Raw genomic sequence first — 56,583 nt, forward strand, 5'->3', positions numbered from 1 at the left:
GGACGTGGCAGCAGCAGGACCTCACATCAGCGTTGCGCAGGCCCTGAAGATTCGCGGGGTCCCCTTTGTCCTCGCTGCCTTCTTCACGTACTGCGCCATTGAGGCCACCACGATTCTCTGGGCTTCCACCTTCCTGGTCCAAGACCGAGCGGTAGCGGCGACAACGGCCGCCAGTTTCGCCTCCCTGTTCCTGATTGGTATTACCGCTGGCCGCTTCCTCAGTGGCTTTATCGCTGACCGGGTGGGGGACCGCGGCATGATCCGCCTCGGTACCCTCCTCGTTGGTGTTGGTGTCGTCCTCATCATGATTCCGCTGGAGAACGATGGTTTGGCTCTGGCCGGCCTGGTGACTGCCGGGTTTGGTTGCGCGCCGATCTATCCCTCAATCATCCACTCCACTCCCACCAACTTTGGTCGCCACACCTCGCACGCCATCATCGGTATTCAGATGGCAGCGGCCTACCTAGGTAGCACCCTGATGCCCCCACTCTTTGGGTTCATTGCCCAGGGGGTGGGCATGTGGCTGTTCCCCTTCTATCTGGCACTCTTGGCCGTGGTGATGTTCGTGATGTCAGAACTGCTCAACCGCTCGGTTGGTCGAGTTAAAGAGGCGACCCCCGTCTAGGACTTAGGTCTCAGAAGACCCTTCCAAACCTCCTGTTTCAGACGTATGGTGAAGTATGGAGTTCGCCGAACTAACGACGCTCCGGACCGGGGGATCGGCCCCTCCGCTCCTGGAAGCAATGTCAGAGGCCGAGCTTGTCGAGGCCATAACTTCGGCTGATGCCCGGGGGGAGGGTGTCCTCGTCATCGGGCGGGGCTCCCACCTGGTTGTGAGTGAATCAGGATGGGACGGCCTCCTCATTCGTGACGCTCGTCAGGACATCAGCGAGGTCGACTCGTTTGTTGCCTGCGGAGGCTCAACCATGCGGGCGACCGCGGGAACAGACTGGGACACCTTCGTGCAGTCCACCCTGGATAACGATCTGGCGGGACTCGAGATGCTCTCGGGGATTCCAGGGACCGTCGGGGCAGCCCCGGTCCAAAATCTAGGCGCCTACGGCCAGGAAGTCGCTCAGACCATCGCGCAGGTCCGCGCGCTTGATCGGGAGTCAGGCCTCATTCGCACCCTGAGCCGTTTTGATATGCACTTCGGGTACCGCACCTCAATCATCAGCCGCTCCATGGACTCGACAGCGCCGGGTGAGGGACACAGTTGGGGTCCGACGGGACGCTGGGTCGTCCTTGAGGTCACTTTCCAGCTGCGCAGCGCCAGCCTCTCGGAGCCGATTCGCTACCAGAGTTTGGCCGACCGCCTCGGAGTGGAACTTGGCACCAGGGTTCCTGCCCGTGAAGTTCGCGAGCAAATCCTAAAGATTCGACGCGAGACTGGCATGCTGTGGGACCCGGAGGACAGCGCTACCTGGTCGGTCGGGTCATACTTCCGAAACCCGATCGTGAGCGATGACTTTGCTAGCAAACTACCGGGGGACCTGCCGCGCTTCCCAGTGCGCAACCAGGCGATGTTCGTCAGCGGCTCAGTGAACAAGCAAGCCCCGCAGGTTCAAGGAAAAACCAAGCTGTCGGCAGCATGGATGATCGAGGCCGCTGGCTTTCACCCGGGCTTTAAGGTTCGTGACAGCTCTGGAGCAGCCCTGTCCGATAGGTACGTCCTTGCCATCACCAATCAGGGCGAAGCCACGGCGGCTGAAGTACACGAACTCGCGTCGGCAGTCCGCGACAAAGTACGAACCAGGTTTGGCGTCACCCTGGACTTCACTCCCGTCACCGTGGCGTGATGTCATCAGAGGAAACGACGCCCCCGGAGGTAACCCGCTGGGAAGCCCTCGGGGGCGCCTGGCGCATCGCACAGGTAGCACCCGGGCACGTCGAGGTCGACCTTCTGCAGTGCGATGGCGGCCAAATAGCAGACCGCATCACCCTAACCGGGCCGGAAAACACCGCCTGGGCTCTAGCGGCCCCAGTCAATAAGCCCGGGTCTTAGTTGTCGATGTTCTCAGCACCCGTTATGGGCGGCAGCGATGACCAGGGGAACGAGATCCACTCTTCTGTGTGTTCCCAGACGAAGTCACAGTCGATGACGGACCGTTCCTTCTGGTAGAGGACGGCCACCTTGATCTGATCCGTGTACTCGGCGCAGATATCGTAGACAAACTGGAGGGTCCGCCCCGAGTCAGCCACGTCATCAACGATGAGGACGCGCTTATCGCGCAGTCCGTGGTGTGCGGGAACGGGATCAACTAACCGAGGATCAGGAAGGGTGGTGCCCACACCCGTGTAAAACTCAACGTTCAGCACCAGTAACGACTTGAGGTCGAGCGCGTAGGCGATGGCACCCGCAGGAATCAGACCTCCTCGAGCCACACAGACAATAATCTCGGGTTCAAACCCCGACTCCCACACCATTGCCGCCATCTCTCGAGAGGCAACTCCGAACTGGTCCCAGTCAAGTACTTCGCGCTTATCTGCCATAGAGATATTCTTCCAGCCCAAAGCGCCACCACGAAAGCTGAGCACGCCATTGTCACGGGTTCCACTCAGATCGGCCATGATGGTCTTGAAAAGGGGAGGGAAAATGCGTGCAGACACGAAGAAGTCCTGGCCGGTGGTTAGACGGACCACCCTGGGGGTCGGAGCCATCTCAACCTTTGTCAACGAGGTTGTTCGCACCCCGAGCGGGCAGACGATGAACCGACAGTTCCTCACCCACCCCGGAGCCGTGGCTGTAGTGGCGTGGGATGAGGTCGAGGATACGATCCTGGTGCTGCGCCAATACCGCCACCCCGTCGGAATGGAACTGGTCGAGGTTCCTGCCGGTCTGCTCGACGTCGAGGGTGAGGACTACCTCGTGGCGGCGCAGCGGGAACTGGCAGAGGAGGCCGAGGTGGCGGCGGGACGCTGGGACGTCCTCGTCGATATCTTCACCACCCCCGGTGCCTGCGAGGAATCGCTGCGTGTCTTCCTGGCCCGCGACCTCTCTCCGGCCCCACGTCCCGCGGGCTTTGCTCCCGAGGACGAAGAGGCCGAAATGTCGGTTCACCTCGTGGCTCGCGAAGACCTGGTGAAGGCCATTCTGGCCGGAGACTGCCAGAGCCCTCCCCTGGTTTCGGGGGTTATGGCCCTGGAGGTGGCGCGTCTGCGGGGTCAGCTCGACTCGCTTCGCCCCAGTGATGCTCCCTGGCGGGCTCGCGAGTAGGGGCGCACCGGGCTAGATCTTTGCCACCTCGTAGCGCACCCGCATGGTGTGCTCTTCCCCGGGCTGCAGTGTGATCGCATTATCGAGGGCGTTCCCGGACTCAACACAGATGAACCTGCGGTACTCTCCCTCTCCGAGATCAGCCATTTCCCGGGCTGCCTCAGGACCCGGGTTCCACACGATGGTGGTTCCGGAGTGCTCTTTCACAATGCGGATCTGCCGGCTGTTGCCGCGGTCCATGATGACCGCAGGTGCGGGTGACTGGTAGACACGATCGACCATACCCGGGAATGTAATCGGTCCCTCCTGGACTGCGTCCACACCACCTGGAGCCTTATCGAGGTAGGGTACCCCTTCCAGTCCGGTCACCTCAGTCCCAGTTAAGTCAGCCACCGCGAAGTAGGTGTGCACCGCCTCCTCATACTGAAACGCGCCCTCCCCTGTGTTCTTGACCGTGAAGGTGAGGTCGAGCAGCGTGTCTGAGAACAGGGCCTCCAGTGTGGCGTGGAAGGGCAGGGGGGAAACATCCCCGGGTGCCTCTTCAATCGGAACGTCATCCTGGTCCAGTTCGTAGCGGACCAGCCAGGCCCCGGCGACTCCGACCTCGTCAGCCACAAGTCGCCAGTTCAGGTTGCGTGCGAAGCCGTGCTTCTTTCCGCCACGTTCGACCCCCAGGAGAGGAGCCCCCTCATAGTGGTCACGAAACGCGCCGAACCAGGGGAAGCAAAGCGGGATACCGCCCCTGATGGTGCTGCCCACCCCACTGTTAGTTGCGGAGGAAACGAAAAGGAGCGGCCCGAAGGTCTCACTGTCCCAACGGCTGACCTGAGCTCCAGCGGAGTGCGCCTCGAAGGTGCCCTGGGCGGTCTTGGCCCCGGCAACTGCATCCTGGTTTGTAGTCATACCTCTATTGTCCGCTGTTTTCGTCCGGTTCGGCAGATGATTTTTGGCTTCTTCGGCATTCCTCGAGTAGCGAAGTGGGTCGACACTGATAGTTTCTATACATGGTTGACTATCGCTACCTGGGAAACTCAGGACTTAAGATCACAGAAATCACCTACGGCAACTGGGTCACGCACGGATTGCAGGTTGACAGCGACAAGGCAGTCGCCACAGTTCACCGCGCGCTCGACCTCGGCATCACCTCATTCGACACCGCTGACACCTACGCCAACACCGAGGCGGAGAAGATTCTCGGAAAAGCCCTGGCGGGAATCCCCCGGGAGAACCTGGAGATCTTCACCAAGGTGTACTGGCCGATTGGCAACAAGGGACCTAACAACGTTGGCCTGTCGCGGAAGCACATCTTCGATGGTATCCACGGCTCACTTAAGCGCCTCGGGGTGGACTATGTCGACCTCTACCAGGCCCACCGCTACGACTATGAAACCCCGCTGGAAGAGACCATGCGCGCCTTTGGTGACATCGTTCGTCAGGGGAAGGCCATGTACATTGGCGTGTCCGAATGGACCGCGGAGCAGATTCGTGCGGGTCACGAACTGGCGACCGAGATGGGGTTCCAGTTGGTTTCAAACCAACCCCAGTACTCGGCGCTGTGGCGGGTTATCGAGGATCGAGTAGTCCCCACCTGTGAGGAACTGGGAATGTCCCAGATCGTCTGGTCTCCGATGGCGCAGGGCGTCCTCTCCGGCAAGTACATTCCCGGACAGGCTGCGCCTGCTGGTTCACGAGCCACTGATGACAAGGGCGGAGCCAACTTCGTCAAGCGTTTCATGGACACAAAGACCCTTCAGGCCGTGCAGGATCTCAAGCCGATTGCAGCCGAAGCCGGACTATCGATGCCGCAGATGGCAATCGCCTGGGTCCTGCAGAACCCCAATGTGGCAGCCGCCCTTGTCGGGGCCTCACGTCCCGATCAGCTTGACGAGACCGTCAAGGCCTCTGGAATCAAGTTGGACGCCGACACGATGGCAGCCATCAACGGTGTTCTTACCGGGGTGAGCGAGATGGATCCGGAGCAGACCTACTCGGTCTCTCCGGCTACTCGCCCGGCGTAGGCCTTTTCGTGGGTGACAACTCAGTGGGTGGAGCTCCGAACCAGCCGGTGACCGGCGTCCTGTTTGGGGCTCCCCTGCTGCTGCCCAGCCTGACCGTCCGCGATAACATTTCACTGCCTTGGCGTCTCGCGGGCATTGAGACCGCAACCGGATTTGTCGAGAGTCTGGTCGTGGAACTATCCCTGCGTGACCGGCTGGACAGACCGGCCTCTGAACTGGTCGAGGACGAGGCATTCAGGGTGTCGATTGCCCGTGCCCTGGCCGGCGAACCGGAGGTTCTTTACCTCTACCCGCAGGGCCCGGACCGAGAAGAGCGTGTGAGGGAACTTCTCCGTACCTGTGGTCGCAGTGAGCAGGTGATTGCTCGGCTCGGCGACACCGAGTTCAGCGCCGAGCCTGAAGCTGAGTTCCTTCCCGCCAGCCTCGACGATATAGCTCCGCCCCGGGGCCTTTCTGCCACCCAGGAGATGCTGGTCAACCAGGCCCGCCACATTCTTGAGCAACTTCCCGGACCAATGGCACTTGGAACCGACCCATTCGCCACTGAGCTAGCAGAGAATGGTCCGAGCAACTAAACAGAGGTAACCCCGGTGCTTTTCGCGGCTGATTTCATGACAGACTTAGGGCGAATGTAAACCGGTTGTTTACCCCGGGCTACGGGCCGCAGCGGTCCCGCCGGAAGAAGTTAATGAGGAGAGCGTGATGACGTCCCCAAGCGAAGACGACCTCAGGATCACCGTGGAAGAGGTGGAGTGGTCGGAACCGGCCGCACCCAAGCGCGGGTTCCGCCGCAAGCCGACACCACCGGCACCCCACCCGTCGATCGCCGTCCTGATCCAGGATGCGATCCAAGAGGGTAAGAACTATTTTGAGGCCCAGATTGCCCTGATGAAACTGAAGGCGACCCGTGCTGCCAAGCAGCTGGGCGCTTCAATCGCCATGTTCATCATCGCCGTCGTCCTCCTGCTGTTCATGGTGGGTTGGGTCTTCCACTCCGCCGAGGTGGCGCTGGCCCTGGTCCTCCCGGAATGGGCTGCTGCGCTGATCGTCCTCGGCATTATTTTCGTCCTCATGCTCGTCTTTGCCGGCGTGGGCATCATCCTTGCCCTCGGAGCCAAGAATGATGCTCCAAACCCGAAGGAAATGGTCGAGGACGACATTGAGACGCTGAAGAGCGACATCGCTTCGGCCAAGGAAGGACTCGACAAGTGAGTAAGGATTTTTCAACCACCGTGAGCAACCTTGAAAACCAGGCGAATGCCAGCAGCGAAAAGCTTTCCGAAACCCTTCAGACCCTGATTAATGAGGCCCAGCCCAAGACGCAGGCGCAGTACCTTCTTGCGGATGCCAAGTATCGCGCCCAGGAGGCGCTTTACGTCACCCAGACCACGATTGATGCTGCTCGTGACGGAGATCCCGAAGCGCGTAAGAAGGTCATCAAGGCAGCGGCCATTGGCGCGGCAGTCCTGGGCGTCTGCATTCTTCGTCGCACCCTGATTCGACGTCGCAGACGCTGACGTTGCCAGGCTCACCACACGACCACGGGGTGGTCGTGTGGAAAAGCATGCTGGCTACGCGGTAGAATGTCCCCGCGACAGAATTCATTGGATCCAGGGGACCGGAATACGGACCCGCAAGAGGTAGAGGGGGTCGACGCCATGGGGCGCGGCCGTCAAAAGGCAAAGCACATGAAAGTGGCGCGCAGCCTCAAGTACTTCAGTCCTGAGACTGATCTTGACGCTCTGCAGCGCGAACTGACCGGAACACACGACACGAAACTAGAGCCGATTCCTGATGAGGACTCGGACTCGGACGACAAGTGGTCGGAAGATTCTTGGGATGCACCCTCGTCATACTCTGACGCCTGGGAAGACTACCGGGATTAGCTCACCCACCCTCGGGCTTATTCTTCGCTTCACTCTTCACTAAGTTGGTCAACGACCAGACTTGAGGTTTCAGCGAGCCCGCTGCGGTAGGCAGCCCGACCCAGCAGGTGGGAGGCCACCGGGGCGGCAATCACCTGGATGGCTAGAACCGCCAGGCTGATCGCAAACCAAGCCCAGGTTCGCAGCACCAGGTTCGAACCACCAAGGATTAGCATCAAGCCCAAAAGCTGCGGCTTCGCCGCGGCGTGGGTTCGTGAGAACAGGTCGGGTAGCCGCACCAGGCCCAGGGCTGCCACCAGGGTGAACAGGGCTCCGGCTAGCACCAGAATGACGCCTGCAACGTCAAGTATCGTGTCAAAAACGGTCACTGTTCGTCCTCCTCATTTCCGAGGCGGTGTCTGCGCTGGCCGACCTGGGACTCAGGTTTGACGACCAGGCGGCGGCCGGCGTTCCTCTGCACCCCGAAGCGGATGAATCTCGAGACCGTCACGGTTGAGAAGAATGCGGTGAGGACGAAGACAATCAGTAGCGCCGCAAGATCGCCGCGTTCCCGAACCACAATCAACACGGCCACCAGCCCGAGGATTCCGGCTGCAAAAACATCAAGGGCCACTGCCCTATCAAGAGCTGTGGGCCCTATGGCCAGGCGGTACAGGGCGAGAAACAGCGCAATGACTAAAACTCCCATACTGATCCACAGGATCGTCGAAAGGGCAGTCATGACCCCACCTCCTCACGGGGGTGCTCCCCGGTAACACCGGTTTCCTCCAGGACGTGATTGGGTGCAAAAGCCAGTAGGACAAGGCGCTCCTGAGTGAGAACCTCCTGGCGCACCCCCTCGATACCCCCGTGGGCGGGAAGGTCCAGAACGTGCAGGTAGAGGGCGTGTTCCTCACGTGAAGCTTGGATGACGATGGTGCCGGGCACCATCGAAGTCATCGCGGCGACGATCGTCATGTAGACCGGGTTGCTACTTCTCACCGGGCACTTGACGATTCCGTCATCGTGGTGACGTCCCGACACCACGATCCAGCTCACCTGCGCCCCAGCCCAGACCAGATCCCAGATGAATCGAGCAAGCAGGTGAAGGAAGGCGAACGGCCTCAGATGCCAAAGACCGGGCATTGAAGGCAGGGGCAGGATTACTTGGACAAGCACTACGACCAACAGCCCCCCGAGAACAGTGAGCCAGTCCAGCGAGCGGAACACCGCCAGCCAGATCAGCAGCAACCAGATCGTCATTGAGATCGAGGCGTGGCGCCTCACTCTAGTTGGCATCATTCCCTCCGATCTCAGGCAGTTCCGGTTGCGCTGGCAGCAGTGGCGGTAGGGGGTTGGGGTCGATCCACGGCGGACGGAACGGCGGGAGCTTTGAAACGCCCTGACCACGTCCGTCCTCGCCAAGAACCGCCCTCACATAGCTGTCGTTATCCATCATGTTCGAGGCCGAACCGTGGGCATAACCGTAGATGGGGCCGGAGAAGATCGCCATGCCAATCTGAACCGCCACCAGTGTGGTTGCCACCGAGTACATGATGATGTTGGAGGAACCCCCACCCTTTTCCATCTCGGTCTTGGCCGCCTGCTGCGCCTTTTCGTCAGCACGTCCTTCGCGCTGGACCTCTTCGAGGCGGCGCATGATGCGCTCCTGGCGGCCGGAGAGCCGCTCGCCCTCCGCCGGCATCACGAAGTCGTCATGGATGACACGCTTGGGCTGCCAGAATGCCTTGTTCCAGAACTTCACGGCAACGTAAAGCGTGAGGAACGAAGTGAGGATACCGGAGGCCAGCAGCGCGTAGGACATCGGGGTGTTGACGAGGACGGAAGCCTCTGCCAAGCCGAGCTTGCCGATGAATCCCGTCAGCGGGGGCATACCGACTAGGTTGAGCGCCGTGATCATGAAGAGAATCGAGAGCCATCGTTTCTCTCGTGCCAGGTCAGAGAGCCTGGTGAGCGAGGTGGTGCCCCTATACCTCTCGATGAGCCCGACGATGAGGAAGAGCGCAGTCTGCACGACGATGTGGTGGGCAGCGTAGTAGATCGCCGCACCCAGCCCGTCCACGGTATCGAGGGAAATTCCCCACATCATGAAACCGATATGAGAGATAAGGGTGAAGGAAAGCAGTCGTTTGGCGTCATCCTGAGCCACGGCCCCCAGGATGCCGATGATCATGGAGAGGATGCCGATGATTGCCAGGAGTGTGCTGAAGCGATCACCCGGGAAGAGGACGAACTGCAGGCGGATGATGGCGTAGACGCCCACCTTGGTGAGCAGGCCGGCGAACACCGCCGTTACCGGAGCGGGAGCGGTCGGATAGGAGTCCGGAAGCCACGACGCCAGGGGGAAGATCGCGGCCTTCACCCCGAAGGCGACCAGGAGCATCGCCTGGAGGATCATGGTGGTTTCAGCGGGAAGTTCCGCGAGTCGAACCGAGAGCTGCGCCATGTTCATGGTGCCCGTCGCACCGTAAATCCAGGCGATTCCGATCAGGAACAGAACCGAGGAGAACAGCGAAACGATGACATAGACGGTGCCCGACCGGACTCGTCCTCGGGTTCCCCCCAACGTGATGAGGACGAATGAGGCCGCCAGAAGAATCTCAAAGCCAACGTAGAGGTTGAAGAGATCCCCCGTGAGAAACGAGTTGGAAACACCGGCCGACAGTATGAGGAACGTCGGGTAGAACACCGCCACCGGCGAGGTCGGGACAGGGTCCGAAACGTTCTCACCTATCGAGTAGATGAGGACGGCGAGGGCCACCACCTGCGAAACCACCAGCATGAGGGTTGAAAGTCGATCTGCCACCAGTGTGATCCCAATGGGCGCCGCCCAGGAACCCACGTCGAGGACGATGGGGTCACTGTTAGCCCCAAAGACCAGGACGAAGCCGATAACGGTGGACACCAGCATGGCGATAAGTGCCACGAGCTGCTGCAGACGAGGGCGCCGTCCAAGAATCAGCGCCAGACCCGCGGAGACCAGTGGGATGAGGACCGGAAGGGGCACCAGCCAGGAGAGGGATGCGGCGGTCACCTTCGCTCCTCCTGGTCGTAGAAGATTTCGGCGTCCTCGGTTCCCTCCGCATAGAGTTCATCGAGGTCCGTCACCCCGTGGCGACGTGCGGTTCGGGCCACCCTGCGGTCCTCAACGTCATCGACGACCTCGTCGTTTCCCGTCAGCAACCAGGAGCGGTAGGCGAGCGCCAGCCCGAAGGCTGTCGTTCCCAGCGAGAGGACGATTGAGGTGAGGATCAGGGCCTGCGGGAGGGGGTCGACGATCGTGTCCGTCCCCTCTCCGAGCAGCGGGGGCATTCCCGCGGACCCACCCATTGCCAGGATGAGGACGTTGACGCCGTTGGTGATTAGCGCCAGACCGATAAAGATGCGGGACAGCGTCCTCTCCAGGGTCAGGTAGACCCCGGAGCCAACCAGAACTCCGACGAAGATGAAGATTGCTAGTGATGACATCTCAGGCACCCACCGATCCGTAGCTTCGTGACGACGGGTCGCCCTGCCTGTCGACCTCGGCACCGAGGGCGGCAACCAGGTCGATGATCAGCCCGAGGACGAGAATGTAGACACCAATGTCAAGGATCATGGCGGTGGTGAAATGCAGTTCTCCGAGGGGCCCCAGAGGTATGTCCACCGGGGTCGACTGGAACGGGACATTCCCGTAGAGCAGGGGGAGTGCCCCGCCGGCAGCCGCGACAAACAGGCCGGTTCCAAGTAGGTAGCCCGCGGGAATCGGCATTGCCTCACCAAGTTCGTAGCGTCCGCCGGCCAGATAGCGCAGCACGAAGGCCAGGCCCGCAACCACGCCTCCGACGAAACCGCCGCCGGGGTTGTTGTGTCCGATGAGTAGCAGCCAGATCGACAGCACAATCATGGTTGGGAAGAGCAGACGTGTGGAAACCTCGAGTACCAGGGAGCGGTCGTGGGGCCGCTGGGCGGTGGCACCGGGAAGGAACCGACCTGGCTTGGCTGAACGCTTGGTGATGCGGTCGATGCGCCCCGTCCTCGACATTACGTAGATCAGCGAGGCCACGCCCGTGGCGGTCACCAGCAGGACCGACAGCTCCCCCATCGTGTCCCAGGCACGGATGTCCACAAGGATTACGTTGACGATGTTGCGTCCGTGGCCGAACTCAAGTGCCTCCCGTGGCATCAGTTCTGAAACCGGCTGGTGGATGCGCGCGGAGAAGGCGTAGTAACCACCGAGTGAGGTGATGATGCCCGCGGAAATACCGACGATGAGCCGGCTGATCTTGCTGGATACCAGTGGCCTGGTTGAGAAGAAGGTCGGCAGCTTGCGCAGCACCAGAATGAAGACCACGATGCTGACGGCCTCGACAGCCAGCTGGGTGAGGGCGAGGTCGGGGGCTCCGTGGATCGCGAACAGGAGCGAGACGGACATGCCGACTGCCCCGAGCGATAGAGCTGCCCGCACCCGCCGCCGTGAACGCACGGTCGCGATTGTAGCGACGACACCAACGACGACGATTGCTGCCTGCAGGGAAGAGTCCCACAGCGGGGGCAGATCCCGGGGCGGATTGGTGCGGAGGATTCCGTAGCCGGTCAGGACAGCCGCGGACATGACGATCGTGCCGACCTCAGCGGGAAGTGAACCCCTCTGGAACAGAGAGGTGACACGACTGGCGATCAGTTCCAGCTCACTGATTGAGGCAGCAAACAGGCGAGCCGCAGAGATCGGGGTTTCCAGTGCCCTCTGCAACTTGGAAACCTGCGGGCGCAGGTAGATCAGGGTGAGGCCGCCAGCAATGATGACAGCCGTGACCAGTGCGGGTGCCAGACCGGACCAGAGCGCAATGTGTGCTTCCCCGGGCATACCCAACGCGGGACCGGTTGGGGCATTGAGTAGGTGATCGAACAGCTGGGCGACGATCCCGAGAAGAGCGCCGCTGGCTAGGACCCCGATGGGCACCATCATCAGCTGCGAGAGGGGGCGAACCTGCAAGTCGACAAGAATCTTCTTGGTTCCAAAAGCGCCCCACCAGAATCGCCAGGCGTAGGCCATGGTCATCATCGAGCCGAGGGCAACGATGACCACAATCAACCATCCGAACCCGGTGCCGGAAGGAAGGTGCGGGGAACTACCGTGGAGCAGGCCGGCAAGCAGCGACTCTTTTCCGACGTAGCCAAGCGTGACTGGAATTCCCGCCATCGACAAGGCTGCGAGGCCCGCAAAGCCGGCCAGGAGGGGCATGCGCTTGCGCAGACCACTCAGTTCCCACAGGTCACGGGTTCCGGTGGAACTCTCAACGGCGCCGACCGTGAGGAACAGCGAGGACTTGAAGAGGGCGTGGGCGATCATTATGACCAGCCCAGCCGTCAGGGTTGCAGCGGTCCCGAAGCCAACCGCTGCAATCATCAGGCCCAGCTGAGACACGGTGCCGTAGGCGAGGATCAGCTTCAAGTCACGCTGTCGCAATGCCCGGTAGGAGGCGTGCAGCATGGTGTAAAGACCGAGGGTGACTGCCACTGCCGACCAGCCGGGAATCAGCGTGAAGCCCGGGGTGAACCTGGCGATGAGGTAGACGCCTGCCTTCACCATGGCCGCGGCGTGCAGGTAAGCGGACACCGGAGTTGGGGCCGCCATTGCGCCCGGAAGCCAGAAGCTGAATGGCACCTGAGCCGACTTGGAGAGACCACCAACCAGAACGAGGAGGGCCGCGACAATGAACAGCGGCTGGTTCGCTTGCAGGGTTCCGTCCTGGAACCTCTCAATCAGGACAGAGCTGCGGAAGGATCCCCCCGGCGCCATACCGAACATGACCAGGCCGGAGAACATGACCAGGCCGCCAAAGCCGGTGATCAGGAAGGCCTGCCGAGCCGCAGCGCGTGCAGGGCGGCGCGTGGAGTGGTGTCCGATCAACAGGTAGGAAAGGACGGCCGTCAGTTCCCAGAAGACGTACATCATCATGGTTTGGTCCGAGACCACCACGCCGTACATTGCTGCAGAGAAAGCCATAAAGAAGGTGGCAAACCTACCCAAAGATCCAGCGCTTCGAGAGAAGTACCGTGAGGAGTAGACCAGAACCAGGGCACCCACCCCGGAAACCAGCAGCATCATGACCCAGGAGAGCACGTCGAGGCGGAAGACGAATTCTAAGCCCAGGGCCGGCACCCACTGGAAGGACTCAAAACGCTGCTCTTGGAACACCGCGGGTGCCTGCAGGATCGCCCACACCACCACCGATGCGGGTGCCAGTGCCAGGACAAGGAACCCGTTCCTGCCCCAAAGCCTGACAGCCAGCGGGGCGCACAGGACGGCTATGAGTTGCACGATGAGCAGCTCAATCACGGTGTGTGTACCTCTCGTTATCTGTGCCGGGCCAGGCGGGACGGCACAAGCTGTGCTGGTGAGAACCCAAGCGAACAGATGGCCAACCCGATTCTAGCCTGCCCGATGGCTGGGCTAAGCCTTCGACAAGGGATAATGGGAGAGATCTTGGACTTTGAGGAGGGCGATTATGGCCTCGGATACCGTCACCTACCTCTGCGTAGGCCTGGCACTTCTAGCAAGCGTGGCCGGGGTATCCGTGTTCATTCACGGCGTAGCGCGGATTATCAGTGTCGCACGTGAAGGCGCCCCCGAAAGCGGGCGTTGGAATCAACCGTGGTTACGCATTTGGACGGCCCTTCGGGTTTCTCTGTCCCATTCCACCTTCAGGAACCGCCCCCTGGTTCGGGTGGCGCACTGGATCGTCATGGTTTCCTTCGTCGTCCTCGTCCTCACCCTGGTCTCCGCTTACGGCCAGCTCTTCAACCCCCTCTACTCCCTGCCTGTACTCGGCTCACTCGCGGCGTGGAACTGGATCGTAGAAATCCTGGCGACCCTCGGTTTCCTCTCGATCGCAGCACTTTTCGTCGTTCGGACCGTCACCATGCTGAGGGCGCACCGCGACGGGCAGCCCCGTTCCTCCCGCTTCTTTGGTTCCACCCGCTGGCAGGCCTGGTTTGTCGAGGCCGTCGTCGCCGTTGTCTCCCTGACGATCCTGCTCAGCCACGGCTTCCGCTTCGCCCTCGAACTAGCGGTTGCACCGACGTCAGCCAACGTGTGGCACTATCCGCTCACCGCCTGGTTCGGCTACCTGGTCTCCGGCTGGTCTGCCACAGCGCTGGCAAATGCCCTCGTCATCGTCCTCACCGTCAAGATCGTCACCTCGATGCTGTGGATGCTGGTCGTCGGCAATGACATCGCCATGAGCATCTCCTGGCACCGCTTCCTCGCCCCCGTCAACATCGCGGCCGGGCGGAACGCGAACGGTGCCAAGTCCCTGGGTGCCCTGGCACTCCCCCTGGTTGCCGGATCCCCCTCAGCCAACCTCGCAGAAGACTTTGAAGCCCTTGATGAAGCCGCCGCAAGCGCCGCCGACGAGGAGGATGATCGGCCCCCCGTCATCGGCCTCGGCACCACCGCCGACCTGACTTGGAAAGACAGACTGGACTTCATGTCCTGCACCGAGTGTGGACGCTGCCAGGACCTGTGCCCGGCATGGAACACTGAAAAGCCGCTCTCCCCCAAGCTGTTGACCCTGGCTTTGCGGGACAGCGCTGTTTCAGCTTCAGGGTTTACCAACCCGACTCAGGCGGGTCCTGATTCAGCTGACGTCCTCGGGGCGCTAACCATGGCCAAAACCTCACCGGGCGGCGTTCCCAGCGGCGACGCGGCCCTCGCCCCCGGCGTCCTCAACCCCGATGTGCTGTGGGACTGCACCATGTGCGGGGCCTGCGTGGATCAGTGCCCCGTCGACATTGAGCACATTGACCACATCGCCAATATGCGTCGCTTCCAGGTGCTGATGGAGTCCGCTTTCCCCCGTGAGTTGGCCCGTCCGTTCCGCGCGATGGAAACCAAATCCAACCCCTATAACCAGTCCCCCCGCAAGCGTCTCGACTGGGCCAAAAACCTCGACTTTGACGTTCCGGTTCTGGGTGAGGATGCCGAGGACGCCACCGGGTTTGACTACCTGTTCTGGGTCGGTTGCGCGGGCGCTTACGACGAGAAGGCCAAGCGGACGACCGCCGCGGTTGCCGAGCTGCTGCACACGGCTGGCACCACCTTTGCCGTCCTTGGATCTGGAGAGGGCTGCACCGGCGACCCAGCCCGACGCGCCGGAAACGAAATCCTCTTCCAGATGCTTGCGTCAGACTCGATTGAAACCCTGAACGAGGTTAAGGCCCGGCGCATCGTGGTCACGTGCGCCCACTGCTTCAACACCATTGGTAATGAGTTCCCCCAGCTGGGCGGTAACTACGAGGTCATTCACCACACCCAGCTACTCAACCGCCTGGTGCGTGAGGGAACACTGACCCCGATCCCCCCGAGTCCCGAAGAGATGCAGACGGTGACCTACCACGATCCCTGTTTCCTCGGCCGTCACAACAGGGTGTTTGAGGCACCCCGGGAACTACTGGGAAGCGAACCCGGCCTCGAACTGGTTGAAATGTCGCAGAACCGAGAGCTGGCCATGTGCTGCGGGGCCGGCGGGGCAAGAGCCTGGATGGAAGAGACCCGCGGGACACGCATCGCTTCCGCACGGGTTGATCAAGCCCTAGCAACCGGTGCAACGACGGTTGCCACCGCCTGTCCCTTCTGCACGCAGATGCTGGACTCAGCCGTCCCCTCCGAGGCTGAGCTGCAGATCAAGGACGTGGCTGTCCTCCTTCTGGAAGGTGTGCATCGAGGGCAAGAAGGAAGCCGTCCTCGTCAATAACAGCTGAGTTAGGCACCGCGGTTGCGAGGGCGGCGGCAGCGGTCTCAGCTATGGCTTCGGCACGCAGTCTCTCCAGGCGGACCCGACGGGAACGAAGCGCGGGACCCGAAACGGGAACCTGCGGGGTGGCCGCAAGCGACCTGCGCTGTTCCATACCGGGCCCAGCTATCCTGCGGGGACCCAGATCTTCGGGGGCCGCCCAGACGATCTCGTAAACCACCAGCGGCGGCTTGGCCCAGCGTTCCCAGCGCAGGGTGCGGGGAACGAAAGTCTCGGGACGTACCCCGATGAGGACCTGGGAGGACTTAGAAACGGGGGCCATCACCGCGTAGGGCATGCCCGGCTCAACCGAGGTTGGTACGGTCCCCCCGGTGACACCCGGAACACCGGGGAAGTTCAGCCCCTCGATGTGGGGAGAGAGGATGTCCCAGGTTTCCTGCGGGGTCAGCCACTGGTCGGTGAGGACTCGCAGGCTTACGGAAGCATCTGAGTTGGCGCGAACGATCACCCCGCTGCCCGCCACACGCACGCTGCCACCGAGGCGTCTGGCGAAGCGCCTCATAACCTCCAGGACCTTCTGCTCGACACCTACGGGCATCCCCCCGGGGAATGCCCGGGCCCAGTCATCAAAACGCTGCACCTCTTCGCTGGGTTTGGCCCCCCGCTGGGGTGGGCAACGCAGCATCCAGGCCTGACGGTTGTCAGCGGGAACTCCCAGGGACTCAGCGGTCTGTTCATCCAGACTCCAGGCGCCCTCAAGCGTGACATTTTCCAGCAGGCGCAGAACGCCCGGTGCTTGCCAGCCGGCCTCATTCCACACGGAGACAGCCAGTGCTTCCAAGTCATCGGGTGACACCGACTCTGGAAGGAGCAGCAGGTGGTAGGCGGAGGCCGTGGTGATGTCGAGGCTGGAGCGGGGTTCGACCCGCTCGAAGTTCAGCGCCAGGGGGGCAAGGGCATCGACCATCAGCTCCCCGGTCTCATCGATACTGAAACTCGCGGTGGAGGTACCGGTTGCATCAAGTAGGTTCAGGTCCGTCTCCACCAGCGGATTGGGACTGTTCTTCAGGTTCGCCATCCGGTCGTGTATCGACCTGCGTTCCGGGACCTGGTTCTCAGCCATCAGAGCACCCTACCTCTGCGCCTCGCCCTCTTCGTCTTTGACCGCATCCGCGGTCGGGGCCACGGTGATGCGGTCAAAACGAAGATGAGAGCGTGAGGCGGTGGGTCCACGTTGCCCCTGGTAGTGCGAGCCGAGTCCAGCGCTTCCGTAGGGTGTTTCTGCGGGGCTGGAGAGGTTGAAGAAACAGAGCTGCCCGATCTTCATGCCGGGGTAGAGCAGGATCGGCATAGTCGCCGTGTTCGACAGTTCCAGGGTGACGTGCCCTGAGAAGCCGGGGTCAATGAAACCAGCGGTGGAGTGAGTCAGCAGGCCGAGGCGCCCGAGTGATGACTTCCCCTCTAGACGCGCTGCAACATCGTCCCCGAGAGTGACCAGTTCGTAGGTGGCTCCGAGGACGAACTCACCCGGATGCAGGACAAAGGGCTCGTCCTCGTCGACCTCAACACGCCTGGTCAACCCGGGTTGAGCAGCAGCGGGGTCGATCACCGAGTACCTGTGGTTATCGAAAAGACGGAAGACGCGGTCGAGCCGCACATCAATGCTGGCCGGCTGAATCATGGCCCGGTCCAGCGGATCCAGGCAGATTCGACCGGCATCAATCGACTGTCGTATATCGCGGTCACTCAGAAGCATGCTGACATCATCCCACGGAGCCGGAAGAACAGGAGGGAGCAGCCAGAAGTCATCGCGACTAACCCTTCGACCCGACGATTAGGTCAGCCAGATCATCAACGTCCTCGACCGTGGTATCAAACGAACACATCAGGCGGACGAGGTCGGGATCGCCCGGCCAGTCGTAGAAGTGGAACACCGCGCGAGCACGCTCCTTCTGTTCGGGGGTCAGCATGGCAAAAACGCCGTTGGACTCAACGGGAACGGGGATTGGAACGGCACCGTTAAGTCGGCTGTGAAGGCGAGCTGCCATCTCATTGGAGTGCTGGGCCAGGCGTTGCCAGAGGTCCGTTCCGAAGAGTTCGGTGAGTTGAGCCGACACGAAGCGCATCTTCGAGCCCAGCTGCATGTTGGTTTTGCGCAGGTAGGGCAGACCCGTCGCACGTTCGGGGTTGAGGACGACGACGGCCTCGGCTCCCATGGCCCCGTTCTTGGTACCTCCCAGGCTGAGGACGTCAACCCCGGCATCCGTGGTGAGTTCACGCAGTGTGGTGCCCATGTGGGCTGCGGCATTGGAGAGTCGCGCTCCGTCCATGTGGAGAGCCATGTCGTGGGAATGCGCGAAGTCAGCTAGCGCGCGGACCTCCGCGGGTGTGTAGCAGGTACCGAGCTCCGTGACCTGCGAAATAGAGATGGCAAGGGGCTGGGAGCGGTGCGGGTCCCCCCACCCCCAGGCTTCACGCTTTGCGAGCTCCGGTGTGAGCTTCCCATCCGGGGTGGGGACCCCCAGGATCTTGAGGGCACCAACTTTTTCAGGTGCTCCGCCCTCGTCATTGTTGATATGTGCGGTCGAGGGCGCGATGACGGCACCCCAGCGCGGCAACACTGATTGCAGCGAGACCACATTGGCGCCGGTTCCGTTAAAGACGGGGAACCCCTCGGCGGCATCACCAAACACCTCGCGGATCATCTGATCCATGACCCCGGTCCATTCGTCCTCCCCGTAGGACGAAGCGTGCCCAACGTTGGCCTTGGCTATCGCCGTAAGGATCTGTGGGTGCACTCCCGAGTAGTTGTCGGAGGCAAAGCTGTTACGGCTGGATGTGCTGGTCTGCGTCATGGGACAACGCTACGTCGGACAGGCAGGTTCAGACAGCCACGCCCGGAAGCTGGCCGTGCGGCGGTGTGGGGAAACCCGTGTCATAGAGCGGAAAAGACCGGCCGTCCGGGCCCTGTGGGAATGGAGCGGATGACGGGAATCGAACCCGCGCTGTCTGCTTGGGAAGCAGAAGTTCTACCATTGAACTACATCCGCATGTCATGAAGACGCATTGAAGTCTAGCAAGAAAATAGACCACCGCGGGACAAGCAATACCAAGGTCAGTCAAACACCCCCAAATGTGGATACCCGGCCCGGTATCGCTTAGAGCGCACTGGAATTGCCCACAGAACTCACTTTTAGCCTCCCGTAAGCTACCCGAAGTCAGTAGGGTGGGTAGTAAGTCAAAGAATCCATGAGGAGAAACATGAGCACGCAAGACCTCACCGTTGAAGACTTTGAGTCGACGGTAACTGACAACTCCATCGTCCTCGTCGACTTCTGGGCCGAATGGTGCGGCCCATGCCGTCAGTTCGCTCCTGTCTACGACAAGGCATCTGAGAAGAACCCGGACATCATCTTCGGCAAGGTGGACACAGAGGCCCAGCAGGAACTGGCTGCCATGGCTCAGATCACTTCCATCCCGACCCTGATGGCCTTCCGTGATGGCATCGCAGTCTTCCGCCAGGCTGGAGCACTTCCCGGCCACGTCCTCGATGATCTCATCCAGCAGATCCGTGACCTAGACATGGAAGATGTCAAGAAGCAGGTTGCAGAGGCTGAGGGCAACTAGTAACGACTTCAACTAAGAACCCGCAGTGTTCCTTTCGGAGCCTGCGGGTTCTTGCCTTAAGTCAGTTCTCTAGAGGCTGCGTCGCCCCTCAAGAGCCCGTCCCAGCGTCACCTCATCGGCGTACTCGAGGTCACCCCCGACCGGGAGGCCCGATGCGAGCCGCGTAACGGACACCCCCATCGGTGTCACGCTGCGGGCGATGTATGACGAAGTCGCCTCACCCTCAACCGTCGGGTTGGTAGCGAGGATGACCTCTTGAATCGTCCCGTCGGCCAGGCGCATAAAAAGCTCGCGCATGCGCAACTGGTCCGCACCAACCCCAGCGAGGGGATCAATAACGCCCCCGAGGACGTGGTACCTGCCGCGGAAGACCCGCGTCTTCTCAATGGCGTTGATGTCCTTGGCTTCTTCAACCACGCAGAGGATGCTCTGGTCCCGCCGGGTATCCGCGCAGATCGAACACACTTCACCCTCGGTCACATTGCCGCAGACGGTGCAGAAGTGGACATTCTTTTTGACCGCTTGAATGGACGCGACCAGTTCCTGGATCTCAGCACTATCGGCCCCCAGAATGTGGAATGCAAGGCGCTGGGCACTCTTGGGGCCGATTCCCGGGAGCGCCCCCAGGTTGTCGATTAGATCCTGGATTGCCCCGTCGAACCCGCTCACTCATGACCTCCAAGATCAAATCCTGACAGTGCATTCTCGTCAGGCTCAATGGGTTCAGGGAACCCGTCATCTCCCAGCACATCACCTTCTGGTTCAATCGTGCTGATGAGTTTTTCTTCAATGACTGTGCCGCCAACGATGTCGAGAAAGACATCAACCAGGGGGCGACCACGGTAGGCACCATCCGGATCAGCTGGGACCGGGGGCGCCTGCATGGCAGCTGGCTCGGCTGGAGGTTCGGGGCGTTGGATCGGCGGTTTTGGCGCTGCCACTGGCTGCACCTCAGGAGCCTTCTGAACCGGAGTTGGTTGCTCTGGTTCAGGCTGTGCTTTTGGGTGGCTCTCCGGTGGCTGCTGAACTGGTCGTTGGGGTGCCGGCTTCTCTACTTCAGGCTCGGCTCGAGGCGCTGGTTCAGCAGCGACTTCGGGTGATGCTGCGGGAACTCCACCCTCCTTTAGTTTCGCCACAACCTTGTCGCGGTCGCCCTCCCACTCAGCTATCACCGTGATGGAGCGCCCGAGGATCTCAGAGAAGACACCGGCCATCTTGTCTTCACCGCCAAAACGCTTGAACTGGGCGACGTTGGAAGGCTGCAGGAAGAAGACGTGTGCGATCGAACCGGCGGCTTCAGAGCCCCGAACGTTCTTCATCAAACTTGGGTAAGCCGACCCCATCTCACCCATTCGTTTCGTGATGGTGGCCCAGTGAGCCCGCATGAAAGCGGAGTCCGCAACGGTATCGCTGGCTGCGGGAGTGGTTGCGGCCAGGGGCTGCTGCGCTACTTGCGAGGGACGGGTCGGGACCGAAGTTGCTGCGGGCGTCGGAGTCGTCCCGGCCCGGGGCACCCTCGGTACTTCAGTACTGCTTGTTGGTGCGGCAGGGGAAGCCTGCGGGGCCGGCCGTGCGGCAGGTGCAGCGGTCTGCGGACCGCGTGGTGCCTGACGAGGCGGTACAGCAGTTGCCGGGGCCGGAGCGGACACAGTCTGAGTGGCACCCTGCGTTGAACCATCAACCACCAGAAGTCGAGCCATCAGCAGTTCAAGCTGCAGGCGAGGCGAGGTGGCGCCAACCATTTCTCGAAGAGCGCCCTCAATAATGTCGGCACGTTGGGAGAGGAGACGTGCCCCCCACTTACCGGCCTGCGTATGCATGACAGCGAGCTGATCAGCGGGAATCTCAATCAGAGTGTCCGCCGCCCGCTCACCAATCAGCGCGCAAACCAGCAGATCACGAAGACGCTGCAGAAGGTCCTCTACAAAACGTCGTGGTTCCTGGCCCTTATCGGTCACCTCTTCAACGATGGCGAAGACCTCTGCTCCATCCAAGTCGCCGAGGGCATCCACGGTTCGTTCCAGGATTGCCGCATCGGTGTAACCGAGCAGGTCGAGCGCGCTCTGCACCGTCACTGTCCCGTTGGAGCCGGCCATGAGCTGGTCCATGACAGACAGGGAGTCCCTGACGGACCCCCCGCCGCTACGAACGATCAGCGGGTAAACACCCTCTTCAACCTCAACGCCCTCCTTCACTGCCAGGTCCTTCAGGTAGGGCACCAGGACAGCGGGCGCCACCAGCCTGAACGGATAGTGGTGGGTACGGGAGCGGATGGTGCTGATGACCTTCTCCGGCTCCGTCGTCGCAAAGATGAACTTGGTGTGATCCGGGGGCTCTTCGACCAGCTTCAGTAGCGCATTGAAACCCGAGGCCGTCACCATGTGGGCTTCATCGAGGATGAAAATGCGATAGCGGTCCCGAGTCGGCGCAAACTCTGCCTTCTCACGCAGGGCACGCGCGTGTTCGACGCCGTTGTTTGAGGCCGCATCAATCTCAACTACGTCAAGCGACCCTGGGCCACCCGCGGCCAGCTCAACACACGAGTCACAGACACCACACGGCTGCGAGGTCGGTCCTTCAATGCAGTTCAGGCTGCGGGCCAGAATGCGAGCCGAAGTTGTCTTACCGCAGCCTCGTGGTCCGGAGAAAAGGTAGGCATGGGTGACGCGATTGCCATCGAGGGCGGCCTTCAAGGCATCGGTGACATGTTCCTGCCCGATGACATCCTGAAACGTATCTGGCCGATAACGGCGATAAAGTGCTGTGCTCACGGTTAGACCTTAGAACCTCCGGGGCCAGCGCCGCCGTCGAAGAAGAACCTCTGCGGAAAGTACCGCCCACATCCAGTTGGGGATAACTGCGCCTAGATATAAATGATCCCCCGCGCACCCGACAGAGCGACCGTATCCTTGCTGCCTTCCGGCCCTGGGGAGGTTCGGGTGATGCCGTCGCACGGGGGATCGTCCTCATCTTACACAGAGTCGACTCCCTTCCAGCAAACTCACGCTGCGGGAGGAATCAATGGACTGCAACGATTCCGGACCACTCCGTCAAACCTCACAGTGCCCGGATTAACGCAGCTAGACCTTCGGGTCTGGATCGGTTGGATCCTCTCGCGCCAGGAAGATTAGTAGGGCACTCACAAGCAAGACAAGGACGACTGAGAGCCCATTCCAAAGGTGATCTGCGAGGAAGCCAATCCCTCCCCCCGCTCCGAATCCAACTAGAACCATGAAGTAGAGGCCCGAGGTGTAGAGGTTCGACATTCCGTTCGGCGCCTTCTTACTGAAGAAGGACTGCATCAGGTAGTTGAAGGCCAACTGCAACACGACGTTCACCGCCACGTTTCCGTAGACCATGCCCTTAATCTTGTGGAATCCGTTTCCCTGGACTCCGGCTGCAAAGGAGATGATCCAGGTGATGTACTCGGGCCGCAAGGCCTTTGTGACGATGAGGACGAGGGCGATACCGATGGCAAACATCAGCAAACCCTGCAGTGCAGGGGTGTAGCGCTTTCCGCTGCGCAGGCAAACGGCAATGATGCCTCCGGCGACAAACGCACCGACGCCGAAAGCAAGCACTGCTCCGGAGACGAAGAAGAACTTTGGCCAGTTCCCCGCCATGGCCTGGTAGCCCATCTGAATTACGTTGCCTGACTGCGCGGTACCGAATGTTCCTGCGTTACTGAAAGCCCAAGAGTTCAGCAGCCCGGAAGAGATGGCAAGGATCAGAGCGATGTGGGGCAGCTCCATGAGGGGAAATGAGGACGGATGCATCGACTTTGCCATCACCTTGACCAGTGATGTTCCCTGTGGGAGCACAGCCTTCACTCGATGAGTGGCTTCGGATCCGGCATCTGCCTTTGTCATTTACACTCCCTGCTCACATACACGGTGACAACTGGCCGACATTATTCCACTCGCCTTACGCGAGGGCCCTAGCAGCAAGACATCTGAAGGTCACCAATTTCCAGTTCCCTCACAGATCCCTATTACAGCCCCCCGTTAGGTTCCTTTCGGGTCACCGGGGTCCTCCGCAGGTGTGACGGTCCTCCGCAGGGTGGTTTCTGGGTGCAAAACACACCAAAACAACCCCTGCGTGGGTCCAAGACACTTCCAGAGGACCAAGGCGGGACCAGACCTTCCGGTAGCGATACCGTGCAGTCGCAGTATCTACCCGGACTTCCTCATTGACTCGTGTGGGGAGCAGATCCGGATCGTGGAACAAATGTGGAACAGCTACGGCAAGGGATCTGTTAGGGATGATCAACAGGGCCGGAACGCCCCGGGCTTTCTGGAGGGACTTTGCCCCGTGTTTTCAACGAAAAACCCCGGAATCTCAACAGATTCCGGGGCTGCTAGCGGAGGATGGGGGATTCGAACCCCCGAGGGCTTGCACCCAACACGCTTTCCAAGCGTGCGCCATAGGCCACTAGGCGAATCCTCCGGTGTCGGATCGGCTTGTGGCCTCTCCAACGTCCACACTCTAGCGAAATACTGGCGCTGATGAAAACTCGGGCGACTGTGGGGTTGGACCCAAAGCAGGCGGATGCTCGACCTGCGCCACGCCGGGTCCGTCTCTGCGTTGAACCTCACTTGGGACCGGCGACCTAAGAAGAGGCACCCAGGGTGTGCTCTGTTCAAGCATTCTTCGAGGCGGCCCCGGTTTTCAGAGCTACCGGTCCCGAAACGATGGGCGCATGTGGGACAATTGGGCGCGATGTCTACCAAAACAGCAACCACTTCGCCTCTCTCCCGAATCGACGGATGGATTCGTAAAGAGACCTCGGGTGGAATTCTCCTCATCATTGCCGCCGTGTTTGCCCTGGCCTGGTCAAACTCGCCTTGGCGTGAGGCTTACAATTCACTGTCCCAGTTCGTAATCGGACCGGAAGCGCTCGGACTGAACCTAACGCTAGGCACATGGGCGGCCGACGGCGTCCTCGCCATCTTCTTCTTCGTGGTTGGCGTGGAACTGAAACGCGAGCTGGTGGTTGGTAGCCTCTCCTCTCCGCGGGAAGCGGCCGTCCCGATGATTGCTGCTGTTGGCGGCATGATCGCCCCGGCACTGATCTTCGTAACAATCGTCCTGGCCACCGGAGACACGGAAGCCCTGACCGGCTGGGCCATTCCCACAGCAACAGATATTGCCTTCGCCGTTGGAGTCCTCGCCGTCTTCGGCAAGGGCCTGCCTCGCGCTCTACGCACCTTCCTTCTCACCCTGGCAGTCGTCGATGACCTTCTGGCGATCGTTATCATCGCGGCCGTCTACACCGACCACCTCAACTTCATTGCCCTCGGTATCTCCATCGTGCTCATTGCAGCATTCGCATGGTTGGTGCGAGCCAAGAAGGTGCTTGTGTTGCCGCTGGTAATCATTGCGATTCTGGCCTGGTACTTCATGCATGAGTCCGGTGTTCACGCCACGGTCGCGGGTGTCGCCATGGGCCTGTCCGTGACGGCACGCCCCATTCACGGAGAGAAGGACGACCGTACCGAGCGCTTTGCACACGTCCTCGATCCCCTGTCCTCAGGCATTGTTCTGCCGATCTTCGCCTTCTTCGCGGCAGGTGTCACCATCGTTGGATCGGGTGGTGAGATCTTCACCCAGCCGGTCTTCTTCGCTGCTGCAACCGCCCTCGTCGTCGGAAAATTCATCGGCGTTCTTGGTACCACCACCCTCGCGGTGAAGCTGACCCCCCTGCACCTTCCCGACGCCATCGGTTTGCGAGACCTGATCCCAGTCGGCTTCCTGACGGGCATGGGCTTCACCGTCTCGCTGCTAATTACTGACCTGTCTTTCCACGCCAACGGTCACCTTGCCCCCGCCAAGATTGGCGTCCTCGTCGGTACCCTGATTGCCGCCATTCTCGGGGCCACCGCACTGCGCCACGACGCAAAGAAGGCGCGTACCTCCGACATGAACCTGGACGGAATCCCCGACTCCGACACCTCCCCCATCGACTAGCTGCATCATTGATCAAGTACCTCGGTTCCAAGCGGCGCTTCGTTACCACCATCGGTGACCTCTATGAGGCCAGTGGCGCCGAAACCGCCCTCGACCTGTTCACAGGAACCACCCGGGTAGCGCAGGAACTGTGTCAGCGCGGGGCTTTTACGACGGCAGTGGATACCGCGACCTACTCCGAGGTGCTCGCGCAGTGCTTCGTGGAAACCGACGTCGCCGAGGTGGATATCGAAGAGGTCGAAGCCGTCCTCGCGCGCCTGGACGCCCTCCCCGGTGTTCGCGGCTACTTCACCCAGACCTTCTGCGAAGAGAGCCGTTACCTCCATCCCGACAACGGCATGCGGGTTGACGCCATTCGTCAGGCGATCGAGGACGACTATGCGGACGACCTGCTGAAGCCGATCTACCTCACCTCACTGCTGCTGGCGGCAGACGCTGTCGACTCTACCGTCGGCCTGCAGATGGCCTATTTGAAGCAGTGGGCTCCCCGGGCTCTGAACCGGATGACCCTCAAGGTTCCGAAATTGATCCCCGGTACGGGTCGCGCCATCCGGGGGGATGCCCTAACTCTGGCCCCTAATCTCCCTCACGTCGGCTTTGCCTACCTTGATCCGCCCTACAACCAGCACCGCTACTTCACGAACTACCACGTCTGGGAGACCTTGATTCGCTGGGACAAGCCCGACCACTACGGCACGGCCTGCAAGCGGATCGATGCGCGTGACAATGAAACCAAGAGTCCCTTCAACAGCAAACGAACCATGCCTGCCGCCCTCGCTGAGACGGTGGCGGCCGTGAACGCAGACGTCCTCGTCCTCAGCTTTTCCAATGAGGGGTTCGTCCCCCTGCCCGACCTGGTAGAGATGTGCGGGGCGCGTGGTGACTATGTCGCTGTCCTCGGGTTTCCTCACCACCGCTACGTCGGCGCCAAGATCGGCATCCATGATCTCAAGGGCAAGAAGGTTGGCAAGGTTTCTCACCTCACCAACACCGAGTACATGGTGGTGTCCGGAGAGCGCGAGAAGGTGACGGACATGATCCATTCGTCAGGCCTGAGCGATACGTTGGTGCAGGCGGATTCGGGTAGGTTATTAGCGTGACTTCCGCGCCACCACCAGACGGTAACCAGAGAGAAGTCCGGACCCACGTGAGTCCGGACCACTACCGGAGCCCTCGACAGGAGTTCCGGAGCGCCCGTGTTCGCAGTCAGACGGTCATTTTTGGCTCGGCAATTATCGGCCTCGCTGTGCTGTTCCTACTGGGTTTTCTTGGTATTACCGGGGCCCTCCCGGTTCCCTTTGGCGGGGAGTTTTCGAAGAAAGAGATCTTCGCTGAAGTCGGTGATACCCCGTGTCCGACCCCGGGGGCGCGCGCCGCCTCACCTGAGGGGGTCTCCCTTCGGGTCCTCAACACCACCTCCACGCCGGGACTGGCGGGCCAGGTGGCGAACGCCTTCGAGGTGCTCGGCTACACCATTGCCGCCACCGATAATGCCCCGCAGTACCACGGGGTAGCCCGGATTGAAGCTGGTCCGCGAGCCGTTGATGCCGCTTACGCCATTGCCCGCTACTTCCCGGGAGAGGTTCGAATCGTCCTCAGCTCGGCCGAAGACATGACGCTGACGATTCTTCTTGGCAACAAGTACGACGGACTTGTTCCGCAGGATGAACGTCCGGCTATTCGTGACTCCAACTCCGCCCTCGTGCCCCGTTCGGGGTGCCTGCCCGTTGCAGAACCAGCCGATGGTTGGGAACTACCGCAGTCGGCCCAGTCCGGCGCTCAATCGGACGCTCAGTCCGGTGAAGAAACCTCGGAAGAGGACTAGGAACCGATTCCAACGGCTGTGCGTTGCGCCCGCCAGGCCTGCACCATCTGCCAGGCGTAGGTTGCCCCTGCGATCACGTTGAGGACCACACCGATGCTGACGACGACGAGGGCGGCTGTCCGCCAACCTGGGCTGTGAGCCGCCTCTCCGAGGAGCAGCATGGGCAGACCAAGAAGAAGGACTGCTGTGCGGGCCTTACCGATCAGGTTGACCTGGGTGGTCGGGTATCCCTTGAAGAGAACGATCGCCAGACCCGCCATGATCACATCCACGACCATGATGACCGCCATAAACTCCCAGGGCATGATTCCGGTGAAAACCAACGTCAGGGAGATCAGCAGGATTGAGGCGCGGTCTGAAATGGGGTCCAGCTCCCTCCCCAGGTCGCTGAGTTGGTTGAGACGCCGGGCCAGGTAGCCGTCCAGCCAGTCGGTGCTGCCCAGGATGAAAAGGGCGATAAGCGACCAGACATACTGCTCAGAAATGATCAGTCCCAGGGACAGCGGAAGGAAAACAACTACCCTCAAATAGGAGAGGATGTTCGGGATAGTCCAGATCTTCCCTGCCGAATCCTTTGAAGGATCAGTACCGTCCGCCATTGTCCCCTCTGTAAACTGGTCCCTAGAACCCGTGAGCACAGCTCAAAATCAGGCCTCGTTGCCGAGGTCGTGCCTATGTAAACTCGTCGTCCATTATCACCCGGGAAGGCCCATGCACGGACCAACTATTGACTTCCAACACCTCTCAAAGAATTTTGGGAAGGTAGAGGCCGTATCCGACCTATCTTTCACAGTGAAACCAGGACGCGTGACGGGGTTCCTCGGCCCAAATGGGGCTGGGAAGACCACCACTCTTCGCATGTTGCTGAATCTGGTTCGTCCCACTTCGGGAACCGCAACCTTCGATGGGCGCGACTACTACGAGATTGAGCAGCCCATGCTCGAGGTCGGAGCCCATCTTTCCGCCGATGACTTCACCCCGGGTCGAAGCGGACGGGATCACCTCCGCGTCATGGCCGCCGGAAGCGGAGTCGGTGAGGGCAGGATCGATGAGCTCCTCGCCCTCGTCGGCCTCACCAGGGATGCAGGTCGTCGTGTCGGAGGCTACTCGCTGGGTATGCGTCAGCGTCTCGGCCTGGCCACCGCGCTTCTGGGTGACCCAAACGTCCTCATCCTGGATGAGCCCGCTAACGGCCTCGACCCCGAGGGGATTTCGTGGTTGCGCAAGTTCCTGCGGACTCTGGCTGAAGAGGGGAGGACGGTTTTCCTCTCCTCCCACCTGCTCAACGAGATTCAGTTGATGGCCCACGACATCGTCATCATTGACGGGGGTCGTCTGGTTGCGAGCGGACAGATAGATGAGCTCGAGAACATGCACGGCAGCGTGGTTCTGGCAGACTCGACCAGGCGCGATGCCCTGCGCGATGCCCTTACGGTCGCGGGCTTCAGCGTGATCGAGGAACCGGGCGCACCCCTGCGGGTTTCAGGGGCCACCATCGAGGACGTAGGAAACCTCGCCGTGATCAGCGGGATTCCTCTGACGCACCTCAGCGAAGAAAACACGGGTCTGGAAGATCTGTTCCTCTCGATGGTCGGAGGGGACCGATGAGCCGTTTCAAGCACGCAGTTCGAGCCGAATGGCTCAAGGTCTTCACAACCAGGGCCTGGTGGATCCTCGGTCTGGTCATGGTGGTCTACATTGCGTTCACCGCAGCCCTGATCGGCCTGATGTCCAGTGAGTTACTGGGTCCGGATACCGCCGGGGAACTGGCGGGGATCAGCGTTTCGGGCACCGTCTACTCCCTTGGTTCCGCAATGGGTTACCTGTTCCCGGTTTTGCTCGGCGCGCTGTCAGTCACGGGCGAGTACCGTCACCACACCCTGACACCGACCTTCATTTCCGTGGGGCAGCGAGGCCCGGTCCTCGCTGCAAAAGCCCTGGTCCAAGCAGGTATAGGCGCTATTTACGGCGTGGCTGCTCTCATCAGTGCCGTCCTCGCCAGCGTCTTCTTCTTCATGGCGGCAGGCATCCCGACGGGACTCAATGAGGCAGAGATCTGGGCCATGTTTGCCCGTTCGGTCGTCGTGATGGCGCTGTGGGCGGTCATCGGTGTGGGTCTCGGCGCGCTGATTCGGTCCCAGGCGGGTGCGATCGTGGTCGTCCTCGTCTTCACCCAGTTCATTGAGCCGATTGCCCGCCTCGGGGGCGCCTTCAACCAGGTGGTTTCGAACATCACCCAGTTCCTTCCGGGTGCGGCTTCAGACGCGTTTGTTGGGCAGAGCATCTACTCGGTCATGACGGTTGAGGGGGCCGGTTCCGTACTCAGCTGGTGGCAGGGCGGCCTCGTCCTCGCTGGTTACGGGGCTATCATCCTGGTCCTGGCGTGGGCGACGCGGTGGAAGGCAGACGTCTCCTAGATCCGCCCCCACCGCGCCAACTCAGCAAAGCTCCTTAGCCGACGCGCGGCGTGGTCGGGTCCCCGTCCCACATGTGTGAGATGTCCTCCTCGGGCAAAACCCCATCGAGGCCATCCTCCCCGGTTGCGGGAACCTGCCTGCGCCTCTGCGAGTAGGCCTCAGAGTCCAGTTCCGTTCCCGAAGGTGCGGAGGCCGGACTGGCTGCTTCAAGGTTCGTCCCGCGAGCCTTCGAGATCCAGCGCATGACATGGTAGACGACGATGGCGGAGATCGAACCGAGTGCGATCCCTTCGAACACCATTCCACCGGGAGCCCAGGTGAAGTTGGCGATGCCGACGATGAGGGCGACCGCGGCGGTGTTGAGGTTGACCGGGTTCGAGAAGTCGACCTGGTTCTGCACCCAGATCCGCACGCCCAGCAGACCGATCATCCCGTAGAGAACCGTGGCCGCCCCACCGAGGACACCCGGGGGAATCGTGGCAATAATGGCTCCGAACTTAGGCATCATCGAAAGGACGAGGGCGGTTCCAGCTGCGATGAGGTAGGCGGCTGAGGAGTAGACGCGGGTGGCCGCCATGACCCCGATGTTCTCGGCGTAGGTGGTGGTTCCCGAACCGCCACCGGTGCCGGCCAGCATGGTTGAGAGGCCATCGGCGAACAACGCTCGACCCGTGAGCCCATCAAGATTCTCTTCCGTCATGGCTGCCACCGACTTCACGTGACCCACATTCTCGGCAACCAGGACGAAAACCACCGGCACAAACAGGCCCAGGGTTGAGACGTCGAAGGACGGTGCTGTGAAGGTAGGCAGGCCGATCCACGCGGCCTCACCGATAGCAGAGAAATCGACTTCGCCCTGAATCAGGGCCACAACGTATCCAATCAGCACGCCGAAGAGAATCGAGAGGCGCCCGAGGATGCCCTTGAAGAGAACGGTAATCAGGATGATGGACGCGATGGTGACGACCGCTGTCACAGCGCCTTCCTTGACCCAGTTCCACGCGGCCGGGGCCAGGTTGAAACCAATCAGAGCCACAATCGCACCCGTGACAATCGGGGGCATGACCACGTCGATCCAACGCGCTCCAACAAAGTGAACGATGATCCCGACAAGGGCGAGGGTAGCGCCGGTGGCAATGATTCCACCCTGTGCGTAGCTGGCTCCCAGCGTCCCACTCACCGCCATGATTGGGGCGATCAGGGCGAAGGAGGAACCGAGGTAGGAGGGGATGCGGCCCGAGGTGATCAGGAAGAAGATCACCGTCCCGATGGCGGTGAAGAAGAGCGTTGTGTTAGGGGGGAAGCCGGTGAGAAGTGGTACAAGAAAGGTGGCCCCAAACATGGCCACCACGTGCTGCATTCCAATTCCGGTTGTGCGCCCCCATGAGAGGCGTTCATTGGGAAGGACGACCTCACCCGGGTCTACTTTTACCCCATCACCGTGAATCTGCCATTTGAAGAGTCCATGACGTGCGCCCATTGGTGCTCCGATCAGTTGCTTTTGCGAACCATTTCGCTGCCATACCGGTCGGGATCCCAGCGTAAGACAGTTGGAATGTCACCCCATCGCCGCGCTTCACATGGTGGGTAAGATTGCGATGAGCAGTCAAAATGGGCAAGGATTAGGTCTGGCTGTTTCACTTTTTCGAAGGATGTCTAAGTTGGAGAACCTAGAAGCAGAGGCCTCAAACCCCCGGACCGCGCCGGTTCGCCTTCAGGAACTAGCCAATAACTACCCCCGCCTGCGTCCCCTAATCGCCATGAACCCCACGGCTTACCCGGGCCTGGTGCAGTGGCTGGCTGACCTTAATGACCCCGCAATTAATGTCGCTTTGGCGCAGCGTGGGGCAGCTAACAATGCCTCGGCTTCAGGGCCCCGACGGGTTTCAGTGATGGGACGGGAGGATACGGACCCCACCCCGCTTCCTGTTCCGGCCGTTACTCAACAGGTGCGTTTTGAACCAGTTGGCACCCAGACTGGTCAGCTCCAGCAGGTCAGTGGACCTTCGACCTCAAACCGCAAACCCCTCATGGTGGGTCTAGCCCTGACCTTCGTCGCCCTGCTGTTCGTGGGGTTTGCCCTTCTGTTCGGAGGTCGTGGAACCGAGACCGGTGACAATCTGGTCGCCGAATCGGGCCCGCAGTCTTCAGTTTCCTCCGTTGGTGAAGACGCATCCGGTGAAGACTCTGCCCCGGACGAGGACGGGACCGCTGCCCCTGCAGATGAGGGTGCAGAGACGGAAGCAGAGAAAGTCGTCCGCTTCCCGGCCGCAAGCGATGCGCTCAACGTCAGCCACTTTGTCTCTCCCAGTGGCAACATTGCCTGTCGGATTGCTCCGGAGGCCGCTGAGTGCACCCTGAATGCATTTGCCTTCGCGGATGCGAACCTGGCGAACTGCGGGGCCGGACCACTGACCATCCGGGCCACTGAGTTCTCCTCCGAACTGGACTGCAGCGCGCCGCAGATCTCAGCTTCGGGAGCCACGACGCTGGCCTATGGCGACTCTGCAGCCTCAGATGACTATGCCTGCACCTCGTCTGAGTTCGGGGTTGCCTGCTGGAACACCATTTCCGGAGCCGGGTTCGGTATCTCTCGAGGCGGTTACCAAAACAGTCTGACCGGACCGGTTGATCCGGCTCAGTTCCCTTGGAACTAGCGGGCTATTTCCCGCCGAAGTGCTTGACGAATCCGCGAATCACGGCGGCGGCATCATGCTGGCCGGAGGTGAATCGACCCGCTGACACCAGGGCTTCGACGTCCCCGAAGCCCGTATCCCCAGCATCCTCGAATGCCCTGGTCTTTGATGCAATTACATCCGCGTCCAGTTCGGGGTTGAACTGCGTGGCATAGACCGAGTCTCCGTAGCGAATGATCTGGAACGGGGCGTAGAGCGACCTCGCTAGGCGTACCGAACCCTCGGGGATCTCATCAATCGCCTCATCATGGTTGACGTAGGCGTTGAAGACTGCGGGGGCAGCCGCTAAAACCGGGTCTTCCTGGCCCTCACTGGTCAGCTCAATGCTGACCAGTTCAGCCAACTCAGCATTCTCACCTGAGACCTTGGCGCCCAGCATGTCGCCGAGGATGTTCATGGCACTGCCCGTGGCAAGAATGGGGGTACCTGTTTCAAGGAGCTGCTTGAAAAGCACCTCTAGCTCAGCGCGAACCGTCCTCTGTGTCTGCGGAACATAGCTGTCATCGCTGACAGCACCGTAGGGGGATCCGGCAACGAACACCCCGGCATAGTTCTCTGGGTCCACCGGGGGCAAACCTAACAGGTCGAACTCAGCCAGCTGCAGTTCCCCTGCTTCCAGGCCGCTGGCACGCAGGTACGCCTGGTACTCACTGTCGAGGGCTTCTTCTTCACCGCGGGTGGAAACTAAGAGAAAGGGCTTCATGGGTGCCATGCTACCCGTGATCGGCGCCTCACTCCCGCTCTGATCAAGTCAATGGTCGCCGGTGGGGTTCAACGAATGATCAGAGACTCAAAGCCCAGTGGGCCCAGTTGCGCACTGGCCTCTGATTCCAGCCACCCCACCTCGGGAAGAGCATCCGGTACCCCCTGCGGCGTTCGATAGCGTTGGAGGGCGAAGTTCCGAGCTCCGCGCCTTCGTGCCCAACCTGCCACCCGAGCCGCATACTCCACCAGGTCACCTCCCGGGGCCAGTCCTGGCCACAGGGTCAGACGAACCTCGTGATCAACCTCCGGGTGGGCGGCAAGATGCTCCAGGGACTGTTCGGCCCGGTGTCCGCCGGCCCGACCCGTGGCGACCTCATAGTCCTCTGGTAGCGCCTTGATGTCGAGGCCGACCCAGTCCACCAGTCCCTCGTTGAGCAGCCGGTTGAGAGCCTTGGGATAGGCGCCGCCGGCGTGGAGTCCGGTGAGGAAACCCCTCGACCGAACCTCACGCAGGGCTGATTCAAGGGCTCCAGACCGCTCTTGCATCAGCGCCTCACCCCCGGAAAACACGACAGCGTCCAGGAGTCCACGGCGCTGATCAAGCAGTTCCAGCACCTGGGACCACTGAACCGAGCCCCTTACCTGGGGATCAAGGATCCCCGAGTTGTGACAGTAGGGACACCTCCATGGGCAACCCTGCAGGAAGACAACGGCTGCTAACTTTCCCGGCCAGTCCACGGTTGAAAACGGAACCAAACCAGCAATGTTTAGTTCGCTCAAGCGAACGCAACCTCCTTGAAGGGAAGGCGTTCAGCGTGTTCCCCCTTCTTGCCGATATTGAACGAAGTTACCGGTCGGAAGTAGCCCATGACCCGCGTCCACACCTCACACTCCTGCGGCTCCCGATCGGGGAACTGAGCGGCACAGCGGGGACAGGTGGGCTGTTCGCCCTCGAGATACCCGTGACGGGGGCAGATAGAGAACGTCGGAGTGATCGTGATGTAGGGCAGACGGAACGCGGTCAGCGATCTGCGAACCATCTCCTTGCAGGCTTCAGCACTGCTCATTCGCTCACCCATGTAAAGGTGAAGGACGGTGCCACCGGTGTACTTACCCTGCAGCTCTTCCTGTTCCGCCAGTGCCTGGAATGGGTCGTCCGTGTAGCCGACTGGCAGCTGAGAGGAGTTGGTGTAATAGGGCTGGTCGGGGGTGCCGGCCTGAAGGATATCCGGGTAGCGCTTGATATCTTCTTTCGCGAAGCGGTAGGTGGTGCCTTCCGCCGGGGTGGCCTCAAGGTTGTACATGTGGCCCGTCGACTCTTGAAGTTCGACCATGCGGTCACGGACATGGTCGAGGACGAACACCGCGAACTCATGACCGGCCGGCGTGGTGATGTCTTCGGTGTCGCCGGTGAAGTTACGAATCGCCTCATTCATGCCGTTGACACCCAGTGTCGAGAAGTGGTTGTCTAAAGTGCCCAGGTAGTGCCTGGTGAAGGGGAAGAGTCCGCCGTCGATGTGCTCCTGGATGATGGTGCGCTTGACCTCGAGGGTGCCGGCACCGATGTCGATCAGCCGGTCCAACTCCGTGATCAGTCCGTCACGGTCCCCCCGGTACTCATAGCCCAGCCGCGCCAGGTTGATGGTCACAACCCCGATTGAACCTGTTAGCTCCGCTGACCCGAAAAGACCGTTGCCACGCTTTAGCAGTTCGCGCAGGTCAAGCTGCAGGCGGCAGCACATTGAGCGAATCATTCCGGGGTCGAGGTCGGAGTTGATGAAGTTCTGGAAGTAGGGCAGACCGTACTTGGCGGTCATGCGGAACAGGCGCTCAGAGTTGGGGCTGTCCCAGTCAAAGTCCCTGGTGATGTTGTAGGTCGGAATGGGGAAGGTGAAAACCCGCCCCTCACTGTCGCCCTCTTCCATCACCTCCATGAAAGCGCGGTTGATCAGGTCCATCTCTTCCTGAAGGTCACCGTAGGTGAAGTCGCAGACCTCGCCGCCGATCATCGGGTGTTCTTCCTTCAAATCTTCAGGGCAGGTCCAGTCAAAAGTCAGGTTGGTGAACGGGCACTGGCTCCCCCAGCGGCTGGGAACGTTGAGGTTGAAGATCAGTTCCTGCATGTTCTGACGAATCTGCTCAAGAGACATGCTGTCCAGACGCACGAAGGGAGCCATGTAGGTATCAAATGAAGAGAACGCCTGGGCCCCAGCCCACTCATTCTGCAGGGTGCCCAGGAAGTTGACGATCTGGCCTGCCGCGGAGGAGAAGTGCTTCGGAGGAGCGGAGGCTATGGCTCCCGGAACCCCGTTAAAACCCTCTTCAAGCAGGCGACGCAACGACCAGCCCGCGCAGTAACCCGAGAACATGTCTAGGTCGTGAATATGGAGGGCGCCACTTCGGTGCGCCACCGAGGCCTCCGGTGAGTAGCACTTTTCTAGCCAGTAGTTGGCAACCAACTTTCCAGCGACGTTGAGGATCATTCCACCCAGCGAGTAACCCTGGTTGGCGTTGGCGTTGACACGCCAGTCAGATCGGCCAAGGTACTCGTCAATAGTTGCAAGCGCGTCGACGTTGGTGGGCGTCATCGTCCTACCCCCTCTTTTAGTGGTTGCAACCCAGACCTTCTCTACGTCGGATCGCCGGAATGATTTGAGAAGAGAAACGGGAAGATTAGCCATCCCGTAACCAAACCTCAAGATAGTCCCCCACCACTACATGCGGTAGTTCAACGCGCCGAAGAGCACTAGATGTTGTGGGTGTTGGCGAAATAGCTACACCAGAAATCCAGACTGATCTAGGACTTTGGTCCAGCGGGCCTGGGGGAAGAAATCAACGGTTCGGCAGAGGAAAGATGACCCACCCCCAGCACGCTGAGAGCCGCGGTCGCGAAGATCAGAGCGGCTCCAAAAAGCATCAGGATCAAACCCGGTTGCGTTCCGGCAGCAAGGGCGAAGAGCCCCTCGGCACTGATGGGGTTCGACAGGGTGCGCCACTGCGCCAGACCCACCACAGCGATTCCACCTACCGATATGAGGAGGAGGAGCCAGGCTCCCAGCGTTGGGCTCAGATCCCGTCTCGGGCGTCCCCGACCTGACCATTCCGACGGGAGTGCCACCAGCGCGACCGCCGTCGCCAAAAGGATTGCGCCCAGAACATCGCTGGGCCGGTGCCAACCCAGTGAGAGAACGGTGCCTCCGACAAAGCTGATCCCAACCCATGACAGCACACTCACTGCCGTCTTGTAGCTGTGAGGCACCGCAGCAATCAAGCCCAAACCAACAGAGGTGGCAAGGGTGACATGCCCGGATGGGAAAGAGTTGGCAAGGATGTGCCCCACACCGAGATTCGGCCTCGAAATCCACATCTTCAGCAACTGTGAAGCACCGTTCGCGACCACCAGAAGACCAACCAGGCGAAGCAGTAGCGCAAAGCGCTTGCGGGCGAGGACCGTGAGCCCGATAAGAAGCCCGATGACGAGCAGCGCGGGAACTGAAACCAGGGAATGCAGCAGGGTCTCCTGCACCCCCTGCAGGGGCATGTGGACCTCGAAGGAGTACATGATCAAGGTGTCCAACCCCTGACCAAAATGGCTCAGCAGGGCCAGTGCCCCAACCACCGCAACTGCAACGACGCAGCTCAGCGCTGACACCGCGCGAAACCTCATCGAACGCATCGCGAAGGATGCTCTCTGTTGCGAAGGAGCACGCTGAGGGGCACGATGGGAATGCCAGTTGGGTCCGCCGGAAGTCTCTGACACCACCTCAACCTCCTTTTGCAGTAACTTCCTGCGACTACTGTTATCCCGGACCCTGACATTTCTGACAAGACTAACCGCCTGGAAGGAGAGAAAGTGACCGAGCCCCGTCCCGTAGACATTAACCGGGTCAGAGCTGCGCTGCAGTCCAGAGACCACTTCTTCCACGAGGTGAAAGCCGGCACCTGGCAGCAGGACCACGACACCTATGTCACCACCTGGACCGTAGAGGAAGGAAAGATCCTCCGCTTCAAGGCACGGTCGGCTCGGCGCTACCACGGTAACCAAACCCTGGACCGTCTGGCCCGCTACGTCACCCTGTCGAACCGAAATCGGGTGTTCCCCAAGGCTTATATCGAACCTCTTGATGTCAGCGGCCTGTACACAGTTTCGGCTGAGTCGAACCGCCTCATAACCTTCGGCCTCAGTGAGGTCCAGTTCAATGCGTTCCTTGAGCACGCCCTCTACGTGCTCGCTTCCTTCTTCCAGGACTTTGAACTGGCAGATATTTCGGACCCCGCTGGCGGTAATCATGCCTGAGCCCTACCTGCACGCAGTCCCAGAGGATCCAACCATCCCCTACCCGGTGAGCATGGCTCGCCTGGAGGCAACCATCGCCCGCCTCGGTTACACAGACGCCAACGTGCACCTTACCGAGGAGGGCGGAACATTTGATCTTCGAGGGCATTCCTTCCGGGTCTCCCCTTTCTCCAACCGGGACTACATCTCTATCCGACTCGAATGGTTTCCGCCCTCGCCGATGACACTCCGCTACCTGTTTACAGCAGCAAACTCGTGGAACCGCTCCCGCCATTTTCCCACCGTTTACATCGACCGCAGCAGTGAAAATGAGCTGATCATAGTGGCGGACAGTATTCTGCACTGCCGCTACGGCCTGTCCGATAGCCAGCTTGAGGACGAGGTCGAAACCGCCATCATCACCAGCACCAAAGCCATCGACTACGTCGAATGGGCCACCGGAGAGATGTACTCGCGGGGATGAGAAACCAGAAGCAGGCCGATCCCGAGGCGCTTCTCAGCTATCTGAAAGCCATCGGGATCAAGGACGACAGGCTCCTCCATATCGCTGAACTTCCGGGTCGACCCAGCACGTTCACCCCGTGGCCGGCCACGGTCAACCCTGCTGTGATCAAGGCCTTTGCACACCATGGGGCCAACCAACTCTGGTCCCACCAGAGGCAGGCTCTCGAAGCGACCGCCCTTGGCAAACACGTCGTCATCTCCACTGGCACCGGATCAGGCAAGTCACTCCCGGCATGGGTGCCAATCCTCTCCGACCTCGTCGAGGCCGCAAGCGACCAGACTCTGGCCGGTTATCGGAACCGACCAACTGCCCTCTACCTGGCCCCCACCAAGGCGCTGGGCGCCGACCAGCTTGAGTCCCTCAACAGGATCACCGCGAGCATTCCCGTTCCCATTCACGTGGCGGGAGCTGATGGTGACACCGACAGCGATGCCAAACGGTGGGCACGAGCCCATGCGGATATCGTCCTCTCTAATCCCGACTACGTTCACCACATCATGCTGTCGGGACATGAACGCTGGACCAGGTTCCTGCGCTCCCTGCGCTACATCATTGTGGATGAACTGCACTACTGGCGGGGAATCACCGGCTCTCATGTCGCACTGGTCCTGCGGCGCCTCCTCCGGGTCGCCAGATCCCTGGGGGCAAATCCACAGGTGATCATGCTTTCCGCCACCATTCGCGACCCCGAGGAGTTGGCTGCGTCAATGGTCGGCTCCTCGAATGTAGTTGCGATTACGGATGATGGCTCCCCGGCCGCACCCCGCCATCTGGTGTTCTGGCAACCCGCACTAAGTCGGGCCGAGACCCTGAAGATGGAGATGGTTGGAACTGAGGATGCACCGGCCTACCCCATTCCGACCCTGCGGATCAGTCCCTGGACCGAGGCCGCCAACCTCGGGGCGGCGTTCATGGAACGGGACGCCCGCCTGCTCACCTTCGTCCTTTCCCGCTACGGTGCAGAGGCCGTGGCAGCTCAAACCCAGGACCGCCTGGACCGGATTGGTTCGTCACGGTCCGGAAGGGTCAGCGCCTACCGCGGAGGCTACCTTCCCGAAGAACGTCGCGAGCTGGAGAGGCTCTTGCGCAGCGGGGCCTTGCAGGCGGTGGTGACGACCAACGCCCTCGAACTGGGAATCGACATCTCAGGACTGGATGCCACCATCACCTGCGAGTGGCCCGGTTCCAGAGCTTCACTGATGCAGCAGGCGGGGCGTGCCGGTCGAGCCGGTCGCAGGGGGGTCAGTGTCTTCATTGCCGGTGAGAATCCCCTCGACAACTACCTGGCGCACCATCCGGAAGAGGCACTTGCGACGGTGGAGGCAAACGTCCTCGACCTCAAGAATCCTTACGTTCTCTCCTCTCACCTGTGTGCGGCCGCTGCTGAGAGACCACTTCAAGAGGACGATCTGGCACTGTTTGGCCTGACTTCACCAGCACTTCTCGATTCCCTGACGGAGCAGGGCTACCTGTGGAAACGCCCCACGGGCTGGCACTGGAACTACTCCCTACCCCTCAACCCCCACGACCTCACCGACATTCGCGGAGGCGGAGGAGACGTCCAGGTGGTCGACTTGAAGACCGGCGCGGTAATCGGGACGGTCCCCGAGGACAGGGCAGATTCGGAAGTTTTCCCGGATGCCATCTACATCCACCAGGGCAAGACCTTCCACGTCCTCGAACTATCGGGAATCAACAACCCGGGAGCAGGACGTAAACCGCAGCGGGTGGCCGTGGTCGAGCGAGTCAGCACCCCGCTGCGAACCCGGACGGGACGTCACGCCGATGTCAAGATCCTCAACGAACTGGAAACGTGGGTTTCGGATGACGGACTCGTAGAGTGGCACAGGGGTGAGGTCGAGGTAACGTCAAGGGTCACCGACTACGACCTTCTGCGACTGCCCGCCATGGAGTTCATCGCCAACTATGAGCTCTCCCTTCCCGAACGCAAACTGCAAACCATGTCGACCTGGTACACCCTGAAGCCGGGAGCCGTAACAATGTCTGGCATCGACACCGCGGACCTGCCGGGTGCTCTGCATGCTGCCGAACACGCTGCGATCGGCATGTTGCCGCTGATCGGCACCTGTGACCGCTGGGATCTGGGGGGCCTGTCGATAGCCGAGCACAGCCAAACCGAACTGCCAACCGTTTTCGTTCACGATGCAATGCGCGGTGGGGCCGGGTATTCCGAGTACGGTTTCCGTCATGCCACCGAGTGGATTACCAAGACGGCCCAGGCGGTGGCCGAGTGTCCGTGTGAGGACGGCTGCCCCTCCTGCATCCAGTCCCCCAAGTGCGGCAACCGGAATGAACCACTTTCCAAGCGGGGGGCAGTTGCCCTGTTGGACCTAGTTCGGCAACGGGCCCCCGGAACGGCCGGTACGGACCGGAAACTGTAGGCCTACGGCCGCCAAGACTTCGCGCTCCTCTACCTCGGTGAGGCCGGACTTACGATTACGACTGATTCCTCGCGATTGCTCGTCATCCAAAACGCGGCTCAGTGTTACAGGTAGCGGGCGCGCCTCGCCTCCGTTCGCAAGGAATGATGAGCCGTCGCGTTGAGCAAAGCCGCGATACGGAGCTGGAAACCACAGGGGAAGGGAGCGCGGACCAGCCCAGTATGCGACGTTGTGTGCCAGTAGCTCCTCATCAGAGACAGCAACGAACTCCCCATCAAACCCAGTAACTTCACGCGCCTGTTCGAGGACGCTACTGAATGTGTGACTGGGACCGACAGCGTTTACACGCCCGACACACCCGGTCCCACCAGCTTGAACAACCCACCGGGCCAGGTCTGCGACATCGATGATCTGGACGAACCTACCTTCCGTGGTTGGGGTGAGGACCCGCCCTCCGCGGGCCAGGCACACAACTTCGGCACCTACGTCCCGACCGGCAAGCGCAATTTCACGACCCAGCCATCCCGTACCGCCGAGGATAAGAATCCTCTCCATGCCCCTCAGTCAACATGCAACCCAGCGGAGAAATAGGCAGACTCGCTGTGCACGGAAGGCTGCACTTCCCAGCGGCAGACGAAACGCTAATCACCAGACGGCCACGTTCAAGAGCCCAGCGGTCCAGCCCGCGATCTGACCTGAATCGTCAGAGGGAGGCCCAGCACCACGACCTCCGACTTCAGGGTTAGATAGAAGTCCAGATCAGTCGGTTCTGATTGAGACTGACAGGTTCCAACCACGGCGTTGTTAGAGGTGGCTACGACCTCCGCTGCCGCGCAGCCCGCCTGGCGGAAAGTCTCGCTGAACTCGGGGCCGGCCAAGACCATACTGGTGGGCGCTGAGTCAGCAGCCGTCAGTGCTGCCATATCAGCCACCCCCTGCAACCAGGCACGTTTGGCATAGATTGCCGAACCGCTGAGGAAGGTGAACAGGAGCATGAGCACAAGAGAGACAACAGCGACCATCCAGATGGTCGCGCTCCCATTCTCCGAGTCCGACCAGGGGGCCCTGTCTTCCATCACGACCCCCCACCTGAAGAGAGCCAAGACAGTCCTGACTCTGGGATCCCCGCAATCTCACACCTGAGGGTTCCCAGGTTCCAACCTGCCAGGGAAGCCGCGGGTCTGGTCCCCACCACCCTGAAAGATCCAGGCCCCTGGATGACCGCCATGGTTGATCCCGCCACACCCTCAACACCCCCACCGGGGCTACCCCCAATACTGTGAGAACGGGCCGCCACCCTCACCTCTTCGCAGAGCACCGCCCGCGACTGTGCTGCCCCCAGAGCCATGAGCGCCACCGTGAGCACAAACACCAGGGCAGCCAGGCCAATCGCAATCTCGACAGTGACCATCCCGTCCTCAGAGTGGTCCCTCTCTGAACCTTCTCCGAGGACGGGAACGTGTCTTTTCTTCATGGTCTTTAAAAAGACAGCGCCGACTGGATGATGCCCGTGAGAAGCCCCTTCACGCCCCCACTCTTCAGCACCGCCACCAGCAGACCCGCAAACCCTGCTGTTGCTACGGCTCTACCTATAAGACATATTCCAATACCTATAGTTACGAACTGGGAACATCACTGTTTCCAACAGTTTAGACTTCTCTTGCCTTCTATTCCCCTGTCACCTCGACATTTGTCGTGGGAATCGATCTATTGCGAGACAACGGTTGACAATATGTTATTTATGAGGCACAATTTTCTCGCCGGTTAGTCTGACACACAACCGGCGGCCAGACCAAGCAGTTGGTGACTGCTTTCGTTTTGCACGAAGTCTGGTGGCAGGCTGAAGCAGCATGAGCGGACTTTCCGCAGACTCCAGCATTCACAGCCTGAGCTGGGGCGTTTCGTCGAAATGACGATGGGTGTGTCTCACTCAGAAAGTGAGATGCATTGTGTCTTCTTCCGTTGATGTTCTTGAAATAGAACCCATCTCAGTCGACTCTCATACGGCTGCTGCCCTCACGGGGTTTAGCGTGGGTACTCTCATAAATCAGCGCTCCCAAGGGATTGGTCCTCCCTACCGCAAAATCAAAGGTAAAGTCCTCTACCTCTACTCCGAACTCAAGGAGTACATCGAGAATTCTCCTGCCGGCGGACTTCCTGTTCCAAGCGCGATTGACAACGCTGTTGATCGGATTGTGGAGAATTGGCCCACGCTTTCTGAAGCCCAAAAAGAGGCCATCACTGCCGCTGTGGGTGGTGCTGTTTAGATGTCAACTGAAACACAAGAAATAGATAAAAAGAACAAGTCCGACGCAGCTAGAGAGAAACTGTCTCCCTTCGATCTGAGAACAGCTAATGAGATCGTCGTCAAAGTCACGGCTGATTACATTTCTGAAGTGCAGCAAAGATTTGCCAACGGGGAAGAGCTGACTTTCTTTGATATTGAAAGTCAGTTGCTCAGGAAGACCAACGCCGCGATTTCGGTCCGGAATTTGATGGTTGAAAAGGGAGAGAACGTGCCACTCTTGCGAGACAACTTGACGATCTACCAGGTCGCTGAGTTAGCAAGTCATTTCGGCGGCTTCGTAAATATTGCAACGTCCATTTCAGCAACGCCAAGTAACGACATGCTTGCAATTTATGACGCGCACCGTGGCATTTACACGTCTGCACTTCCTGCCCTACAGGGTGGGGTTCGCAGGATCGCGCCCACGCTTTCCTCGCGAGCGGTGGGCGAGGTTCTGGAGCAATTGCAAGATCGCGCAAGACGCGTTGTAGAGAGCAGTGACCCTGACTTGGTCCCAATGAATAATGGGGTGTTCAACTACGGCAAGAAAGAGTTGGTGCCCTACGGTCCCGAGTTGGTGTTCACAGCAAAATGCGCGGTTGATTACGTGGCTGGTAAAAAACATCCGGACTTGTCTGGCCCTGATGGCGAGAGGTTCAATTTCCACGAATGGCTCTTTGATCTGATGTCTGATGACGAGGAGACTTTTTGGCTCGTTTGGCGGGTTATCGGCGCGGTGCTGCGCGGGTCTGTCTCTTGGGATAAAGCGGTCTTTTTCTACGACACTAAAGGCTCAAATGGTAAGGGCACCTTGGCCGAGATGCTTCGAAATTTGATTGGGCCGGAGAACGCGCACTCTCTACCAATTGTTGATTTTTCGCGGGATTTTATGCTGGAGCCTCTTACTCGGGCTTATGCCGTTATTACTGACGAAAACGATGTCGGCGGCTTCATCGACCGATCCGGCAACCTGAAAACTGCCATCACTCACGAGCCCTTGATGATTAATCGCAAGGGTCGGTCTCCCATCTCTTATGCCTTTAAAGGAATGATGATTCAGTGTGTGAACGAGTTGCCAGCGGGCAAGGATAAGACCAGTTCGTTGGCGCGGCGATTTTTGTTCATTCCCTTTGAAAAGACGTTTGTCGGCAAAGAGAAAAAGTGGATAAAGAGCGAGATGATGAGCAACAAAGACTTGCTCGAATACATTGCATACTTTGCGCTTAGGATATTACCTGACTACTACGATCTAGGTACCTCGAAGAGAGCCCGGGAGCTCTTGCAGGAATATCGGATTGAGAACGAACCGGTGCTAGATTTCTGGGTGGAATTTAAGGATCAATTTGCCTGGGATTTTCTTCCCAACGCATTCCTATATGACCTTTTCAAGGCTTGGTTCCAGGAGACGAACCCATCTGGAAGAGTGCTTGGGCGGAACAAGTTTTTGGCGCAGCTTGAGGGGATTGTTGACCGTGAGGGCTCGGAGTGGCAGTGGACAGACAGCCCTCAAAGACCAGGTGGCAGAATGTCATCGCCTGAGTATTTGATCAAGGATTTCTCCTTGGAGAATTGGAAAAATCATGACTACTTCGGCCGGGACGATGACTATGTTTGTACGCCGACTTTGAAGGCTTCCTATAGAGGACTCGCACGGAAGTGATGTGTTGAGTTTCGTTGCGAAATAGCGCTTTTAGAAGAATTGAATACTCACTGGGCGGGACTTCCAGTTTACGAAAAAGGAACGGCTGTGAGCCGGTGCTGATGCCTCCCTACGTCGGTGCATACAAATAGTTCAGCGGTTTGGGAACCGCATTTGCCAGCGCGATCTGGTGTGAGAGTTTTTGTGTATCGGTATTTTTCTTCATCTGTCTCGCTCCTGGCAAGGAGCGCTCTGTAAGTAGCGGAGTGCAATGTCGAGATTGATAAGGATTATTGAAATGAAAGAAATACAGATTACCAAACTCTCGCCCAAGGTTAGGGCGCAGAGGTTAGAGAAGAAGTTAGCGCAGCAAGCAAAACTGGAAGCAGAACTTGCTGCATTGAAAGCGCAAGAGGAAGAGTATCAAGCAGAGCAAATCGCTAAGGCTTGGGAGTCTCTAACAGCAAAACTTCAGACAAGTTTGAAGATTGATGAGGTTGAAGAGATTCAACTTTTGACTGAGGTTCTGACCGCTCAAGAGATGATTGACGTGATGAAATCTTCCATCAAGCCTGATGCAGAAGAGGCCGCAGAAGAAGTAACTGAAGCAACAACTGTGGATACGCCTACTAATGTCCCCAGCCCTGCCCGTCGCTCCGTTTCGGTGCAGTCTGGGGTTGACGGTAATGAAGAGCAAGATGAGCCTGAAGAGGTTTCATCTGGGTTTGAAAATCCCTTCAGGCACCAGTCTGCGTCGTCTGATTGGAGAAGCCGTTACATGGGGTAACGATCTGCCCGGAATAAATAATCCCGCCTGTTCTCTGACTGAGAGTGGGCGGGATTTTTGTTGCCGACTTATGCAATGTCGGCATCCAAAGATGCATCTACTTGTTGCAACTTTGTACGCGCAGAAACCAGAAGCGGTAGCGCTGGTTTCGAGCACAACTGCAACAAACACAGAGCAGCGCGGCGGGTTTGTTGTAGCCGGGGTTTGGGGTCCCACGTAGTGGGGATAGGGGCAGAGCCCCTAACATCTTTTTGCGAGCTGGAGGGGAGCAAAAAGCAAGCAAGTCCGTCAGAATCGGTAGATTCCAAGGCAGAATCCAAGATTCTGGCTGACGACGGAACTGCTTGCCGTCTGGATTCTACGATTTTCGTCACAAAATCCGGGGTTGCTCTTTTAAGAAAAAAGTGCCCCGGATAGAATTTTTGTGGAAGCGGATTTCGTAGAATCCAGACCTTTGGCCTCGGAAGGAGGTGAGCCGCCTTATGCTGAAAAATCTTGTTCAAGATTCGCATAAGGCGCGCCGCCGAGAGGAGAGGCCAAATCGGATCACTGTAAGGCTGTCTAACACTGAGTTAGACGGTCTGGAAGTGATACGTGAGGCATTAGAAGTAGGTGCAGGTTCTGATCTGACTACTTCTGATGTTGTGCGTCTGTTGATCTCAACAGATGCAGATGCGTATGCCGCTGCAATGCGTGAAGGTCCATCTCCAGATGATTTAGCAATGCAGACTGGGGCGTTAGACAGTGCGGCTGAACAACTGGAAAATCTTCGTAGCGAACTACGCAAGATTGGTGTCAACTTGAATCAACTTACTCGCGTTGCGAATGTGACGGATCAAGTTGATCGAGACGCTGTGTCTACCGTTGGAGTTGATCTTAGAAATCTGACAACAAAGTTGGATGTCATTGAAGATTTCTTGATGGATGTTGCTTTCGCTGATTCGAGCAATGAAGTGGTCGGGTGATGCATTATGACTCGCCCAATTGCCGCAATTGTTGTGTCTTCTCCATCGAGAGTGTCACGAAGACTCAATAGGTACGTTGCTAACCCAAAGGTGAAGAACCAACCACGCTTTGTTGCACAAAGTGGGCTCAATGGGTGCTCACCTCGGTACGCCGAAGCACTGATGTCGCGTAATCGGCAGCGGTGGGGGAAGAACAAGATGATTGAGGGCATCGATATTCTTCCTGACGGGACAAAAGGCAATCGCTTTTACGAAGGTGAATATGTCCAGGCTTACTCACTCGTGCAAAGTTTTGCTCGTGAGGGAGATGGTGCACTTGACCCAAATGATCCGGTAGACATTGATGTCGCGCATGATGCGGGCCGCGCATTAGCGGAGGCTTTAGCCGGTAATGATCGATATGCGACTGTCACCACTCAGATTGATGGAAATACCGGCTGCATACACAACCACATTGTCTTAGATTCTGTTTCCAAAGTTGATGGTAAGTCTCTGCGCAGTGGCGTAGTGACACACTTCCGACTGGCAAAACTTCATGATGAAGTGTTGCTCAACGATTGCGACCTTGAGCAAGTAAACACTCTCAAGAAGCGAGGCTCCATTCCGGAGAAGTCGGAAGAGCGCGCACTCAAGAAGTACAACACTTGGGAGAAGAATCCAGTTGGTGATGAGCCGTTTTCTGTTGCGATCTTGAAAGATCGCATTCGGCTTGCATTGCAAGATGATTCGTTTGTTTCGTTGAAGGATTACTTTCGTGTGTTGGAAAGATATGGCGTCAATGGGAGACAGCGCGGTGAAGGTGGCCGCGGTATAACTTATCGAATGTTGCGCATTGATGCAGCGGGCAATCCCATTGTTGGATCGCGCGGTGATATCAGACGAGCATCAAAACTTGGCGCAGATTTTATGATGCAATCAGTTGATGATGCCATTGAGCGCAACCGGCTGTTGCAGCAACAAAAGGCGCAGATGGTTGCGCCTACTGTTGCATCTGTTGGAGTGGTTTCTGAACTCGATGAAGTAAATCTTCCTGAGTCAAAGTTTGACGCCTTGATGCGTGAATACGGCAAGCAAGATCTTGCTGCTGAGGCCGATGAGTTGTTGGCGCAGTTTGTCGCAGATCGAGAAGAGAGATTGTCCAAGCCTGCCCGCCGCGCCGCTTCGGTACAGGCTCAAGATGAAGCATCAGTTGTAGAAGAAGAGGTAGTAGAAGTTGTCGCGCCTGGGCCTACGGCTGAAGAGAAGTATGGCGCTCAGATCGAGGCATTGGTACAAGCAGACTTGCTTCGTTTAGAAGAAGAGCAACGTTTGGAGAATGAGGCTGCCGCCGCCGCCGCTCTGGCTGTGCAGCCTAAAGAGGCGGTTACCTCAGAGTATGTTCCCGCGCCTGCCGCTGCCGCTTCAGTAGCACGTGAGGTCATGCGGGAAAACAGGGAAGAAGTTGAAGAGTTTGTCTCTCGGTTGCACGAAGTAGAGGCGCGCTCGCAGTCGATGCGGGAACGCATTGCTGCATTGGCTGAATACGAAGATGAGGCTGTGCCTTTGCTGGTTGAAGGCGGATCTCTTGATGAGACAAGGCTGAAAACTATGGGTATTGGCGGGCGCACGGTTGATTCTCTCGGTGACAAGATGCATCCGATGTTTAGACGGCAGTTACAGATGCGTCAGAAGAAATCTGAGAGGGCTAGACAGGCGTTTGAAGCGGGCAATGTTGATAGGGCAAAGGCTCTTCGTCGCGAGATGTCGGAAGGTAACTATGGGCTCTCTGCGGCTGCTTTGAGTGAAGAAACTTTGGCTGCCATGAGACGCAGAGAACAAGAGTTGGAGCAACGACAAGCGAAGCGACAAGATCGAGAGTTCTAGAGTTTGAAAAACAAAATGCCCCAAGCCATGTGGCCTGGGGCATCGTTTGTTTCTAAGTGGTTGCTGTTAGTTCGCTGCAAAGACATACACGTAACCGCTACTTGCTTCAACGACATTGAAATCTTGTTCGATGCTGTCTGCATACCGATAAACATCGAAGTACTCGCGTAACTCTGACGGCATCTCAGCGAGCAAGTCAGTGCTCTCGATGTACTCTTCAACGAAATCAGTGAAACAGTCGTACTCGCCACGGAACCGGTCTCTGAATGCCGCCAGATCAGGCAAGCCATCTGAGTCCTCAACATGCGAGCCATCGCGGTACCAAGCGCGCAAGGCATCTTGCTCAACGCTGCCGCCTACCTCTGAGAGAAGTTCCGCTTCTTGTGTTGCTCGCTCGGGCGACATCTCGGAATCAGTGAGCAGGTTTTCTGTATCGAAGCACCATAGTTTTTCATCAGGTGAGTAGTCGTAGAGACTGTGCTCGAAGACATCTTCAGGCGTAACGTTTACGGCTTCTGCGGCGTCAACCCATAGACCGATGAGGTGACCAGAGTTGTAAGCGCCGTGGCTACTAACCCAGACTCGCGGGGTGCCTACAAGAGTGCGTGTGGACATTGGGGTTTCTCCTCTTCCTAGCTGGTGGAAAGAGAGAGGCAACGGGGATTGCTGGCAGTCTTGCTCTAGTGAATAGACGCGCTTACGCCTAACCCGCTGCTCTCTCGCGGAGAATCTCGTAGCCGCCTCTGGCGGTGTTCTAGTTGTTTCCCAGTTGTTCCATCGAGACAGACAGATCCAACGCTTTAGCGATCTTGGTGAGGCTTGAAGTGTTCACGAACTTTCCCGTTTCTATACGGGCCACTGTGGGCCTTGAGAGGCCGGCTTGTTTTGCTAGGGTCCACTGGGACCAACCGCGCCTCTTACGGGCTTGACGGATGGTTTTTGCGAAGATTAGAGCGGGTTCTTGGTTACTCATGGAAGATATTTCCTACTTCTACAACCCTTACTGTGGTGGCCACCCGCCCAGACCGATGAATCTTTCTAGGAGCGTGCTGAGCCGGTCAATGACTTGGGTTTTCTTGTTGCCGTGGTCTCGGTTGGGTGTGAACCGTGACAGCGGGGGAAGAAGATCTGTGATCGCGGTTCCGTACTGAGGGATGCTGCCCTCTCTAAATGCAGATTCGACAAATGAGTAAACATCGCCTTGCAGGTTCTCTTCAGTGATGATCTGATCTAGTTCTTGTTGCCTCTGGGTGTTTACAAAGTCATCCCACTGCTCATCAATAGACTCGTCAAGATCGACATTGCTAATGAAGTTATCGAAGAGATCGCGCCTTGGTCGCAGTGACGGGCTAGCGTCAACGATTGCCAGGATGCGGCGGCGCATTTCTTCGCGGGTTTCGTCTTTTTGGTCTTCTTGGTAGTCAGCAATGAGGCGAACGATGTAGTCGACGTTGACTTCGATTTGTTTGATTAGTTCGATCTCGAAGACAAGTTCCATCTGCTTGCCATCTTCATCATCTCCACCGTCACCGCCTAGTTCATCTCTGATATCTAGGTACATGGATCGGTAAGAGTCGAGTATTCCTGGTGAGAGGATGTCGTTGTCTTCAAACTCGTCGAAGGATTCCAAGATGTTGCGTAGGCGAAGTATTGATCCGAACAGGCGCGCAAAGTCTTTCTTGGCTTGTTCTCCAAGGATGTTTTCACCGGTGGGATAGGTGTCTTGGAGTTTGCTGACATTGGCGGCATAGTCGGAGAAGTATTCGTCGAACTCTTTCAACAGAACTGTGGTTCTGGCGTTCTTGTTACCAAAGAGTTCTAAGGCTTCATCGGTGGCCTGGCGTAGATCCCGGTAAGAAACAATGTTTCCGTAACTCTTGACATCATTGAGGATGCGGTTGGTGCGTGAATACGCTTGAAGTAGTCCGTGGCTTTGTAGTTGTTTGTCTACGTATAAAGTGTTCAGGGTTTTGGCGTCAAAGCCAGTGAGGAACATATTGACCACAATGAGAAGGTCAATCTCTCGTTTGGCAGTTTTGTCTGAGACATCTTTGTAGTACTTCTCAAAGCCTGCGGAGTCAGTGGAGTAGTTGGACTTGAACATCTGGTTGTAGTCCGCGATAGCGGCCTCTAGGAAGTCTCTATCGGGCGTAGACAAGGCTGAGGTGTCTAAGTCCTCGTCGGTGTCCCAATCGTCGGGATTAGGCGCGTAGGAGTAGATTAGAGCCACTTTGAGGCGTTGGTCCTCGGGAATGTCTGCTTGGGCTTCTTTGAAGGCTTGGTAATAGGCTTTAGCAGCTTGAATAGAGGCAGTAGCAAACAGCGCGTTGAAGCCCAGTTGTCTCTTGCCTTGAATTGTCATGGCGCGGTTACGCCGGGTTTTCTTGTCGAAGTTCTCCAAGATGTCGGCGGTGATCATTTCGATGCGCTCTGGGGCAAGGAGTTGCTTCTCTTCGACTTTTTGACCTTGGTCCGTGGTCTCGTTGTAATCAACGCGGAATGGAAGAACGTTTCCATCTTCGATGGCATCGACAATGTTGTAGGCGTGCAGCATTGGGCCAAAGAGATCTTCAGTGGTTCGGGCTTTGCCCTCTGTTTTGGCGTTTTGCGCCAGTATCGGGGTTCCGGTAAAGCCAAAGAGGTTGTAGTTCTTGAAGGTTTTCCTAATGCCGGCGTGCATCTTGCCGAACTGAGAACGGTGAGCCTCATCAAAGATGAAGACAACGTGATCTTGGTAGATCGCGTCTTTCTTGTTCGCGGCGACAAAATGGGAGAGTTTTTGAATCGTCGTAACGATGATTTTGACGTTTGGATCGTTGATCTGGCGCTGGAGCACCTTGGTTGAGGTGTTGGAGTTTACTGAGCCTTTTTCAAAGCGCTGGTATTCCTTGACAGTCTGGTAATCCAGGTCTTTGCGGTCAACAACAAAGATGACTTTTTTGATGCCATCGAGTTTGGTTGCCAGTTGCGCGGCTTTGAATGAAGTCAGAGTTTTGCCTGATCCAGTGGTGTGCCAGACATAGCCTCCGGCATCCGTGGTGCCGAGTGTCTTGTAGTTCTGCGAGGCTTTGATCTTTTGCAAGATGCGCTCGGTGGCTGTGATTTGGTAGGGCCGCATCACTAGCAGTTGCTGGTCGGCAGTTAGCACTGAGTAGTTGAGCAAGACATTGAGCAACGTGTGTTTTGACAGGAAAGTAGAAGCAAAGGCCCTGATGTCGCGGATTTGTTTGTTAGATGTGTCAGCCCAGTAGGAAGTGAACTCGAATGACGCGGAAGAAGAACGGTTGGCAGAGCGACCGGCTTGATCATCAACGTGTTGTTGGCGAGTGGTGTTGGAGTAGTACTTGGTTGATTCTCCGTTAGAGATGACAAAGAGTTGAACGTAGTCGAAGAGACCGTTTCCGGCCCAGAAACTATCTCGGCCATAGCGTGCGATCTGGTTGAATGCTTCCTTGATAGCGAGCCCGCGCCGCTTGAGTTCAAGGTGAACCATGGGAAGGCCGTTGACCAAGATGGTTACGTCGTAGCGGTTCTTGTATTTGCCGCCGTCTGGGGCGTACTGGTTGATGACTTGAAGATAGTTGTTGTGAATATCTTGTTCATCAATGAGGTGAATGTTGCGCGTTGAGCCATCATCGCAGTCCAGAAGCAAGATGGGGCTCTCGTGGATGCGGGCCGTGCGGTCTTGTACCGTGTCGGCTTGGTTAGCGATTTGGCCCTTGAATAGGCGCTCCCACTCGGTGTCGCTGAACTCGTAGTCGTTAAGGATTTCTAAGCGCTTGCGCAAGTTGTTGACAAGATCGGCCTCGGTCTTGATCGAGACATACTTATAGCCCAGGCCAGCATCGTTGCCGGCTCCGGCAAGTTGTTTGATCAGATCGGCTTCCATCTGTGCTTCGCTTTGATGGGTTTGGATCTGAGGTACTGATGGAGCGTTTTCTACCACTACGGGAATATCACCGTTGATAGCGATTGGCGTGTAACGGCCCTTTGGTTGATCAGGCATCGACTTTTTCCTCAAAGGTCAGAAGTTCCTCCCGATAGTGCTCCAACTGCTTCTCCCGAACCTCGATCTCGTCTTCAAGATCAGCAATCAGGTTGGTAAAACCGTCGAGGATGCGGACTATCTCTTCTTGAACTGGAAGAGGTGGAAGTGGGATCTTATAGACGTTACGAATCACAGAGGGATGGGCTTTGCGGGTGTAGTCAAAGTTCTCTCCTTCCCACTGCGTGGTCAAGGCATGGTAAAGATATTTGGTTTGAAGAACCGATGAATCAACCGTCATCCATCCACTTACGTTGGTGACTGAATACTTGTGTGGGGGTCGATAGAAGAATCTGCCTCCGCCATCAACTGACCATGTAATTCGTTCGTCATCGAACATGTACTCGCCATAGCGACCGAACTCTCCAGTTCCAACGCCCGATGAGGAGTAAACGGGGTAATCGCCTGGTGTAGCGTTCAAGGTTTTTCGGGAGATTATTTTCCCGCGTCCTAGTTCAAGAATGCCTTGGTCTTCCATTTCGCTAAGCGGCATCGTTTCAACCCCATCAGGACAGTGCTCGGCGATGAGTTCACCGAGCTTGCCGCCGATGGTGCCATCAAAGGCGAAGATTTTGTCGCGGTAGTGCGCCAACTGTGAGCGGCGGATTGCCAGTTCTTCACGTAAATCGGTGATCAGGTTGGTGAAACCGTCAAGAATCCGAACTATCTCTTCTTGGACCGAAAGAGGTGGGAGTGGGAAACGAAGTTGCTCAAAAGTTTTTCGCTGTAGGCGCCTATGGCTGTTTGTGCTCCCGGTAACTAGGGATTTCAGAGTCTTCATCTGTGTTAGGACATAGTGGAATAGAAAGCCTAAATCGATGCTTTCGTCGAGTGGTGTTAAGGGGAAAAATTCGGTTGAACTGTAGGAGTGTTCTGTGACTTCTGTAAGTCTCCAGACACGAGGAATATGAGGATTTAGTTTTGACACTAGGACGGAGGGGTCTGTGATCCGGGTTTTGTTCGAGCCGACTTCGGTACCGGTGAGGATTTCTGGCCCGTTACCGAGATCGAATGAGGGGAGGCTGTAGATTTCTACAAGACCTTCACCCATTACGGAGGGTCTAACGCTGCGGCCACCTATATTCACAACTTTGCTAAGTTCAACACTCTCAATTCCATCAGGACAGTGCTCGGCTATTAGTTCTTGTAGGCGACTCATGCTCCGGCCTCCATATCTGCAATGTCGGCAAGCACAATGTCGCGGTTGAGGGTTTGACGCCCAACGATTTCTTCAGCCCGTGCGTTGAGTTCAACGATGTTGATCTTTTCGCGGGTATCTTCGCGTTCGACATAGGAAGTGGGCGTGAGGTTGTAGTCTTTGGCGGCTATTTCTGCGGCTGGGACCACTATGGCTTGGTACTGAACATTTTCTCTGTTTTCGTACAGGTCGAGAATATGCGCAATGTTTTCTTCTGATAGATGGTTCTTAGCGTTTTCGCGGTAGAACTCTTTGGAGCCATCAACAAACAACACATCGTTGGTTGCTTTGTTTTTCTTCAAAACCATGATGTCGGTAGCGATACCAGTTCCAAAGAACAAGTCTGGTGGTAACTGGATAACCGCTTCGACGTAGTTGTTATCTACTAGGTATTGCCGGATCTTCTGTTCTGCGCCGCTTCGGTATAAGACACCGGGGAAGGAAACGATGGCAGCGGTTCCATCGGTGGAGAGCCAACGCAAGATATGCATGGTGAAAGCAAGGTCTGCGTATCCCTTGGGTGCCAGCACCCCTGCTGGGGCAAACCGCTCATCATTGATCAGCGTTGGGTCATTGTCTCCAGCCCAGGGGATTGAGTATGGCGGGTTTGAAACGATGGCGTCGAAGGGTTGCTCGTCCCAGTGGGCGGGGTTTTCTAGTGTGTCGGCGTGGGCGATATTGAAGTTCTCGTACCCAACGCCGTGCAGCAGCATGTTGATACGGGCCAGGTTATAGGTGGTTCCGTTGATTTCTTGACCGTAAAAGCCCTCTGTGACTCCCTCATGGCCTAGAAACTTGGCGAATTGCAGGAGCATTCCACCACTGCCACAAGCGGGGTCGCACAAGCGAGTGGATTGGATACAAGGGACGCGAACTGCGCGTCACGAACTTGAGGGGGCGCGGCGAGTGGATCGGCTTGAGTTTGCGGGAATTTCCTGTTGCTCGGCAAGGACCCATATCTGCCATATGGCATCGTTCGGGATAGAAAATCCCCAAGAGGATGGCATTAGCGTCTTGACTTAGACCAGGGCCTGCGGCTTCACACAACTACCGCCAAAAGATTGTATGCGCGCTAAATCGTATTTGGGGACCAACTGTGCGGCAGTGGACCCTCGAGCGCCCTGTGCCCTGGTCAACCACGCAGAACCAGGCGAGTACGATGCGATCCGCCCCGTATTTCGTAGCAGCGCACCGCGCCGAGGGGGGACAACACCACGTAGAGCCGGACGTGGTAAGAGATTAACTATGACGTTCACAGCGCTCCATAAGTACCTCGGCTACCCGTCCGGTCCAGTCACAGACGACCTGGTGGCCGATGCGGTCGCGGCAGGACTGCCAGAAACGTTTGACCTGGACTGGAAGGGAGAGCTGCCGCCAACGAAGAACCTGAAGCATCACGACTTCCCGAAGGACGTCGCTGCGATGGCGAACTCTGGCGGTGGGACCATCGTCTTCGGAGTTACCGAGAAAGAGAAGGCAGCGACCGGACGTAAAGGGGTGGGGCCACTGACTGAAGGTCACGAGCGAACACTGCGTCAGGCCGCTGTCACATCAATAACCCCTCCCGTGTTCGGCCTACAGTTCTATCCAGTCGGAGAACCGGGTGAGGAGGCCGTAGTGATGGTCGTCCCAGCAAGCGTTGACGGACCACACCTGATCTACAACAACGACTTTTTCGGTGCGCCCATCCGCAACGGTGCGGACACCACGTGGATGAGAGAGGGCCAGATCGAAGCAGCCTACAAAGCCAGATTCGACGAACGCCGCCACTCCACCGAAGTTCTGGATAGCCTCTACGAGCAAGCCGCAACAGGGAAAGACACGAGCACCGCCGCTTGGCTTATCGCCGTCGCGCACCCCAGAGTTCCGAGAGTTGGTCAACGACTAGACCAGGAAGATGCGCGGACTATATGGGACAAAAGTAGACAGGCGACCCTCGATTTGTCGTTCAGGGGTCCCGCGCATCCGCTCGAACGCGTCACCTGGATCAACCCGCGACCCGGCCTGCGCAGATGGGTTGCGCCACCTGAAGAGGGCAGCGTAGGCAAGTGGAACGAAGCATGGATCGAAACCCATCACGACGGTTCGGTAAGCATCGCAGCAGCTGTGGGCGCTAGTCGTCACAGCCATGACGGCTACAACTTCGGCAACCAGATCGTCGCGGAGCAGGTCGAGTCCACACTCTCGGACTTCTTTGCCGTGATGCGAGAAACCGCGAAGGTTCTGGGCATCGGCGAGTATGAAGTCAAAGCCAGCATTGAATGGGAGGGGGACGTCCCGCTTCAGTTCGAAACAATAAACGGAGAAGCAGGGGTAGCCCGGCCAATACCGTCCTTCTTCCCCGTTACGGCCAGCGTACAGGCAGGGCTCTCACACGAGGAGCTACTCGAACAAGCCCGCACCTTCACGCAGGACTTCCTCAACCAAGGCGGAATCGCTGAACTACGAAACTTCCACGTCCCAAATCCCCTGTTTTAAGCGAGCTGGTGAGCGGCTTTTCGTCCAGCCCCGCGATTCTTGCCCCTCGAACCTCATGCCCCCGCTGCCGCGTATTTGTAACAACACCAGCAGGCAGCCAGCCGTACGCACTGGCTTGATGCCAGGGTGCTTCTAGGTAGTCAGTGCAGTTGGGTAGATTTTGGCCTGGTCTTGCGCCATCCGCCATTTCTGCGTGCGCGCCGCGGCTATGCACTCCCGAGCAAAAGGTTCGCCGTATATTCGTGTTGGGGTCTGCCCCGGGGCTACGACTGGCCGAGGAGTGCGGTAACAATGATCCCCGCCACTGTCGCTAAGAGGGTGAGTGACGCGATCGCGATGGTCCAGCGGGACCACTTGGTGGCGCTCTCGTTGTTCTCAGTCAGCCGACTGTCAACGCTGGCCATCTGCTGGTTCAATTGCTGGAGGTTCGCGGCCATGGTCTCCAGTGTTTCCAGCTGGGCAGTGGAGACCTCGACCTGCCGCTCTGCCCGCTCTTCTCGTTCGCGGTTCGCCTCTGCGACGCTGGCATTGATTTCTTCGATTTCTTGTTGGTACGAGTGGTTCAAAGCTAGAGCCGGGGTTTCAAGGTCTACCGCCGTGCACTTTGGGCCGCCCTTCAACTCCGGTATCCGGATCGCAGGAACGGACGCGTTTGCCATCTTGGTGATTGACTCCTGGAGGCCGTCAAGAACCGCGCTTGGTACGACTGATTCGCTGATGGACTTGAGGGTTTTGTTCATGTCTACTTGGGACATCACCTGTCGCTGGAGCGACTGCAGTGCGGGGACCATCTTGTCTGCCAAATCCTTGCTCTGCTTGACGGCTTCCTTGTGTCGGGGGTGGGTCTTGTCCTCAATCGCTTCTTGTAGTTCCTCCAGCGTCATTTCCTTCACGCTCTGGGGGTCATTGGGAGCGCATTCACCTTCGTTGCTGGTAATCGCAGGGTCTTTCATTTCGGCTCCTTCCCAGGGTTTGTCAAGCGCGGCAGCCCACGGCCCGCAGGTTTGGTTACCCACCATGT

Annotated in this window: 56 protein-coding genes, 2 tRNA genes and 1 other RNA gene (1 of these 59 only partly in view); 26 read left to right on the top strand and 33 right to left on the bottom strand. The window is 58.5% G+C overall.

Annotation, left to right across the window (positions count from 1 at the left end; genetic code table 11):
• The 3 genes in view from CS903_RS04980 to CS903_RS04990 are tightly spaced (at most 55 nt apart) and all read left to right on the top strand, a layout consistent with a single transcriptional unit that may run on beyond the window.
• Positions 1-625 carry the 3' portion of an MFS transporter gene (locus CS903_RS04980; RefSeq protein ID WP_207203758.1) on the top strand. Its footprint begins 584 nt before the window's first position, so only the last 625 of its 1,209 coding nucleotides appear in the window; its start codon lies off the left edge, out of view; its stop codon occupies positions 623-625.
• Positions 626-680: 55 nt separating this feature from the next.
• The gene (locus CS903_RS04985) at positions 681-1,799 is read left to right on the top strand and encodes a UDP-N-acetylmuramate dehydrogenase (RefSeq protein WP_099332448.1); all 1,119 of its coding nucleotides are present in this window, start codon (positions 681-683) and stop codon (positions 1,797-1,799) included.
• Positions 1,799-2,005, top strand: a complete 207-nt coding sequence (locus CS903_RS04990) for a hypothetical protein (protein WP_099332449.1) — start codon at positions 1,799-1,801, stop codon at positions 2,003-2,005. Before CS903_RS04985 ends, CS903_RS04990 begins: the two co-directional genes overlap by 1 nt.
• On the opposite strand, the gene CS903_RS04995 is transcribed toward CS903_RS04990, so the two are convergent.
• On the bottom strand, positions 2,002-2,493 hold the full coding sequence (locus tag CS903_RS04995) for a phosphoribosyltransferase (protein ID WP_099332550.1): 492 nt from the start codon (positions 2,491-2,493) through the stop codon (positions 2,002-2,004). The genes CS903_RS04990 and CS903_RS04995 overlap by 4 nt on opposite strands.
• A 103-nt stretch (positions 2,494-2,596) precedes the next feature.
• Between CS903_RS04995 and CS903_RS05000 the strand changes: the two genes are divergently transcribed.
• Positions 2,597-3,217 carry an NUDIX domain-containing protein gene (locus tag CS903_RS05000; RefSeq protein ID WP_099332450.1) on the top strand — a complete coding sequence of 207 codons (621 nt, stop codon included), beginning with the start codon at positions 2,597-2,599 and terminating at the stop codon, positions 3,215-3,217.
• A 12-nt stretch (positions 3,218-3,229) separates the two neighbouring features.
• Here CS903_RS05000 and CS903_RS05005 read toward each other — a convergent pair whose 3' ends face one another.
• A complete protein-coding gene (locus tag CS903_RS05005; RefSeq protein ID WP_099332451.1) occupies positions 3,230-4,120 on the bottom strand; it encodes a D-hexose-6-phosphate mutarotase in 891 nt (296 codons plus the stop codon).
• 101 nt (positions 4,121-4,221) lie between these two features.
• Between CS903_RS05005 and CS903_RS05010 the strand changes: the two genes are divergently transcribed.
• The 5 genes from CS903_RS05010 (at position 4,222) to CS903_RS05030 (ending at position 7,121) form a co-directional block, all read left to right on the top strand.
• Positions 4,222-5,235, top strand: coding sequence for an aldo/keto reductase family protein (locus tag CS903_RS05010; protein ID WP_099332452.1), 1,014 nt, complete (start codon positions 4,222-4,224; stop codon positions 5,233-5,235).
• Between the two features lie 8 nt (positions 5,236-5,243).
• A complete protein-coding gene (locus CS903_RS05015; protein WP_099332453.1) occupies positions 5,244-5,810 on the top strand; it encodes a P-loop NTPase family protein in 567 nt (188 codons plus the stop codon).
• A gap of 127 nt (positions 5,811-5,937) precedes the next feature.
• Entirely contained in the window at positions 5,938-6,447 is a 510-nt protein-coding gene (locus tag CS903_RS05020) for a phage holin family protein (RefSeq protein ID WP_099332454.1), read from the top strand.
• Positions 6,444-6,752 carry a hypothetical protein gene (locus tag CS903_RS05025; protein WP_099332455.1) on the top strand — a complete coding sequence of 103 codons (309 nt, stop codon included), beginning with the start codon at positions 6,444-6,446 and terminating at the stop codon, positions 6,750-6,752. The genes CS903_RS05020 and CS903_RS05025 overlap by 4 nt, the downstream gene beginning before the upstream one ends.
• Positions 6,753-6,893: 141 nt before the next feature.
• Positions 6,894-7,121, top strand: a complete 228-nt coding sequence (locus tag CS903_RS05030) for a DUF3073 domain-containing protein (RefSeq protein WP_099332456.1) — start codon at positions 6,894-6,896, stop codon at positions 7,119-7,121.
• A 29-nt stretch (positions 7,122-7,150) separates the two neighbouring features.
• On the opposite strand, the gene mnhG is transcribed toward CS903_RS05030, so the two are convergent.
• Genes mnhG through CS903_RS05060 form a run of 6 tightly spaced genes read right to left on the bottom strand, consistent with a single transcriptional unit; the run spans position 7,151 to position 13,443 of the window.
• Complete coding sequence (gene mnhG, locus CS903_RS05035; RefSeq protein WP_207203759.1) at positions 7,151-7,489, bottom strand: monovalent cation/H(+) antiporter subunit G; 339 nt, start codon at positions 7,487-7,489, stop codon at positions 7,151-7,153.
• Positions 7,486-7,842, bottom strand: coding sequence for an MrpF/PhaF family protein (locus tag CS903_RS05040; protein WP_099332457.1), 357 nt, complete (start codon positions 7,840-7,842; stop codon positions 7,486-7,488). The genes mnhG and CS903_RS05040 overlap by 4 nt, the downstream gene beginning before the upstream one ends.
• Positions 7,839-8,399 carry a Na+/H+ antiporter subunit E gene (locus CS903_RS05045; protein WP_164996680.1) on the bottom strand — a complete coding sequence of 187 codons (561 nt, stop codon included), beginning with the start codon at positions 8,397-8,399 and terminating at the stop codon, positions 7,839-7,841. The genes CS903_RS05040 and CS903_RS05045 overlap by 4 nt, the downstream gene beginning before the upstream one ends.
• Positions 8,389-10,155: a Na+/H+ antiporter subunit D gene (locus tag CS903_RS05050; protein WP_099332459.1), complete on the bottom strand. Its 1,767-nt coding sequence runs from the start codon at positions 10,153-10,155 to the stop codon at positions 8,389-8,391. Before CS903_RS05050 ends, CS903_RS05045 begins: the two co-directional genes overlap by 11 nt.
• Positions 10,152-10,589: a Na(+)/H(+) antiporter subunit C gene (locus tag CS903_RS05055; protein WP_099332460.1), complete on the bottom strand. Its 438-nt coding sequence runs from the start codon at positions 10,587-10,589 to the stop codon at positions 10,152-10,154. Before CS903_RS05055 ends, CS903_RS05050 begins: the two co-directional genes overlap by 4 nt.
• A gap of 1 nt (position 10,590) precedes the next feature.
• Positions 10,591-13,443, bottom strand: coding sequence for a Na+/H+ antiporter subunit A (locus CS903_RS05060; protein WP_099332461.1), 2,853 nt, complete (start codon positions 13,441-13,443; stop codon positions 10,591-10,593).
• A gap of 169 nt (positions 13,444-13,612) precedes the next feature.
• On the opposite strand from CS903_RS05060, the gene CS903_RS05065 reads away from it, so the two are divergent.
• A complete protein-coding gene (locus tag CS903_RS05065) occupies positions 13,613-15,859 on the top strand; it encodes a (Fe-S)-binding protein (RefSeq protein WP_099332462.1) in 2,247 nt (748 codons plus the stop codon).
• Here the strand turns inward: CS903_RS05065 and CS903_RS05070 are convergent.
• From CS903_RS05070 to CS903_RS05085, 4 genes are all read right to left on the bottom strand, one after another.
• Positions 15,789-16,982 (bottom strand): hypothetical protein, encoded by a 1,194-nt coding sequence (locus CS903_RS05070; RefSeq protein ID WP_099332463.1) that lies wholly within the window; start codon positions 16,980-16,982, stop codon positions 15,789-15,791. The genes CS903_RS05065 and CS903_RS05070 overlap by 71 nt on opposite strands.
• Before the next feature lie 9 nt (positions 16,983-16,991).
• Positions 16,992-17,615: a dCTP deaminase gene (dcd, locus tag CS903_RS05075; protein WP_099332464.1), complete on the bottom strand. Its 624-nt coding sequence runs from the start codon at positions 17,613-17,615 to the stop codon at positions 16,992-16,994.
• Between the two features lie 58 nt (positions 17,616-17,673).
• The gene (locus CS903_RS05080) at positions 17,674-18,714 is read right to left on the bottom strand and encodes a threonine aldolase family protein (protein WP_099332465.1); all 1,041 of its coding nucleotides are present in this window, start codon (positions 18,712-18,714) and stop codon (positions 17,674-17,676) included.
• Between the two features lie 121 nt (positions 18,715-18,835).
• Positions 18,836-18,909, bottom strand: a tRNA-Gly gene (locus tag CS903_RS05085).
• Positions 18,910-19,120: 211 nt separating this feature from the next.
• Between CS903_RS05085 and trxA the strand changes: the two genes are divergently transcribed.
• On the top strand, positions 19,121-19,486 hold the full coding sequence (trxA, locus tag CS903_RS05090; protein ID WP_099332466.1) for a thioredoxin: 366 nt from the start codon (positions 19,121-19,123) through the stop codon (positions 19,484-19,486).
• Positions 19,487-19,555: 69 nt separating this feature from the next.
• On the opposite strand, the gene recR is transcribed toward trxA, so the two are convergent.
• The 5 genes from recR to CS903_RS05115 all read right to left on the bottom strand — a co-directional run bounded on the left by recR (position 19,556) and on the right by CS903_RS05115 (position 23,932).
• Positions 19,556-20,155 (bottom strand): recombination mediator RecR, encoded by a 600-nt coding sequence (gene recR, locus CS903_RS05095; protein ID WP_099332467.1) that lies wholly within the window; start codon positions 20,153-20,155, stop codon positions 19,556-19,558.
• Positions 20,152-22,257 carry a DNA polymerase III subunit gamma/tau gene (dnaX, locus tag CS903_RS05100; RefSeq protein WP_099332468.1) on the bottom strand — a complete coding sequence of 702 codons (2,106 nt, stop codon included), beginning with the start codon at positions 22,255-22,257 and terminating at the stop codon, positions 20,152-20,154. Before dnaX ends, recR begins: the two co-directional genes overlap by 4 nt.
• 98 nt (positions 22,258-22,355) lie before the next feature.
• Positions 22,356-22,451: signal recognition particle sRNA small type (ffs, locus tag CS903_RS05105), an RNA gene on the bottom strand.
• Positions 22,452-22,566: 115 nt separating this feature from the next.
• Positions 22,567-23,355, bottom strand: a complete 789-nt coding sequence (locus CS903_RS05110) for a DUF1275 family protein (protein ID WP_099332469.1) — start codon at positions 23,353-23,355, stop codon at positions 22,567-22,569.
• Positions 23,356-23,847: 492 nt separating this feature from the next.
• A tRNA-Ser gene (locus CS903_RS05115) sits at positions 23,848-23,932 on the bottom strand.
• Positions 23,933-24,205: 273 nt separating this feature from the next.
• Here CS903_RS05115 and nhaA point away from each other — a divergent pair.
• The 3 genes from nhaA to CS903_RS05130 are packed head-to-tail and all read left to right on the top strand — an operon-like array spanning position 24,206 to position 27,278.
• The gene (gene nhaA, locus CS903_RS05120; RefSeq protein WP_099332470.1) at positions 24,206-25,453 is read left to right on the top strand and encodes a Na+/H+ antiporter NhaA; all 1,248 of its coding nucleotides are present in this window, start codon (positions 24,206-24,208) and stop codon (positions 25,451-25,453) included.
• Positions 25,454-25,461: 8 nt separating this feature from the next.
• Complete coding sequence (locus CS903_RS05125) at positions 25,462-26,553, top strand: DNA adenine methylase (RefSeq protein WP_099332471.1); 1,092 nt, start codon at positions 25,462-25,464, stop codon at positions 26,551-26,553.
• A gap of 47 nt (positions 26,554-26,600) precedes the next feature.
• The gene (locus tag CS903_RS05130; RefSeq protein ID WP_164996681.1) at positions 26,601-27,278 is read left to right on the top strand and encodes a LytR C-terminal domain-containing protein; all 678 of its coding nucleotides are present in this window, start codon (positions 26,601-26,603) and stop codon (positions 27,276-27,278) included.
• Here the strand turns inward: CS903_RS05130 and CS903_RS05135 are convergent.
• Positions 27,275-27,877, bottom strand: a complete 603-nt coding sequence (locus CS903_RS05135; protein WP_099332473.1) for a CDP-alcohol phosphatidyltransferase family protein — start codon at positions 27,875-27,877, stop codon at positions 27,275-27,277. The two genes, CS903_RS05130 and CS903_RS05135, sit on opposite strands and share 4 nt — an antisense overlap.
• Positions 27,878-27,989: 112 nt before the next feature.
• Between CS903_RS05135 and CS903_RS05140 the strand changes: the two genes are divergently transcribed.
• Together CS903_RS05140 and CS903_RS05145 are read left to right on the top strand one after the other, a co-directional pair.
• Entirely contained in the window at positions 27,990-28,886 is an 897-nt protein-coding gene (locus tag CS903_RS05140; protein WP_099332474.1) for an ATP-binding cassette domain-containing protein, read from the top strand.
• Entirely contained in the window at positions 28,883-29,695 is an 813-nt protein-coding gene (locus CS903_RS05145; RefSeq protein ID WP_099332475.1) for an ABC transporter permease, read from the top strand. Before CS903_RS05140 ends, CS903_RS05145 begins: the two co-directional genes overlap by 4 nt.
• Before the next feature lie 34 nt (positions 29,696-29,729).
• On the opposite strand, the gene CS903_RS05150 is transcribed toward CS903_RS05145, so the two are convergent.
• Entirely contained in the window at positions 29,730-31,175 is a 1,446-nt protein-coding gene (locus CS903_RS05150; RefSeq protein ID WP_099332476.1) for a uracil-xanthine permease family protein, read from the bottom strand.
• Positions 31,176-31,356: 181 nt separating this feature from the next.
• Here CS903_RS05150 and CS903_RS05155 point away from each other — a divergent pair, with 181 nt between their 5' ends.
• Positions 31,357-32,352 carry a variant leucine-rich repeat-containing protein gene (locus tag CS903_RS05155; protein WP_129587601.1) on the top strand — a complete coding sequence of 332 codons (996 nt, stop codon included), beginning with the start codon at positions 31,357-31,359 and terminating at the stop codon, positions 32,350-32,352.
• A 4-nt stretch (positions 32,353-32,356) separates the two neighbouring features.
• On the opposite strand, the gene CS903_RS05160 is transcribed toward CS903_RS05155, so the two are convergent.
• The 4 genes from CS903_RS05160 to CS903_RS09360 form a co-directional block, all read right to left on the bottom strand.
• Positions 32,357-33,094, bottom strand: a complete 738-nt coding sequence (locus CS903_RS05160) for a glutamine amidotransferase-related protein (protein ID WP_129587602.1) — start codon at positions 33,092-33,094, stop codon at positions 32,357-32,359.
• 68 nt (positions 33,095-33,162) lie between these two features.
• Entirely contained in the window at positions 33,163-33,876 is a 714-nt protein-coding gene (locus CS903_RS05165; protein WP_099332479.1) for an anaerobic ribonucleoside-triphosphate reductase activating protein, read from the bottom strand.
• Complete coding sequence (locus CS903_RS05170; protein WP_099332480.1) at positions 33,873-35,777, bottom strand: ribonucleoside triphosphate reductase; 1,905 nt, start codon at positions 35,775-35,777, stop codon at positions 33,873-33,875. Before CS903_RS05170 ends, CS903_RS05165 begins: the two co-directional genes overlap by 4 nt.
• Before the next feature lie 116 nt (positions 35,778-35,893).
• Entirely contained in the window at positions 35,894-36,859 is a 966-nt protein-coding gene (locus CS903_RS09360; RefSeq protein ID WP_164996682.1) for a phosphatase PAP2 family protein, read from the bottom strand.
• A 90-nt stretch (positions 36,860-36,949) separates the two neighbouring features.
• Between CS903_RS09360 and CS903_RS09365 the strand changes: the two genes are divergently transcribed.
• Genes CS903_RS09365 through CS903_RS05185 form a run of 3 tightly spaced genes read left to right on the top strand, consistent with a single transcriptional unit; the run spans position 36,950 to position 40,300 of the window.
• Positions 36,950-37,393: a YbjN domain-containing protein gene (locus CS903_RS09365; protein WP_164996683.1), complete on the top strand. Its 444-nt coding sequence runs from the start codon at positions 36,950-36,952 to the stop codon at positions 37,391-37,393.
• On the top strand, positions 37,386-37,856 hold the full coding sequence (locus CS903_RS05180) for a YbjN domain-containing protein (protein ID WP_164996684.1): 471 nt from the start codon (positions 37,386-37,388) through the stop codon (positions 37,854-37,856). Before CS903_RS09365 ends, CS903_RS05180 begins: the two co-directional genes overlap by 8 nt.
• Complete coding sequence (locus tag CS903_RS05185) at positions 37,853-40,300, top strand: DEAD/DEAH box helicase (RefSeq protein WP_099332482.1); 2,448 nt, start codon at positions 37,853-37,855, stop codon at positions 40,298-40,300. The genes CS903_RS05180 and CS903_RS05185 overlap by 4 nt, the downstream gene beginning before the upstream one ends.
• On the opposite strand, the gene CS903_RS05190 is transcribed toward CS903_RS05185, so the two are convergent.
• From CS903_RS05190 to CS903_RS09590, 4 genes are all read right to left on the bottom strand, one after another.
• Positions 40,250-40,855, bottom strand: a complete 606-nt coding sequence (locus tag CS903_RS05190) for a Rossmann-fold NAD(P)-binding domain-containing protein (protein WP_099332483.1) — start codon at positions 40,853-40,855, stop codon at positions 40,250-40,252. The genes CS903_RS05185 and CS903_RS05190 overlap by 51 nt on opposite strands.
• A 107-nt stretch (positions 40,856-40,962) precedes the next feature.
• A complete protein-coding gene (locus tag CS903_RS05195; protein ID WP_099332484.1) occupies positions 40,963-41,376 on the bottom strand; it encodes an Rv3654c family TadE-like protein in 414 nt (137 codons plus the stop codon).
• Entirely contained in the window at positions 41,376-41,774 is a 399-nt protein-coding gene (locus CS903_RS05200; protein WP_129587603.1) for a hypothetical protein, read from the bottom strand. The genes CS903_RS05195 and CS903_RS05200 overlap by 1 nt, the downstream gene beginning before the upstream one ends.
• A gap of 5 nt (positions 41,775-41,779) precedes the next feature.
• On the bottom strand, positions 41,780-41,914 hold the full coding sequence (locus tag CS903_RS09590) for a DUF4244 domain-containing protein (RefSeq protein ID WP_099332553.1): 135 nt from the start codon (positions 41,912-41,914) through the stop codon (positions 41,780-41,782).
• 335 nt (positions 41,915-42,249) lie between these two features.
• Here CS903_RS09590 and CS903_RS05210 point away from each other — a divergent pair, with 335 nt between their 5' ends.
• The 5 genes from CS903_RS05210 (at position 42,250) to CS903_RS05230 (ending at position 47,841) form a co-directional block, all read left to right on the top strand.
• The gene (locus CS903_RS05210; RefSeq protein ID WP_099332486.1) at positions 42,250-42,567 is read left to right on the top strand and encodes a helix-turn-helix domain-containing protein; all 318 of its coding nucleotides are present in this window, start codon (positions 42,250-42,252) and stop codon (positions 42,565-42,567) included.
• Positions 42,568-44,247: a DNA primase family protein gene (locus CS903_RS05215; protein WP_099332487.1), complete on the top strand. Its 1,680-nt coding sequence runs from the start codon at positions 42,568-42,570 to the stop codon at positions 44,245-44,247.
• A gap of 250 nt (positions 44,248-44,497) precedes the next feature.
• Positions 44,498-45,013: a hypothetical protein gene (locus tag CS903_RS05220; RefSeq protein ID WP_099332488.1), complete on the top strand. Its 516-nt coding sequence runs from the start codon at positions 44,498-44,500 to the stop codon at positions 45,011-45,013.
• A gap of 482 nt (positions 45,014-45,495) precedes the next feature.
• Positions 45,496-45,978 (top strand): plasmid mobilization relaxosome protein MobC, encoded by a 483-nt coding sequence (gene mobC / locus CS903_RS05225; protein ID WP_099332489.1) that lies wholly within the window; start codon positions 45,496-45,498, stop codon positions 45,976-45,978.
• A 6-nt stretch (positions 45,979-45,984) separates the two neighbouring features.
• Positions 45,985-47,841, top strand: a complete 1,857-nt coding sequence (locus tag CS903_RS05230) for a relaxase/mobilization nuclease domain-containing protein (RefSeq protein WP_099332490.1) — start codon at positions 45,985-45,987, stop codon at positions 47,839-47,841.
• 66 nt (positions 47,842-47,907) lie between these two features.
• Here the strand turns inward: CS903_RS05230 and CS903_RS05235 are convergent, their stop codons facing one another.
• The 5 genes from CS903_RS05235 to CS903_RS05255 form a co-directional block, all read right to left on the bottom strand.
• Positions 47,908-48,456 carry an antirestriction protein ArdA gene (locus tag CS903_RS05235; protein ID WP_099332491.1) on the bottom strand — a complete coding sequence of 183 codons (549 nt, stop codon included), beginning with the start codon at positions 48,454-48,456 and terminating at the stop codon, positions 47,908-47,910.
• 139 nt (positions 48,457-48,595) lie between these two features.
• Positions 48,596-48,814, bottom strand: coding sequence for a helix-turn-helix domain-containing protein (locus CS903_RS05240; protein ID WP_099332492.1), 219 nt, complete (start codon positions 48,812-48,814; stop codon positions 48,596-48,598).
• A 27-nt stretch (positions 48,815-48,841) separates the two neighbouring features.
• Positions 48,842-51,847: a type I restriction endonuclease subunit R gene (locus CS903_RS05245; RefSeq protein ID WP_099332493.1), complete on the bottom strand. Its 3,006-nt coding sequence runs from the start codon at positions 51,845-51,847 to the stop codon at positions 48,842-48,844.
• Complete coding sequence (locus tag CS903_RS05250; protein ID WP_099332494.1) at positions 51,840-53,045, bottom strand: restriction endonuclease subunit S; 1,206 nt, start codon at positions 53,043-53,045, stop codon at positions 51,840-51,842. The genes CS903_RS05245 and CS903_RS05250 overlap by 8 nt, the downstream gene beginning before the upstream one ends.
• The gene (locus tag CS903_RS05255; protein ID WP_306345675.1) at positions 53,042-53,929 is read right to left on the bottom strand and encodes a type I restriction-modification system subunit M; all 888 of its coding nucleotides are present in this window, start codon (positions 53,927-53,929) and stop codon (positions 53,042-53,044) included. The genes CS903_RS05250 and CS903_RS05255 overlap by 4 nt, the downstream gene beginning before the upstream one ends.
• Before the next feature lie 400 nt (positions 53,930-54,329).
• Between CS903_RS05255 and CS903_RS05260 the strand changes: the two genes are divergently transcribed.
• Positions 54,330-55,562 carry an AlbA family DNA-binding domain-containing protein gene (locus tag CS903_RS05260; RefSeq protein ID WP_099332496.1) on the top strand — a complete coding sequence of 411 codons (1,233 nt, stop codon included), beginning with the start codon at positions 54,330-54,332 and terminating at the stop codon, positions 55,560-55,562.
• Positions 55,563-55,825: 263 nt separating this feature from the next.
• Here CS903_RS05260 and CS903_RS05265 read toward each other — a convergent pair whose 3' ends face one another.
• On the bottom strand, positions 55,826-56,515 hold the full coding sequence (locus CS903_RS05265) for a hypothetical protein (RefSeq protein ID WP_099332497.1): 690 nt from the start codon (positions 56,513-56,515) through the stop codon (positions 55,826-55,828).
• Between the last annotated feature and the right edge of the window lie 68 nt (positions 56,516-56,583).

This window comes from Actinomyces minihominis, assembly GCF_900187855.1.
Lineage (GTDB): Bacteria > Actinomycetota > Actinomycetes > Actinomycetales > Actinomycetaceae > Scrofimicrobium > Scrofimicrobium minihominis.

Excerpts from the sequence above, each read along its gene's own strand:
- CS903_RS05265 (WP_099332497.1), bottom strand. The coding sequence starts at position 56,515 with ATGAAAGACCCTGCGATTACCAGCAACGAAGGTGAATGCGCTCCCAAT.
- CS903_RS05235 (WP_099332491.1), bottom strand. The coding sequence starts at position 48,456 with ATGTCCACACGCACTCTTGTAGGCACCCCGCGAGTCTGGGTTAGTAGC.
- CS903_RS05245 (WP_099332493.1), bottom strand. The coding sequence starts at position 51,847 with ATGCCTGATCAACCAAAGGGCCGTTACACGCCAATCGCTATCAACGGT.
- CS903_RS05220 (WP_099332488.1), top strand. The coding sequence starts at position 44,498 with ATGTCGAGATTGATAAGGATTATTGAAATGAAAGAAATACAGATTACC.
- CS903_RS05150 (WP_099332476.1), bottom strand. The coding sequence starts at position 31,175 with ATGGGCGCACGTCATGGACTCTTCAAATGGCAGATTCACGGTGATGGG.
- CS903_RS05070 (WP_099332463.1), bottom strand. The coding sequence starts at position 16,982 with ATGGCTGAGAACCAGGTCCCGGAACGCAGGTCGATACACGACCGGATG.
- CS903_RS05080 (WP_099332465.1), bottom strand. The coding sequence starts at position 18,714 with ATGACGCAGACCAGCACATCCAGCCGTAACAGCTTTGCCTCCGACAAC.
- trxA (WP_099332466.1), top strand. The coding sequence starts at position 19,121 with ATGAGCACGCAAGACCTCACCGTTGAAGACTTTGAGTCGACGGTAACT.
- dcd (WP_099332464.1), bottom strand. The coding sequence starts at position 17,615 with ATGCTTCTGAGTGACCGCGATATACGACAGTCGATTGATGCCGGTCGA.
- CS903_RS04985 (WP_099332448.1), top strand. The coding sequence starts at position 681 with ATGGAGTTCGCCGAACTAACGACGCTCCGGACCGGGGGATCGGCCCCT.
- CS903_RS05185 (WP_099332482.1), top strand. The coding sequence starts at position 37,853 with ATGAGAAACCAGAAGCAGGCCGATCCCGAGGCGCTTCTCAGCTATCTG.
- CS903_RS05260 (WP_099332496.1), top strand. The coding sequence starts at position 54,330 with ATGACGTTCACAGCGCTCCATAAGTACCTCGGCTACCCGTCCGGTCCA.
- CS903_RS05065 (WP_099332462.1), top strand. The coding sequence starts at position 13,613 with ATGGCCTCGGATACCGTCACCTACCTCTGCGTAGGCCTGGCACTTCTA.
- CS903_RS05230 (WP_099332490.1), top strand. The coding sequence starts at position 45,985 with ATGACTCGCCCAATTGCCGCAATTGTTGTGTCTTCTCCATCGAGAGTG.
- CS903_RS05160 (WP_129587602.1), bottom strand. The coding sequence starts at position 33,094 with ATGAAGCCCTTTCTCTTAGTTTCCACCCGCGGTGAAGAAGAAGCCCTC.
- CS903_RS04995 (WP_099332550.1), bottom strand. The coding sequence starts at position 2,493 with ATGGCAGATAAGCGCGAAGTACTTGACTGGGACCAGTTCGGAGTTGCC.
- CS903_RS05055 (WP_099332460.1), bottom strand. The coding sequence starts at position 10,589 with ATGTCATCACTAGCAATCTTCATCTTCGTCGGAGTTCTGGTTGGCTCC.
- CS903_RS05005 (WP_099332451.1), bottom strand. The coding sequence starts at position 4,120 with ATGACTACAAACCAGGATGCAGTTGCCGGGGCCAAGACCGCCCAGGGC.
- CS903_RS05200 (WP_129587603.1), bottom strand. The coding sequence starts at position 41,774 with ATGAAGAAAAGACACGTTCCCGTCCTCGGAGAAGGTTCAGAGAGGGAC.
- CS903_RS05135 (WP_099332473.1), bottom strand. The coding sequence starts at position 27,877 with ATGGCGGACGGTACTGATCCTTCAAAGGATTCGGCAGGGAAGATCTGG.
- CS903_RS05190 (WP_099332483.1), bottom strand. The coding sequence starts at position 40,855 with ATGGAGAGGATTCTTATCCTCGGCGGTACGGGATGGCTGGGTCGTGAA.
- CS903_RS05010 (WP_099332452.1), top strand. The coding sequence starts at position 4,222 with ATGGTTGACTATCGCTACCTGGGAAACTCAGGACTTAAGATCACAGAA.
- CS903_RS05110 (WP_099332469.1), bottom strand. The coding sequence starts at position 23,355 with ATGACAAAGGCAGATGCCGGATCCGAAGCCACTCATCGAGTGAAGGCT.
- CS903_RS05180 (WP_164996684.1), top strand. The coding sequence starts at position 37,386 with ATGCCTGAGCCCTACCTGCACGCAGTCCCAGAGGATCCAACCATCCCC.
- CS903_RS05145 (WP_099332475.1), top strand. The coding sequence starts at position 28,883 with ATGAGCCGTTTCAAGCACGCAGTTCGAGCCGAATGGCTCAAGGTCTTC.
- CS903_RS05140 (WP_099332474.1), top strand. The coding sequence starts at position 27,990 with ATGCACGGACCAACTATTGACTTCCAACACCTCTCAAAGAATTTTGGG.
- CS903_RS05020 (WP_099332454.1), top strand. The coding sequence starts at position 5,938 with ATGACGTCCCCAAGCGAAGACGACCTCAGGATCACCGTGGAAGAGGTG.
- CS903_RS05240 (WP_099332492.1), bottom strand. The coding sequence starts at position 48,814 with ATGAGTAACCAAGAACCCGCTCTAATCTTCGCAAAAACCATCCGTCAA.
- CS903_RS05170 (WP_099332480.1), bottom strand. The coding sequence starts at position 35,777 with ATGGCTAATCTTCCCGTTTCTCTTCTCAAATCATTCCGGCGATCCGAC.
- nhaA (WP_099332470.1), top strand. The coding sequence starts at position 24,206 with ATGTCTACCAAAACAGCAACCACTTCGCCTCTCTCCCGAATCGACGGA.
- CS903_RS05040 (WP_099332457.1), bottom strand. The coding sequence starts at position 7,842 with ATGACTGCCCTTTCGACGATCCTGTGGATCAGTATGGGAGTTTTAGTC.
- CS903_RS05000 (WP_099332450.1), top strand. The coding sequence starts at position 2,597 with ATGCGTGCAGACACGAAGAAGTCCTGGCCGGTGGTTAGACGGACCACC.
- CS903_RS05250 (WP_099332494.1), bottom strand. The coding sequence starts at position 53,045 with ATGAGTCGCCTACAAGAACTAATAGCCGAGCACTGTCCTGATGGAATT.
- CS903_RS05195 (WP_099332484.1), bottom strand. The coding sequence starts at position 41,376 with ATGGAAGACAGGGCCCCCTGGTCGGACTCGGAGAATGGGAGCGCGACC.
- CS903_RS05030 (WP_099332456.1), top strand. The coding sequence starts at position 6,894 with ATGGGGCGCGGCCGTCAAAAGGCAAAGCACATGAAAGTGGCGCGCAGC.
- CS903_RS04990 (WP_099332449.1), top strand. The coding sequence starts at position 1,799 with ATGTCATCAGAGGAAACGACGCCCCCGGAGGTAACCCGCTGGGAAGCC.
- CS903_RS05045 (WP_164996680.1), bottom strand. The coding sequence starts at position 8,399 with ATGCCAACTAGAGTGAGGCGCCACGCCTCGATCTCAATGACGATCTGG.
- CS903_RS05215 (WP_099332487.1), top strand. The coding sequence starts at position 42,568 with ATGTCAACTGAAACACAAGAAATAGATAAAAAGAACAAGTCCGACGCA.
- mobC (WP_099332489.1), top strand. The coding sequence starts at position 45,496 with ATGCTGAAAAATCTTGTTCAAGATTCGCATAAGGCGCGCCGCCGAGAG.